Genomic DNA, 57671 nt, shown 5'->3' with positions numbered 1-57671 from the left:
GTATACACAGAAACACGTTGATCTGGGCCTAATACTTGATCTGTACGAGTTGTACGGTTAACCGTTGCATCTAATACACGCAGTGCATTGGGCAGAGCTACAGGCGCATCATGATGGGTACTGAACATTAATCCTTGTTTGCGAACTGCATGGGTGGGCGAAATAAAATCGGCGCGGGGATGACCAAGCACCGAATTTACATGCCAGTCGCCCCAATAAAAGGTATGCATTGGGAAGAGCGATGGAAATATGCCTAATTCTTTAAGACGGTTTACCTGATCTTGACGAATAGTTTGACCATGAATAAGTACGGGGCGGCGGTCTTTTTTACCAAGCTTGTTATTAGCATTTTCAACAGCATTTAAAAATTGTTCAATAGCGGCATCACCATTTGCATGAGTCATCACTTGCCAGTCATTGGCAAAGGCAGTTTCAATATACTGATAGGCTTGTTCATCATTAAAAGTAGGGTAGCCTGCATAGCCTTGCTCTTGGCCTTCAGGTGCTTTTAAGTATGGGTGAGATAACCAAGCGGTTTTTCCTTGTGGTGAGCCATCAAAGTTAAGTTTTACACCACCAATACGAAAATGATTTGTGTAGTTTTTACTGTTATAGGGTGAGTCCATAAAACTGCTGCTGGTAGCCATATCGGCATAGGCTACCACATCAATGACAAACTTATCCGCTTTGGATGCTCTTACCATCGAATCATAAGCTTCTTGAGTTGCTCGGCCTTCTTGTGCTGTGGTGTAGCCGTATTTTGTGTAGAGTTTTTGCCCTTCTTGCAGCATTAAATCTTGTAAGTCAGGATCAAACGACTGCATGAGTTTAAACAGTAAACCAAAGTGCGCGTTTTCTTCGAGCACCCCATTGGGTTCTTGTGAGTTGGCCATACGACGAATTAGCCCACCGTCAGGATTGTCTGTGTTTTCGTCGATGCCGGCCATGGCTAAGGCTTTACTGTTTGCAACACTTAAGTGCCCCGAAGTATGAATGATGATCACTGGCTTTTCGGTGCTAACGCGGTCTAAGTCCATTTTAGTTGGGTATCTATCAAGCTCAGCATCATCGTAACCAAAGCCTAAAATAGCACCCGTTTTTTCAATAAATGTGGTGTAGTCAGGGTTATTTTGTGCTGCGGTAAGAATATTAACGATTTGCTCAACACTATTGGCATCACCATCTGGGCTAGGTAATACATTGGCTACCATGGCTTGCAAACCAACACCATAGACATGGCTATGGCCATCAACAAAGCCTGGCATTAAGGTTTTGCCTTGCAAATCAATCAGCTTTGTTTTGCCAAACTTATGCTCAAGTGCTTTAGTTTTATCACCCACAAAAATGATTTTTTCACCTTGGGTAGCGATTGCTTGTGCATATTCGGGTTTGTCGCCAGTCATTGTAAGAATATCGCCACCATAATAAATGGTATCTGCTGCACTTACTTGCAGTGGTAGCGTTTTAGCTGTTTGTTCAGGGGGGTTATCGCAAGCCGTTAAGGCAAGTACTGAACAAGCGATTGCGAGGTGATGTTTCATATAAATCTTCCATGAATTTTGATTATGTCTAAGAATATAGTCTGTTTAAAAGTTTTGTCTTTAAAAAATAGTATTAAATTTCGTTAAAGTACAAGACAATAGCTGCACCATCGAGGCTACTACCGTTGTGAATATTGATGCCGATACCAAAGTTGTCAAACCACGAGGTCCACTTGCTACTATCCCATAAAAAGCCGATACCGTATTCATAAAAATGATCGGTCCCAAACGCTGCGCGACTATCGCCGCCTAAATCGATACGTTGGCCTTTAATGTAAAAAGCTTGCTCAAAAAGCCCAATTTTGAACATGTTAAATTTAGCTTTGATACCATTAAGTGTGCGCCATGTTTCAGGTGTTGCATTGCTTATCCCATCAGGGTGAGAGAGTGCCCAACCATAGTAATAATTAAAATTAAGCTTGTACTCGTAATAGCCCCAATGCCTAGGTAAGCGATAGATCATGGTCGCATTTGGGTTTAACACCAGTGCATTACTATTGAGGTTGGTGTAAAGATTTTCGGTTAAAGGCTTAAAGTTACGCCTAGACTCGGGAGAGTTATACTCATAGTCATTGTTGTAATGTAAGTAGTGAGTATTAAAGCCAAATTGATATGACCATTTAGAGCCAAGTGCTTTTTCGGCATTAAAACCGATCATGCCGTTATATACAGTTTCTGAAATATAGTCGTCAGCCACATTATCAAATAGCGAAATGAAATCTGATTGATTCAAATAGCTTACCCTGCTGGTCAAACTTAGTTTGTGTTGATAAATTGGCTTATCAAGCTGCCAAGTATAAGGAATACTGTAGAGTCTGAGTTTTTTTCTAAGCGCGATACTGTCTTCATCTTTACTGCTATGTTGTGGGTCAAACAGTGTTTGTGGGTCAAAATCACCCATACCTAAGGTAATACTGTCCCCATCCGTTAAAACCAACGATGTTGCAAATGCGGTTTCAAGTTGCTTAGTTGGATTGGCATATAAATTAAATACACTTAATGCGTGCAATAGAAACCACAGCTTTAATAGCTTTTTCATATAAAATAACAATAAAAATTAATGTCTTAATAATAGTCATAAAGTTAGCTTTCAACAATCTCAGGTACAAAAAAGCCAAGCTAATGCTTGGCTTTTTACCTCTCTAAGAAGATTAAGGCTGATAATAAATTGGTGATTCAGGGCCAACTGGGAAGCCCAGAACAAATACCCATAAATAGAATAACGCAACCCAACCAACAAAGAAGATCATACTGTAAGGAAGCATGGTCGCAACCAATGTACCAATACCCATGTCTTTCTTATACTTAGTGGCAACAGCCAGTATCAAGCCAAAGTAACTCATCATTGGGGTGATAAGGTTAGTAACCGAGTCACCAATTCGATACGCCGCTTGAATGGTTTCTGGTGCGTAGCCTATTAGCATTAACATTGGCACAAAGATTGGTGCTGTGACAGCCCATTGTGCAGATGAAGAGCCTAAGCTTAAGTTTACTAATGCACACATTAAAATGAATAGCACGAATACTTCAGGGCCTGTTAGGTTTAATGCTTGCAAAAGAGCTGCACCGTTAATGGCTAAAATCGTACCTAGGTTGGTCCATTTAAAAAAGGCAACGAACTGTGCTGCAAAGAAAACTAGCACAATGTACATCCCCATCGAGCTCATGCTTTTACTCATGGCATCGATGACATCTTTATCGTTTTTCATGGTGCCAACAACTCGGCCGTAAACAAAGCCTGGAATACCGAAAGTTACAAAGATAAATACCACAATGCCTTTTAAAAATGGCGAGTGTGCAACAAGGCCTGTTTCTGGGTTACGCAAAATGCCATCTTCAGGAACAATTGTCCAAGCAAGTAATAATGAAACCACTAACAGAGAAACGCCCGCCCATTTTAGACCTGACTTTTCTTTATCGGTTAGCCCTGCAATGTCGTTCTTTGGCAAATCATTGCTTGCTTCATCTGGGTTGTACTTGCCAAGACGAGGTTCAACGATTTTCTCTGTAACTAACGTACCTAGAGTAGCGATTAGAAATACTGAAATCATCATGAAATACCAGTTTGCTTCAGCGCCAACTTGGTAGTTCGGATCAATCATTTGTGCTGCAGGTGTAGTGATACCTGCAAGTAGCGGGTCAATGGTGCCGAGTAATAAGTTGGCACTGTAACCTCCTGAAACGCCGGCAAATGCCGCAGCAAGACCGGCAAGAGGGTGACGACCAAGACTGTGGAATATCATGGCTGCTAATGGGATTAGTACGACGTAGCCAAGTTCTGATGCCGTATTTGATAAAATCGCAGCAAACACCACCATAAAAGTAACTAAACGCTTTGATGCGCCCATTACCATGCCGCGCATAGCAGCAGAGAGTAAACCTGAGTGCTCTGCAACACTCACACCTAATAAAGCAACCAGTACCGTACCAAGTGGTGCAAAGCTAGTGAAGTTTGTAACAAGGCCAGTAACGATGCGCTGAAGGCCTTCGGCGCTAAGTAGGCTGACAACTTCAATAACACCATCAGGATCGCGACCAGCAGCACCTTCTGGGCGTGGGTCGATAGCACTTAAACCATACCAATCGGCAATGCCACTAAAAACTATAATGGCAACGCAGAACATTGCAAATAAAGTGATAGGGTGGGGTAGCATATTACCCAAAAATTCAACGGTGGCTAAAAATCGGTTAAACAACCCATTATTGCCACCCTCATGGGTGTTGTGAGAGTTTATAGTTTTTGACATGTCCAGTTCTCATTATTTCAAAATGGCGCTAACCTAGCATTTTTTACCGGACAGATCATGTTTTAGCGGTGGGATATCTAATAGGTACGTTCCAATACGCCCTTATATAGCAAGGGGTAGCGGCGCAAACGTTTGCCAATGTAATCATCGGCTAAAATTTGCGCACAGATTTGATCTACATCGTTACTTGCTTCAAATACCCAATCAAAGCGCTCAATAGCAAGCAAAAAGCCACGCTTAAGGAACTGTTGTTCACGATAGTAACTAAGGTTTTCGCGAATAATATCTAACTTACCTGGGTTAGATTTTAGTTCATTGATAACTTGGTTGATAAATACCTGCTGTTGCTTTGACTCAGCTTTTACCCGTCGTTTCATTACTTCTTTACAGCTCCTGTTCTGCGATATAAAGCACTTTCTTTAAAAAGTCTTCTTTGTTCTTTTCATGTTGATAGTCAAGGTGATAGGTATTATGAAAGCCGAAGCGCAGTAACACACCACTGCCTTTTAGATATACCGTATAACCATCGATATCCGAAAAAGCGCAAATACCCTCATAAAGCTTTCCATCTTCATGATCTTCACCGTGTTGAATGATTTTTTCATACACAGATAGAATTAATTTACCGTCTAGCTCATTTTTCATGATGACTCCTTTTTGAAGTAATACGTTTCAGATCTATAAAAAGTTTAGTGCCATTTTATGCAGGTATTAAACGTGCTGTGTGTTTTTAAAACCTTACTTTGCGATAAATCACTAAAATCATATTTAGATAGCAGATGTCGAAAATTTACAATATTTTCTCTTACCTTAAACTTAAGATAGATTTTATTTGAGGGACACACAATGAAATATAAGTTTATACCCCTGATACTACTAACAAGCTTGTTGCTTGTAAGCAAAAGCATATCAGCAAATACAGCTCCCCTGATGTTAGAAAATGAAGCGGGGAAAATAGTTAAACTTGACAGTTACTTAGGCAAGAAGCCCGTTTACTTAAAGTTTTGGGCGACTTGGTGCAAGCCATGTATGGAGCAAATGCCACATTTTCAGCATGCATATGAGCAATATGGCGATAAAATTCAATTTGTGGCTATTAATATTGACCTTAATGATGACGCAGACGCTGTTGCTAAGGTTAAAGAGCGTTTTTCACTCACTATGCCGCTATTTACTGATCACACAGCCCAAGTTGCTAAACATTATGAATTTATGGGCACCCCGTTTCATGTGTTGATTGATAGTGATAAAAAGGTGATTTTTCAAGGTCACGAAGCAGATAAACCACTTGATAACACATTACGTTTGTTATCACACAATGGCAAAGTTGATAAAGCGCGTTTACTAGGCGAAAAGCAAGGCCAAGCGACTCCTTTGGTTATTCCGAAACAGGGTAAAAAAGCCGTGCTGTTCACCGCTACGTGGTGTGACTGGTACTTAGCCGACACGCGCCCTGCAATGGCAAAACAGTGTGTACTAGCGCAGCAACATGTTAATAAGCTGGCAGAGCAAGGAATTGATGTCGAGGTTAAAGTGAGTCAGCTGTGGACTGATCAAAGTGCAGTGCAAGAATATGTTGATAAATTCGCTGCAACTATGCCGGTTTCTATCGATTATGGTAATGATTTATTTATCGAAAATGGCATTAATTCAGTACCCAGTTTACTTCTCTACAACGATGGAAAATTAATTTCTAAGCATGCTAAATTTTAGCTCAAAACCGCTTAATTTTGCTTTGTAATTATGCAAATTTAGCCTATGCTCAAGGCTCATTTTACAGTGAGCCTAGAGCATGATAGATAAGGCATTATTAGCAAAAACACGCGAGTTATCTGACCGATTAATCGCATTGCAAACACCCATTCGTATCCTTGATGCGATCAACTGGGATAAACAAATCAAAGAAGAGTTTTTTAAGCATAAATGCCAAAAGAACCCATCGGTTGATCAAGCCTATTACCAACAACGTGATCTTGGTTTTGTACCAAGCGAGTTGCGCCGCGCGTTTTCTGATTTAAATCGCGATATCATCAGCCAGTTAGGGCAGCTAAACCCAATTTCCCAATACATGAGCAAGATGTGCACTGAATATAAAACAGTACTCAGTATGATTGAGTATCGTGGTACTCCTGAATTTCATGATTTGTCTGTTGAGCTGTTCGGTCATCCAAAAGATTTATTCCATGCTGGGGAGCCTTCACTTTCTGAGCTTGCAACTATGCTTGAGCAGCCGCTAAAAAATATGCTTGATGCGGATATTTTACCGGATGATCCAAAAAACATAGATGCGCAAGATGCAGTGAAAATTTTAGCATCGCAAGTGACTCAAACGATGCCGGGCATCGATGTTGAGGTTATTCTGAGTGACGGTATTGTGAGTGATGCTGCGGCAGGTGCAAATAATATTAAACTTAATCAAGATGTTAAGTTTTCTCAGCGTGAGCTAGATATTCTTGAGGTGCATGAAGGCTGGATCCATGTCGGAACCACGCAAAACGGTCTTGCTCAGCCATATTTAACTTGTTTAAGTAAAGGCACACCGAGCTCTACAGTGACCCAAGAGGGCCTTGCGGTATTGACCGAAATTATTACTTTAAAGTCAACGCCACGACGTTTAGCAAAATTAGTGAACCGTATTCAAGGTATTACTAAGGTTATTGATGGCGCGGAGTTTGTTGATATTTATCGTGATTATGTAGCGCAAGGTTTGAGTAAAGACGACAGTTATACACTTACTCAGCGGGTGTTTCGAGGCAGCACAGCAACAGGCTTACCTTTTACCAAAGATATCGCTTATATCAAAGGTTTCGTGTTGGTGTATAACCTTATACGAGTTGCCATTCAGTTAGGTCGAATTGATCAATTGCACTTGTTATTGGTCGGTAAAATCTCAATTGATGATTTTAGACTGATATCGCAATTACATGATTTAGGTGTGATTGAAGACCCTAAATTTATTCCACCACACTTTAAAGACTTACGAGGCCTAGCAACCTGGCTAAGCTTTGGCCGTTTTATTGGTAACTTGTCGTTTGAACAATTAGAAAACGATTACAAACCACTCTTTCTTTAAACAAAGAAATAAAAAAATGCAGCTGGAATGAGCAGCTGCATTTTAAGAGTTAAAGCATGTTGCCTTACATGCTTTTAGTCGAGGAAACGATTAACCGGTGAGTGCGTCAACATGAACTACATCATTCAGTACGATAACTTCTGCACGTTTGAAGAAGTTAAAATCTGTTGCGGTTGCTAATGTGTAAGCACCCATCATACGGCTGATGATTAAATCACCATTGTTTAATTTTGGTAGCATGATTGACTCACTTACTACGTCGATGCTATCGCAAGTCGGGCCTGCTAACACTGACTCAACACGTTCGTTTGATTGTTTGAACGAGTCGATAGGGTACGAGGCTTCATCAAACAATAAACCACTGAATGAGCCGTAAATTCCATCATCTAAATAGTACCAAGGCTTGCCATCACGTACTGCTTGACCCATTACTGATGCAACACTGGTTACAGCACTGGCTACAATAAAGCGACCAGGTTCAGCAATTACGCGAACTGTCTCTGGTAACTGTGCTAAGGCATCATTGATTGGCGCACAAAATTCCTCAATTGGCAGCACGTCTTTGTTGTAAGGCACAGGGAAACCACCGCCAATATCAAGCGTACTAAGCGCAGGTAATCCTAATGCGGCTACGTCGTTAATCACTTGATTACATGCAGCAATGGCAGTGACATATTTAGCTGGGCTTGCTGTTTGCGAGCCAACATGGAACGACAACCCTTTGATACGAATACCTAATTGTTGCGCATAGCTAATGATTTCAACGGCCATTGCTGGGCTACAACCAAATTTTTTCGATAAATCAGCGAATGCTTCCGCATTACGAAAACTTAAGCGAACAAGTAACTCAACCTGGTTTTTGTATGCAATGAACTTTTCTAATTCGTTGATGTTATCAACCACAAACACATTACAACCGTATTCAAGTGCATCACGAATATCACGATCACGTTTGATTGGGTGCGTGTGAATAGTACGATCACTTGGTACGCCTTGGCTGGCGACTAGGTCAACTTCACCGCTGGTTGCTAAATCAAAGCTGGCACCTTCTTCAAAAAGCGTACGAACAACCGCAGGATGAGGAAGTGGCTTTAATGCAAAGTGTAAAACAACGCCAGGTAACGCACGGCTTAATGCACGGTATTGGTGACGAACAGATTCACAATCTAGCACCATTAATGGCGCGCCATGTTGTGCAACAAGTTGCTCAATAAATTGGTTTGATGGTTGTGCGACTGGTTCGTTTGCAGCAACCGACGCTGCAGGTACTTTGATTGTTAAGTCTTGTGTAAGTGTTGAAATAGCCATTTTACTCTCCGGCAATTAAGCAACTGCTCGGAAAAAAATGGAAGTCCGAGTCAGTTGAGTGTTATCAAGCGCACAGTATGTTCTGTGCAATCAAATACACTCTTGGATAGTTGCTCTATCGCCTTGCTACAAACTGGGTTTGTAATGTACTCGGATTGGCTATCATCAAGAAGCGGCGAGATAATAGATCTGCTTTTTTATTTGCGCAAGTATTTTTTAAATATTTTTTGAATTAATTTTGTACAGTAATTAATAGTCACTTAGTTACTGTTTTCAAAGCGTATTCCATAACTTTTTGAATAAATATCAAGCATGGCGTTTGCGTCATCAGGGTGATTACTTTGGCTGTGTAATTGCTGAATATAGGCTGCCATTTCTGCGCTTTTCATATAATCATCGATAAGTGCAATGGCACGATAACCCGCCGTGGTTTTACTGCAGGTAAAAAAGCCATTAATAAATTCAGGGTATTCAGCAATACGTCTTGATGTGAGTTGGCTTAGTTCATGAGCAGGTATGTGCGCTTCAAGTGCTTCTTTGTAAGCAACAATGTAATCAATACGCTTATTGAGTAATAGTCGACTTAATTGTAAAAATGCATTTTCGCCATAAATAGCCGCAACGTTGTATTGTTTATTAGCAAAAACATCATCGAGTTCACGGTAGCTGGTGGAGCCAATAATGCCAAAACTACCTTTGTTTTTGAGAAGCTTAGTGACAGAAATAGGCGCAGAACCTGACTTTAAGGTGCTCTTAAGTGCATAGACTTGACGCTGTATATGCATATAGGTGGGTATTTTAGAAAATACCATGGACTCTGCCCGTTCAGGGGTTTTGATTGCGTTAAAGGTGCAACTGGCTTCATCACTAGATAAGCGCTTCATTAAGCGCGCATGATTAGTAAAGTCGACGTTTATATCGAATTCATCAGCAAGGGCTGGATTGATAACCGCAGCAAGGTGGAGGTTAATACTGAGTTTATCTGCTTCGCTGGCAAAATATGCATGAGACAAAATTGTAAGCTTGGGTTTTTCTGTTGCCTTTGCTGTGTTTAGGGTAAATAGAATTACGATAAACGCAATTAGTCTCATACATATCCTTGTATACCAACTCGCTTATTTGTACTTAGCGAATTGGTATGTGCTAATTATCGAGCATTGGTGCTCTCAAAAATTTTGTCAGCTGATGCTGCCACAAAACCTGTGTATAGCTCACCATCTGGTTTTGCATAACGCAGAGCGAACTCATAAAAACAACTCGGTACGGCAACAACACCATCGCTAAATTCAACTTCGCTGTCATCAGCAAGAGTCGAAGATTGCTCAAGTAATACTTCTGGTGAACCTTTGATCTCGCCGCCAGATGTATTTAGCGCAAAACCTGCATCTTTAAGTGCTTGGTTTACACTTTCGATATCATCGAATTTAGCCAATTCATTGATGCTCACAGTAAAGTGATTAGCACGGTAACCCCATGCTGACATCCATGCAGCGTATTCGCTTTCTGCTAGCAGCTTTTTGTAAGTGTCTGAACTTACTTGCCAGTGTGTACCTGAATATAGGAAATTATCCGCTGTTACAGCTTCTTCGTCAATCTGTTCAACCATGTCGTTAACGATAGCTTGTAATTCTTCTGAGCATTGCTCAACAAGTAATTCAGAAATGAAAACTTTAGGTTGCTTAGGATCTGAATGTTCGAAGTGCTTTGCGTATAGTTTTTTCGCTTCGAAGTGATACTCGCCGCATTCTTTGTAGCCTACTGCTAAAAAGTGCGCAGCTAGTTTTTCTAAACCGATTTTTTCATGGTTAAAAGTACGCAGTGCGATGTGATCGTTAATCACGTCATCTTTTTGTGTTGAGCCAAGTAACTCATGTACTTTTACCGCCGATGGCGTAACTGATAAATAGTTGTCCCATAGGTTTTCAAATAGGGCGTTTACATCTGTGTGCATGTTTAATTCCTTCAATTAATGCGGCGGAGCCGCCAATCAATTATTCAATAATTAAGCCCGGCGCAAGGGTCTGTGGTAAGTTAACTTTTTCGGCTTCAACAGAAGCAACAGGGTATGCACAGTAGTCAGCAGCGTAATAGGCACTTGCTCTGTGGTTACCACTGGCACCAATACCACCAAATGGTGCAGCGCTTGATGCGCCTGTAATTGGTCGGTTCCAGTTAACGATACCGGCACGAATACGTTTTAAGAAATGCTGGTAGTCATCGCTATCATCACTTAATAAACCAGCAGATAAACCAAATGAGGTGTTATTTGCTTCATTAATCGCGCTATCGAAATCTGTGTAGCGATAAACCTTGATAAGAGGACCAAAGTGCTCTTCATCAGGCATATCTTTAACAGCCGTTACATCAATAATACCAGGGCTTACAAAACCAGTACCCGGTTCAAGATGCTTAAGTTCGACAAGAGAGGTTGCTCCCATATCAAGTAACTGCTGCTGAGCTGCAACCATACCTAAAGCCGCTTTTTCGCTGATCATTGCACCCATGAACGGTTGATCTTCGCTGAAGCTGTCGGCTACTTTGATATTTTTTGTTGCAGCAATTAATTTTTCTAAAATTGCATCGCCATTTGCCGAGTTCTCAATGAATAAGCGACGAGAACAGGTACAACGTTGGCCAGAGGTAATGAAACCAGACTGGATAATGTCGTGAACAGCCGCACTTACATCTGCGACATCTTTTACGATCAGTGGGTTATTACCACCCATTTCCAGCGCTAAAATCTTACCTGGGTGACCTGCAAATTGCTTATGTAATAGGTGACCTGTATTTGAGCTACCCGTAAAGAATAAGCCATCAATATCTTGGTGAGATGCAAGAGCAATACCTGTGTCTACTTCACCTTGAACAAGGTTGATGACACCAGCTGGTAAGCCTGCTTTTAGCCAAAGCTTTAAGGTGAACTCAGCAACATGAGGCGTAAGTTCTGATGGCTTAAATACAACTGTATTACCCGCTAAAATAGCTGGCACAATATGGCCATTTGGTAAGTGACCAGGGAAGTTATAAGGACCAAACACCGCAACAACACCATGTGGCTTATGACGAATAAACGCTTTAGCGCCAGGCATTGGGTTTTCTGTGGTCCCAGTACGTTCGTTATAGGCTCTAATTGAAATGGCGATTTTACCCGTCATTGCACCTACTTCAGTACGTGTTTCCCAAAGCGGTTTACCTGTTTCACGGGCGATGATCGTTGCAAACTCTTCGCTGTGCTCTTTAAGCTCTGCAGCAAAGTTTTCAAGAATAACGATACGCTCTTCAAGAGTCATATCAGCCCAGCCCAGCTGCGCACTACGAGCTGCTTTTATTGCATCAGCGACTTGTTCAGCCGTGGCTGTTTTACCTTGCCAAACAACCTCGCCATTACTTGGGTTGATTGAACTAAAATCATGACCAAGGCCAGCTTGCCATTGATTATCGATAAGTTGAGTTGTGACACTCATTTTAAACTCCTTAAGTGGTTACAAACGGAAGAACCGTGCTGCATCCCCTTGTTTTAATTTAAGTGCATCTGCCACTTCTTGGCTGATGATTAAGGTGTGCTTGGCGTGGTTATAATGAGCATGTTTGGTAAATGTGGCTCTAAAGTCATTCACACCATGGTTGCAGATAGCTAATGTATCTGAGCTTTGCTCATTGATATGCGCAAGCTCACCAATCGTGATAGGGCACACTTGTGACTCACGAACACTACGAATATTGCCAAGCTTTGCTTCAACAGTTGGCCCTGCATCGAATAGGTCAACATAACCACGGTGCTCAAACCCTTCTTTTTCTAGAAGTTTTAGCGCAGGCTTGGTTTTTTCATGAACCTTACCAATCACAGCTTGTGCTTTTTTGCTCAGTAAGTTGGCATAGATAGGGTACTTAGGCATTAACTCGCTGATAAAAACTTTATCGCCTAAACCCACTAAGTGATCAGCTTGCGGAAACTCAATGCTAAAAAAGTGTTCTTGTAACCACTGCCAAAAAGGTGAATGACCGTCTTCATCACTTACACCGCGCATTTCTGCAATAATGGTGTCAGCAAAACGTTCGCTGTGCTGGGCCATAAATAAAAAGCGAGAACGTGATAAAAAGCGACCCGTTAAGCCTTTGCGGTTTTGCTCACGTAAGAACAAGGTACAAATTTCAGAGCAACCCGTATAGTCATTACACATACTCAGAATATCAACCGTGTTATATACGTTGAGAGTAGGTGAATGGTGAACAGTTTTACCTTGGTGGTAATGATACAAAGGAACCGACATTCCTACAGCAGCTTCGATAGCCGTTGTGCCGATAACGTCACCCGTTTCACTGTCTTCTAATACAAATAAATAGGTTTCGTCTTGTGGTTTATTAATATCTTTTGCAAAACTGCGTTCAGCGCGTTCAATTTTTTCTTGTAGTAAATTGTCGTCAACCGGTAAAGAGGTAAAGCCATGACCAGATTCAACAGCAATTTGTTTTAACGCAGCAAAATCATTTGCTGTTATAGGACGTAATACTTGCATTAAGTGCACTCCAATGGCGCATGCTAAAGCATGCGCCAACTAGGATTAACCGTTTACAACGTCTGCAACCGCTTTTTCAAAGCGAGCTAAACCTTCTTTGATATCCTCTAATGGAATCACTAAAGATGGCGTAAAGCGCACAACGTTTGTACCAGCAACAAGGCTCATTAAACCGTGTTTAGTGCTTGCTACTAGGAAATCCCGTGCACGGCCTTCAAATTTGCTGTTAAGAACTGCACCTAATAATAGACCTTTACCACGTACTTCACTAAATACGTCGTATTTTTCGTTGATTGCTGCAAAGCCATCGCGTAAAAGCTGTTCACGCTCTTTAACACCTGCAAGTACTTCTTCACTATTAACAGTATCAAAAGCCGCTTCTGCTACAGCACATGCAAGTGGGTTACCGCCGTATGTAGAACCATGTGTGCCTACTTTTAAATGCTCTGCAATGCTAGCTGTTGTGATCATCGCACCAATTGGGAAACCACCACCTAACGCTTTTGCTGTTGTAAGGATATCTGGTGTTACATCTAAGCCTTGGTATGCGTATAAATCACCTGTACGGCCAACACCTGTTTGTACTTCATCAAAAATAAGTAAAGCATTGTGTTTATCACATAATGCGCGAACACCTTTGATAAAATCGCTCGTTGGCGAAATGATACCGCCTTCACCTTGTAGTGGTTCCATCATTACGGCACATGTGTTGTCACTGATAAGCGCTTCAAAAGAAGCTAAATCGTTATAATCACAGTGATCAACAGCAGCAGGCTTAGGGCCGAAACCATCTGAGTAAGCAGCTTGACCACCTACGGTAACAGTGAAGAATGTACGACCGTGGAAACCTTTGTTAAACGCGATGATTTGGTTCTTTTGCTCGCCGTGTACATCTAATGCCCAACGACGCGCTAATTTTAATGCCGCTTCGTTAGCTTCTGCACCTGAGTTTGCAAAATACACTTTATCTGCAAATGTAGCGTCAGTTAACTTTTTAGCTAAGCGAAGTGCAGGCTCGTTTGTCATTACGTTTGATAAGTGCCAAATTTTTTCGCCTTGCTCTTTTAGGGCATTGACAAGAGCTGGGTGACAATGGCCTAAACAATTAACGGCAATACCACCTGCAAAATCGATAAATTCTTTACCGTTTTGATCCCAAACACGTGAGCCTTCACCGCGAACAGGAATCACCTCTGATGGGTTGTAGTTTGGTACCATTACGTCGTTAAAAAGTTCTCTTGTTACTTGCATTTGTTGCACCTAAATCTGGCTTAGTATGAAAAAAGTTAAATTGCAAAAAATAGGTCAGTTAAGCCGTTCCTGCCTAATTAAGCACGATGAGATTATTTTTCTTATCTATTTTTCTTATTATCTGGGTTAGGGACTTAAATTTGCAGTGCTATTTTGTGAAAAATGACTAAAATAAAAAGCAAATTAACGAAAAGAGTAGTCAAAGTGATAACTTCACAAGATGAAAAACTATTAGCTATCTTAAGAACCAACGCGCGTGCGAGTATTTCTGACCTAGCGAGAGCGCTTAATTTATCGCGCTCAACTGTTCAAAGCAGAATGTTAAAATTAGAAGAAACAGGGGTGATCAAAGGCTACAGCGTAGACTATGGTGACGCCTATTTGAGCCAAATGGTATCGGCCCATGTTTCGATTAAAGTGAAGCAAAAACTGACCACCAAAACGAATCTTGAACTAAAGCAAATTGATGCTATTTCACAGCTCTATGCAATTAGTGGTGAATTTGATTTGATTGCTGTCGTGCAAGCGCAAAACCTTGAAAAGTTAAGTCACCTATTAGATGACATTGGTAACTTAGATGGCGTAGAGCGAACAACGTCGTCTGTGATTTTAGAGACAAAGTTTAAGCGTTAACCCTTAATCAGGTAAAACCGCTTCTTTTGTCTATAATAACTGTTACTCGTTAGTTATTTAGGCTTGTATTGATGCTTGCTTCATTATTGCTGTCACTCACTGTAGCTCAGCCTTTTCAGTTAGGTACTAACTTACCAATTAACGCACCACACAACGCAATTACGCATGTTGAATGTATTTTCAAGCAAATCAATGTGCCATTTCACTTGCAGAAGTTACCTTGGTTAAGGGCTAAAAGGGAAGTGCAGCTAAATCGGCTCGATGGTTACTTTACCGCAAACCTGTTATCGCAAATGCAAGATTATGGTGAGCTTTCTGCGCCGATGTTTTTAGAAAACTGGTACTGGTTTACCCATGCAGATTCAGCTTCAATAGCCGAACACGATCTTCGTTATGGCGTCGTAAGAGGGAGTCATCAGGCTGATTGGTATCAATTAACCAATCGGAAAATTGAAGTCGAAGTTAACACCACGCAAGAGCTTATAAAAGTATTTAAAAAGCAACGGGTAGATAGAATCTTGCTTGATTTAGAAGAGTTTGAATTCAATGCGGTGCAGTTACAAATAAAGCCAGATGAATACACGCAAACATTCTATCGTTATGTACCTTTGGGATTATTTGCTGCAAATAAAACACTTGAGGAGTTTCCTGACTTTTTAAATGCCTTTAACAGTCACATAAGTAGCTGCTCACAAAGTCCCTTTGTATTGTCAAAAATTGAAAAACTTACTTTAGTGCAAGGGCTTTTAGAAAAAATACAGCAATTAGCGAATTCAGAACAGGTGCAGCAAGCAGTAATTAAAAGTAATCAGCAACCACTCGCGCAGCAAGATCTCGAACAGCTTGATTATCAGTGGGCGCAACAAGTCCGTGACAATACACCTATACTTGCAGAGCGCTACTTAAAACTTGAAGGCTCACAATTCTTACAAGTATGGCAAAAGCAAATGCAAGGCGTCATTACAGAAATAATTGTCAGCGATAAACAAGGTAAAAATGTCAATATTAGTGAAGTAACAACTGACTATTGGCAGGGTGATGAAGCCAAGTTTTTAAATATGTACCAGCAAGATGATGACTATCACATTGATACAGTGGAATTCGATGAGTCGACTAAACACTTTCAGGTGCAGTTTAGCGTGCCTATATTTGATAAGCAAAATCAGCACATGGGAGTGCTGATTTTAGGTGTAGATATCGAAAAAGCGCTCTCTAAATAACGCACTTAGTCATTGATTGGTTTTGGGCGCTTTGCGAATGACTTTCTTTTCGACTTCATCGAGCTTTATCACATAGGCATTACCGCCAATGCCTTTAAATTCTTCATCTGTAAAAACAATTGTGTTGTCATCGTAAAAAGTGATTGCTTCTTTTTGCGTAACAATGCCTAAGTCAATGCGCGATACATCCCCTGAAAAAAACTTATCGCCTTGATAATTTTCAAATAACCAAATGCTGGTTGAATCTAGTAGAACTAACTTGGTTCTATCAGGGCTCAGAGCCGCAGAAGTGATCCAACAAAGTTTTTCCATTGTGGTGCAAGTTTGAAACGAATCTATTAATTGTGCATCAAAGTTAGCCGCATGATCGCCAACTTTATACACTTTTGTAATACCATCAAATGGCTCAGTGCGATTTTTAGTAAATAAATAGAGGTGTCGGCCAAGGGCTACAAAGGCTTCTAAATCAAAATTACGTTGTTCTGGTTGAATAGGGCTGCCATCCATTTCAGGATAAGTGAACTTGATTATCTCTGCTTCTGTGGTGTTACTTTTAATATCGATTGGGTTTTCTATTTTATAAATGGTTAACCATTTTCTATCGTTTTTATTATTGCCAAAGTCCCCCAAAAAGAAGTGACCAAATTTGTTTTGTGTCATATCTTCCCAGTCAATGTTTTTAGCATTGGTTACCAAAATTTCTTTTGCTATAGAGCCATCTTCATTAAGACGGTAAAGTTTTGGCTGGTCACCGCTGTCATTAATAGCCCAAAGTCGATTGAACTTATCAAATTCAATACCAGAGATTTCTCTCAGTTTTGGGTCCACAGTTAAACGTTTTTTGCTGTAAAGGGTATAAATAGAAGAGCCAACCAGTATTCCAATGATGGTGACTGACAAGATAAAAACTGTAAGTAAGCTTTTTTTTAACATTAACAAGGGAGTGGCTTTGAATAATGTGTTTAGTATAACTTACTAAAGTGGTTGCTGTATATTCCAAACCCCTGTTCCAGTAACAGACATAAAGTTAATGTTATCTTGCAATACTTTATGGCCAACATTAACAGACGACTCAGGGTGGCTCACTAGGTAGCCTTGAACACTGTTTATGCCCATCGATTTAACTAGTTCAAATTGAGCGAGTTCTTCAACTCCTTCGGCGACAACTTTAAGACCGAGTTTTCGGCCAAGCTCGCTGACAGAGTGCATGATTTCATTATATTTAAGGTTATCGTTAGCTTGCGCAACAAACAGTTTATCGAGTTTGATCACATCGATAGGTAAATCTGCAAGGGTACTTAACGAGCTAAAACCAGTACCAAAGTCATCAATCGCAATAGTGATCCCTTCGCTTCTGAGTTTTTCTAACGATTGAATAATCTTATTGCTTGCTTTGATTAAGGTTGATTCGGTTATTTCAAGCATCAGCGCTTTTGCAGGCAGCCCTGTTTTGGCAAGCTTCTCCATGACCCACTCATAAATATCGTAATGTTTTAATTGCACGCCAGATATATTCACAGAAATAGACACTTTCTTCATCCCCGCATTATACCAAGCAGACATTTGTCTACATGATTCCAGCATGATCCAATCACCAAGTTCTAGTATCAGATTAGACTCTTCAGCAATGGGGATAAACTCGTCAGGCGTGATTGAGCCTTCAACAGGGTGATCCCAGCGAACTAATGCTTCAAAGTAGTCAATTGCACAATCATCTACATGTACAATAGGTTGAAAAGACAAATGAAAACTGCTGCTAGCAATAGCAAGGCGCATCTCTTCTAGCAAGTAATGATAGCGCCTAATCTTTTTACCCATTTCAGGAGAATAGACTTTAAAAATACCACGACCATCTGTTTTGGCTCGATACATTGCTACATCAGCCATTTGCAGTAATGCTTGTGGGGTGGATGCACTATCTGGGTAAACCGCAATACCTATACTAGCGCTAATTTTGATTAGCTTGTTACCTAAAACAAAATCACGTTCGATTTCGTGCAGTACATTTTGTGCAACCTCTAGTGCTTTGTCTTTATCATCTTTTAAGTTAATGAAAATAGAGAACTCATCACCACCAAGGCGCGCTAAGTTTTGTTCTAGTTGACTAATTGGGGAAATATTACTTATTTTATGGTGGCGTAAAACACTGCTCAAGCGTGTTGCTACTTGAATTAGCACATCGTCACCAAAACTGTGACCAAAAGAGTCATTTACCTGTTTGAATCCATCTAAATCTATAAATAGTAATGCACAGCTGAATTTATCCATCTCAGCAAGTCTCAATTGTTTGGCAAGGTGTTCTATATAGGCATGTCGGTCAATAAGGTGGGTTAACTTATCTTGATAAATACTGACTTCAGATTCACGTGTGTAATTAGTTATATGGGTTGTAAGTGTTTGAAAATTTACTTGTAACTGTTCAAGTTGTGTATGCTTGTTTAGACCTGATTCACTGGCTAAGTTTAGACTATTGAGTAATTCAATTGATTTAGTATTGAGCATCTTGAGAGCGTATTTCTCATGATTATTTTGAAATCTTAAGTTAACTAACCAACTGATGGCTAATGCTAACAAGATTAAAATGATAATGTTTACTGGTGAGAATAATGTAGTGAGTATAAGATCAGAAGTCGCAGCTGTTACGACTGACTCATTTGTTGTATTAATAACAATATAAGAAATATTATTATCGTAAACTAAATGCTGGCCACTTAATACGAGGTTGTACCAAGGAGCTGTTACCACTGTAACATCTGTACCTTGAAAGGTATGTAGTTCTAAGCCTTTTGGCGCGTACATCAAATCATTGACCTGTTTAGTCAAGAAGATATTTAAGCCGTATATAAAAGCTATTAAAGTTATAATACTTATTGATAAAGTTCGAAGAGCATTGGCCATACATTACTACCATTGTGGTGTCTTTGTTTTACAATAAAACCTCACCAGTTAATACATCGAGTATATTGTTTGTATCTAGATTAGACAAAACCTTTCTCATACTTTGGGGCATGGATGAGTATAGAATGTGAAAATTCATAGTTATTAGTGTTAATGCTCTAAAATGTTTTTCTTATGCTAATTAATTGAAGCCTTACTTTTATACTGCATTATTGCTATTCATCGAGCAAACTTTAGCACTGTTCCCGACAAAAATGCTTAGATACTTTCATACTAATAGTGTTTATGGTTATTGTTTAGCTAAACAATAAGTCACTACTTTGTATTTATTTTATTATCTCTGATGGCTGTGTGTGGAATTTATTATTTTTTCGGCTAGTTGTTAATTTTTAAATGTTATATACCAACTTTTGCTGTGGCCTGCTAGTTTTATCCGAAACAGGTTTTAAGCTAGCTATTCTTGTGGTCAGAAAAAGTGGTTATAACATTACTGAAAAGCAGCACTGTTAATGCTTTCAGGGATTGGTAGTCCGTTCGAATTTACGCTTTTCTACTTATTGTGTTTGTATATGCACTGAGATAATTTTTAAAAAAGTTAATTGGGTAGTGCGGGATTAGCGTCTGGTTTATAAAATTAAATTTGCGTTGCGTTTTATAAGTTTTCCTGTGATAAAAAATTAATAATCAGTCAAAAAATAAAAGGTTTTATTACCATCATGTTTGTTAATTTATTTAACAGGGCTATACGATGTAAATCTGTTTTGTCTTGTTTTTATAAATAGTTAGTAGTGTATTTTTGACGAAAGAAGTAGTTTTTATTTTAGTATGATTGCTCTAACTTTCCACTTCAATTTTATTCACTTTACCCAATCTAAATTGTTATCTACTTTTTTATAAGTTGCGAATAAGGTTGATAAAAAAGGTACTGAAAATAAAGTATATTTTATTATCAACTTGGTTCAGTTATTGCTCGTAATAATACAGCAATATGATTGTTGTAGTTTTTGTGTGTTTTATGCACTATGGTGGTGCGAAAAACATACAGATGCACTGTCATAATGCGTAAATATAGGTTTGGTTTACTAGATACAAACTTGATGTTTTAGTAAGCAAGTTAAGAAACCTGAAACGCACAGCTTCCGCTGAATGAGTCGTCGAATGCGGTACTGTGGCAAGGATTAATTTACCAATTGGTTGAATTGGAGCCCACTATGCTAAGTAAACGTTTTTTTAAAACTAAAGACGAAACAGAAGTTACCTTTGAATTTCAACACCCTGACGCTGATGATGTGCAATTAGTTGCAGAGTTTACAGATTGGCAGCCAGTGCCAATGAAGTTTAATAAAAAAGAACAAGTATTCAAATGCAAGCAGCGCTTACCGCTAGATCAAGAATTTCACTTCCGTTACTTAATCAATGGCGAAACATGGGACAATGACCACCAAGCAGATGGTTATATTCCTAACGGTTTTGGTACTGATAACAGCATTGTTAATACCCAACGCGCTTAGGTGTTTTGATGCAGTCACTTTCGCAGTTATATTACCTGCATGGCATAGGCTATGAATATACAAAATACACTGGTGAGCATGTTATTTTCGATGAAAGTACACGCATGCAGGCACTTAGTTGTTGTGGTGTAGATACTCAGGATACTGATGCAATTAACCAACTTAATTTTGCATTAGATGCAGGTACATGGCTGAATTTGTTGCCTCATACAAGCATTATTGAGGCACACCACCCAATTTTGAAAGTACGCGTTGATGAGCGTTTATTATCACGCTCATGTACTCTAAGCGTGCCTTCGCTTGATATTCACTTTACTTGTGAAAACTTACAAGGTTTAGCTATTCTTGGTGATTATGGTCTAAACGGTATTCGTTATCTTGAGCTTGCATTGCCAGTTCCTGAAATGCCAATTGGTTATCATGATGCACTCATTACTGTGGCAGATCAGCAATCTCACAGTCAGCTATGGATCACACCTAAAGAAAGCTTCTCTATTGATGACAAAAAGCGTTTGGGCTTATCCATTCAGCTTTATAGCTTATGCAATGAAGAGGGGTTAGGAATTGGTGACTTCGCTGACTTAACAAAGCTTATTAAAGCAGCCGCGACTAAAAACATGGATTATGTGTTGCTTAATCCACTGCATTTACTGTTTGAACACAGCCCAGAGAGGGCGAGTCCCTATAGTCCAAATAGCCGAGCGTTATTGAACCCGCTGTATATTGCAGTGTCATTATGCGAAGACGCAAAAAATAATAATGCACTTATTAAATTGTTAGCGGATAAACCGCAAACCGATGCGACTTACATTGATTATACATCAGTTAGTGACTTTAAATATCAAGTGTTTAGCTGTTTATATCAACACTTTTGTGAATTTGGCTCAGCAGAGCGAAAACAGCAGTTCACTCGTTTTTGTGAAACCCATAAACACAGCCTGTCGACCATGTTGGTTGGGGACCGTGATTATGCTAGCTATTTACAATGGCAAGCTCACCTTCAATTAAATATCTGCCAGCAAGCTGCCCGTGACAGTGGTATGGCAATTGGCCTTATTAATGACTTAGCCGTTGGCTGTGCAGGTGATGGCAGTGAGTTCAAGAGCCAAAATGAATTATTTGCCGAAAATGCACATGTTGGAGCTCCGCCAGACCCTTGGGCTGAACATGGTCAGAATTGGGGCTTGCCGGCACTTAATCCACAGAAGTTAAGTAAAGACAATTTTGCGTTTTATCGCTCACTTATCCGCGCCAATATGGAAGATGTTGGTGGTCTTAGAATTGACCACGTTATGGCGATACGCCGACTTTGGTGGTGTTTTGAAAATAATTCCCAGCAAGATGGTTGTTATGTCTATTATCCCTTTGAACAACTATTAGCAATTCTAAAAATTGAATCTCACCTCAATCAATGTGTGGTTATTGGCGAAGATTTAGGCGTGGTACCTAAAGAAGTGCGTGAAGCATTAAAAGCAAGTGCAATCTATTCAAACGGGTTGTTCTACTTTGAAAAGGATCACCAAGGTGAGTTTTTAGCGGCTGAGCATTTTGCTCCTCATAGTCTTTTAATGATAGCCAACCATGACGTACCACCATTCAAAGGCTGGTGGATTGGCCATGATATTACGATTAAACAACAATATGGTTTGCTTGATGATGAGCAAACTCGGGCTCAATTCGATGCGAGAAACATTGAAAAGCATCGTATGCTTAATTTTATAGCACGAGAGTCAAATCAGCATTTATCGTTAGAAACAGATGCCTTTACGGTTTATGAAGCGTTGGCATCCTCATTAGCGGCAGCACCAGCAAAGCTATTTACTATTCAAATAGATGACTTAGATCAGCAAATACTGCCTGTAAATATCCCCGGTACTGATAAAGAGTACCCAAATTGGCGGCGTTTATTGTCGCGTCCAGCGGCGCAGATTATCGAAGCGCAACAGTCATTCTTAGCCAATTTAATTTCGATAAGGAATCAATAATGCGAAGTCGTGTTCGTCAAGAGCAAAGTGCACAACCTGTTATTTATCAAAAACAAATCGATGCATTAGCCAGTGGTTGTTTTAGAGATCCTTTCAGCTTTCTTGGGGCGCATAAAAGTGGCCCTACCAGCTATGAAATTCGTTGCTTTTTGCCTGGCGCAAGCAGTGTTTCGATTCTGCTTGGCACAGAAAAAATCGTTGCGCAGCAACAAGGTGATAGTCATTTATTTATCGCAAATATCAAATCAAAAACTAAGCCTGACTACCAGTTAGATGTTAGCTATAGCAATGAATTTACTCATCAACAATACGATGAGTACAGCTTTGAAAGCAGCTTAGATGAACAGGCAATGTATCTGTTTAATGAAGGCAGTTTAGAGCATGCGTATCAACATTTTGGTGCACATTTTGTGACTCAACAAGGCGTTGATGGTGTTCGCTTTACAGTGTGGGCGCCGAATGCCAGTAGTGTATCGGTTATTGGTGAATTTAACTATTGGCAGCGTAATCGTCATTTTATGCGTTTTCATCCTGCCAGTGGGGTATGGGAGTTATTTATTCCTGGGCTTAAAGAGCATCAATGCTATAAATTTGCTATCACCACTCTAACAGGAGATGTGCTTGATAAAGCCGATCCATTTGCGTTTAAGATGCAACAAGCACCGGGTACGGCGTCAGTGCTACAAAAGCTAAAAACAGGTATTCAGCTTTCTGAAAAGGCGTTAGCAAATCGTGCAAAACGAAACAGTATTGATGCGCCTGTTAGTATTTATGAAGTGCATGCGGGTTCTTGGCAAAGACGAGATGATGGCGAGCGCTATCTCACATGGCGTGAACTTGCTGATAATCTTATTCCTTACACAAAAGAGCTCGGTTTTACGCACCTACAATTAATGCCAATCAGCGAGTACCCATTTGATGGTTCTTGGGGTTATCAACCTGTTGGATTGTTTGCCCCAACCAGTCGCTATGGCAGCTTTGAAGATTTTGTTTACTTTGTCGAGCAATGTCACGAAGCAGATATTGGTCTCATACTGGACTGGGTACCTGGTCATTTCCCAAGTGATCCTCACGGTTTACATCGCTTTGATGGCACCCATTTATACGAACATGCCGATGTTAGACAAGGTTTTCACCCTGATTGGAATACCTATATTTACAATTATGACCGCGCAGAGGTTCGTAGCTTCCTAATTGCGAATGCAATGTACTGGTTGCATGAATTTGGCATTGATGGTTTGCGCGTGGATGCGGTTGCCTCAATGCTTTATCTAGACTATAGCCGTGAAGAAGGGCAATGGGTTGCAAATCAATTCGGTGGCAGAGAAAATTTAGGCGCCATTGAGTGCTTAAAACAAGTCAATATGCGCTGCTATGCAAAAAATCCGGGCATTATGATGGTGGCCGAAGAGTCAACAGCATGGCCAGGTGTTACGCGCCAAGTTGACCATGATGGTTTAGGTTTTGGTTATAAGTGGAACATGGGCTGGATGAACGACAGTTTGCATTATATGCAGCGCGATTCAATTTACCGTTCGCATCACCACCATGAAATGACGTTTTCAATGGTTTACGCCTACAGCGAGAACTACATTCTACCGCTTAGCCACGATGAAGTGGTGCATGGTAAAGGCTCATTAATTGAAAAAATGCCAGGGGATGACTGGCAAAAGTTTGCGAACTTACGTGCATATTATGCCTTTATGTGGGCGCATCCAGGTAAAAAATTATTGTTTATGGGGGCAGAAATCGCCCAGCGTAAAGAGTGGAATCACGACCAATCGCTTGATTGGCATTTACTTGAACATATTAGCCACAGAGGCATGCAGCAAACGATTAAAGATTTAAATGCTGTATACACTAGCACGCCAGCTTTATACGAGCAGGATACAAGCCCTGCGGGTTTTGCGTGGCTTGATAGCAATAATGCTGAGCAAAGTATGTTTAGCTTTATTCGCTATGCAAAAAAAGCTGAAGACTTTGTGGTGGTGATCTGTAATTTAACGCCGCAGGTGTATCACGACTACGTGATTGGTGTGCCAAAAGCTGGTACCTATCAAGTTATTTTGAATACCGACAAAGAGGATTATTTTGGTTCTGGCGTTGAAGCAACTAATCATGCAGAGCAAATAATTGTAAGCCAAGCGAAAGAAAGCCATGGCTTTAATCAAAGTATTAGTGTGTCTTTGCCTGGCCTTGCGACAATTTACCTTAAGAAGGTGAGCGATGAGTCATAGTGTCGAACTAGAAGTCGGTGTGAGCTCACCTTTAGGGGCGTCTGTTGTTGGTGAGGGCGTAAACTTTGCTGTGTACGCACCACAAGCACAACATATGTCTCTGTGCTTATTTGATAGCAGCGGTCATTCAGAAATTCTTACTCTTGCGATGCATATGAACGAAGGTGGCATCTGGACACTGAAAGTGAGCCCTTTGAAAAGTGGCGCCTTGTATGGCTTTCGCGCTGATGGTGAGTACGCACCCGAAAAAGGACTATTTTTTAATAATCACAAATTGCTGTTAGACCCGTATGCCCGAGATTTGTATGGTGAGTTTACTTGGAGTGAACGTCACTATGGGCAAATGCCTGTAGGAAAGTTAAGTCAGGTTAATAATGCCATTGATATGCCAAAATCACGAGTCCGTGAACTGGCACCTTACACAGGTAAAAAACCGAATCACTGCTGGGGAAAAACGGTAATTTATGAGTGTCATGTGGTTGGTGCAACCTGCCGCCACCCTGAGATCCCAAAACCGTTACAAGGTAAGTTTTTAGGTTTAAGCCACCCTAGTTTTATAGAACATTTACGTACTATTGGTGTGACTTGCTTAGAGTTATTACCCGTTCATGCTTTTATCAGTGAGCAGTTTTTAACAGCCAAAGGCTTACAAAACTACTGGGGCTATAACACACTTAATTTCTTTACACCGCATAAAGAGTATCTGGTTAATGATGATATTAGCGAGTTTCAAGAAATGGTGGCGGCGCTTCACAAAGCAGATATCGAAGTAATACTCGACGTGGTCTATAACCACACAGCAGAGGCGGGCACAGATGGACCTATCTTGTCGCTACGTGGCTTAGACAATCTAGGTTACTACCGCACCGTTGCTGATAAACCCCAGCATTATATTAATGATACCGGCTGTGGTAACACCGTAAATATTGATTCGCCTCGCTCTTTACAGCTGGTACTTGATAGCTTGCGTTATTGGGTTGAAGTGATGGGGGTCGATGGCTTTCGTTTTGACTTAGCAACCATTTTAGCGCGTAACCCAAATGGCTTTAATCAGGCACATGCGTTTTTCCAAGCTATTAATCAAGACCCAGTACTAAGCCAAGTTAAACTGATTGCAGAGCCGTGGGATATTGGCCCAGGTGGTTACCAATTAGGAGCTTTTCCTGCGCCTTGGCGTGAATGGAATGATAAGTATCGCGATACGATAAGACGCTTTTGGAAACAAGAGCAGGGCGTAATTGGCGAGCTTGCAAAACGTTTACATGGTTCGTTTGACTTGTTTGAGCACAACCTACGTGGGCCACTTAACAGTATTAACTTTATCACCAGTCATGATGGCTTCACGCTGGCTGATTTAGTCAGCTACGAGCATAAACACAACGAAGCTAATGGTGAGCAAAATCGTGATGGCCACAGTGGCAATCACTCATTCAATTGTGGTGTCGAAGGGTTTACCAACGATCCACAAGTGAGCAAATTACGCTTACAACAACAAAAAAATATGCTGTTAACTTTGTTACTTTCTAAAGGCGTGCCTATGCTTTCATTAGGAAGCGAAATGGCACACTCACAAGGCGGTAACAATAACGCCTATTGTCAAAACAATCGCACAAGCTGGCTTGCATGGAAAGACTCACAATTCAGTCATCCTCTAACTCGATTTATTGACGATGTTCTGCGCATTCGCAAGCAGTTCAGTATTTTTAAACATCGCTTTTTTGTTCACGATAATGACCCGCGTTATGAAGTCGCGTGGTTCACCGAATCAGGCTCCAATATGCAACAAGACGATTGGCATCAAGGTGATCGCCAAGTGTTGATATACAGCCTGACCGACAAGCATACAAATCAAGCTTTATTGATCTTATTAAATGCAGGAGCAGAGCCGGTAACTTGCCAACTTCCTAGTTTAGAAAAAGGAAAGTGGCAGTTAGCACTGACCAGCATTCATCCTATGTCAACACAATTTGTTGATAAGGAACACCAGATTGCTGCAATGAGCAGCTGGGTTTTTACCGCCAATTCAGAGGATCTAAATCATGGCTAAAAATGCCGATCAAGTATGTATTGTAAAGGGCTGGCAGGATGCGCCTACAGTTGATGAAAGTACGCTAGATGATGACTTATCACGCCATTTTTATTACACCCTTGGGCGTGACAAAGTGGGTAAATCACAACTGTATTTATACCATGCATTAGCATTAACTATTCGTGACCGATTAGTTGCTCGTTGCCGTGTGACCAAACAGCAAATCCATGAACAAAAACGCCGTAAAACAGCTTACTTATCACTTGAGTTTTTAATGGGGCGTGCACTTGGCAATGCGATTTTGAACTTAGACTTAGATGAGCAAGTCGCTAAAGCGTTACAAGAATACTGTACAGAGCTCGAGCAAGTTGCTGAGGCTGAGCATGATGCAGGCCTTGGTAATGGTGGTTTAGGGCGCTTAGCTGCATGCTTCTTAGATAGCTGTGCAAGCCTTGCATTACCTGTGGTTGGTTATGGTATTCGCTATGAATACGGCATGTTTAATCAAGCTATTGAAAATGGTCATCAAATTGAACAACCAGATAACTGGCTACGTGAAGGACACCCGTGGGAACTAAGTGCACCTGAGCAATCAAAGCGCGTAAAATTCTTTGGTCATGTTGAAAGCTATACTGATAAATATGGTCGTGAGCACCGTCAATGGCTAGATTCTCACGATGTCTTAGCTGTGCCTTATGATGTGCCAATTCCGGGTTACAAGAATGATATTGTAAATACCTTACGTTTATGGAAATCAGAAGCAACAGACGAATTTGATTTGAGCGAATTTAATGCGGGTAGTTACTCAGAAGCAGTAGCGCGTAAAAACTTAGCTGAACAAATTACCATGGTTCTTTACCCGAATGACAGCAGTGAGAACGGTAAAGAACTGCGTTTACGTCAGCAGTACTTCTTATCATCAGCGAGCTTACAAGACATCATTGATACGTGGGTTAGCAAACATGGCGAAGACTTCTCTGATTTTGCTGATTACCATGTTTTTCAATTAAACGATACACATCCAAGCATTGCTGTCGCTGAGCTTATGCGTATTTTGGTTGATGAGTATGAGCTAGATTGGCAAGAAGCGTGGTCTATCACGACTAAGACCATGGCTTATACAAACCACACTTTACTTCCTGAAGCATTAGAGAAGTGGTCAGTATCTTTATTTGCCCGATTATTACCGCGTATCTTAGAAATAATCTACGAAATCAATGCGCGTTTCTTAGCTGAAGTTGCGTTAGCGTGGCCAGGTGATGTTGAAAAACAACGTGCGCTGTCGCTTATCGAAGAAGGCCCTGAGCCACAAATTCGCATGGCATATTTAGCGATTGTTGGTAGCTATTCGGTGAATGGTGTAGCTGCACTTCACACTGAGCTACTTAAAGCGGGCCTATTCAATGAGTTTTATCAGCTATGGCCAGAGAAGTTTAACAACAAAACCAATGGTGTTACACCGCGTCGCTGGTTAGCGCATTGTAACCCTGAGTTGGCTAAACTGCTTAATCAACATATAGGTGATGAATGGGTTGCAGACTTTAGTAAAGTTAGTCAGGTACGTCGTTTATATGATGACACTAAGTTTCATAAACAATGGCAAGCTGTAAAACACAGCAATAAGCAACGCCTTGTTGAATTAGTGAAAAACCGTTGTGGTGTTGAGTTTGATGCCGAAATGATGTTTGACGTGCAAGTGAAACGTATTCACGAATATAAGCGTCAGCTATTAAACGTATTGCACGTTATTCACCTTTACGACCGTATTCGCCAAGGCGATACAGCAAACATTGTCCCTCGTTGTGTGCTATTGGGCGGCAAAGCTGCACCAGGTTACTACATGGCGAAGAAAATTATTAAATTAATTAATAACGTAGCAGAAGTGATCAACAAAGATCCGCTTGCTAAACCGTATTTAAGAGTTGCTTTTTTACCTAATTACAACGTGACAGCAATGGAAACTATTTGCCCAGCGACGGATTTATCTGAGCAAATTTCTACAGCAGGTAAAGAAGCATCTGGCACAGGTAACATGAAGTTCATGATGAACGGCGCATTGACTATAGGTACGTTAGATGGCGCTAACATCGAAATTCGTGATGCTGTGGGTGCTGACAACTTCTTCTTATTTGGTGCACGTGCAGAGCAAATTGATGATATCAAAGCGCACTATAATCCTGAGCAGATTATTCACCAAACTGACAGCCTCTATAAAGTAATGCAATTACTTGAGAGCGGTCACTTCAATTTGTTTGAGCCTAATTTATTTGACGACATTATTGCGGCGATTAAGAGCCCGCACGATCCATGGTTAGTTGCTCATGATTTTGCCAGCTTTGTAGAAGCGCAAGAGCAAGTTGAACAAGCCTACTTAGACACTGCTCACTGGACCAAAATGAGTATTTTGAATACTGCAGCCAGTGGCATGTTTTCGAGCGATAGAACCATTAGTCAATACAGTGAAGATATCTGGCATTTGGAGCCATTACTGGACACTAGTGCACAGCAAAACACACAGAAGAAAAGCAGCTAGCTTAAGACGGAGAGAGTTATGCCAAGTTATGCAAACCGATACATAAGTAGTTTAACCAGAGAAACGTATGCCCTAATTCTTGCCGGTGGACGTGGCTCACGTTTACATGAATTAACAGACTGGCGTGCTAAACCAGCAGTCTATTTTGGTGGTAAACACCGAATAATCGACTTTCCATTGTCGAATTGTATTAATTCAGGTATTCGTCGAGTTGGTATTGCTACTCAATATAAGTCGCACTCGTTAATTCGTCACGTAAACCGTGCATGGGGTCACTTTAAGAAAGAATTGGGTGAATCTGTAGAGATTTTACCTGCATCTCAGCGATATGGTGACGAGTGGTATTGCGGTACAGCTGATGCGGTATTCCAAAATATGGATATCATCCGTCATGAACTGCCTAAGTATGTCATGATCCTCTCTGGTGACCACGTATATTGTATGGACTACGGCGGTTTGTTAGCAAAACATGTTGAGACAGGTGCTGATATGACGGTTTGTTGTATTGAAGTACCTTGCGAAGAAGCTGCAGATACATTTGGTGTAATGACGGTTGATGAAAGTAATCGTGTCCGTCGTTTTGATGAAAAGCCTGCTGAGCCAACGTCTGTACCGGGTAAACCAGGAACCTGCTTAGCATCAATGGGTAACTATATTTTCAATACTGAGTTCTTATTTGAACAATTGAAAAAAGACGCAGAAACGGAAGGCTCAGGCCGTGATTTCGGTCACGATATCATCCCAGCTATCATCGAAGAGCATAACGTGTTTGCATATCCGTTTAGAGACTCTAACACAGATGGTCAACCATACTGGCGCGATGTGGGTACGCTTGATTCATTCTGGGAAGCTAACATGGAGCTGGTAATGCCAGAGCCTCAGCTTGACCTTTATGATCCAAAATGGCCAATCTGGACTTATCAGGAGCAGTTACCACCTGCTAAGTTTATTTTTGATGATGATGACAGACGTGGAATGGCTGTTGATTCAACAGTTTCGGGTGGCTGTATTATCTCTGGCTCTAAAGTTAAAAAGTCACTGCTGTTCTCGAATGTATATGTTCACTCATTCTGTGAAATTGAAGAGTCTGTGATTTTACCTGGTGCGAAAATACAGCGAAATTGCCGAATTAGGCGTGCTATTATTGACCGTAATTGTGAGATCCCAGCAGGTCTAGAAATTGGCTACGATCACAAAGCTGACAAAGAAAATGGCTTTAGAGTCTCGAAAAAAGGGATTGTGTTGGTAACTCGTGATATGTTGAATGAACTTGCAAAAAAGTTAAAACAACAAGAACAAGATAATAAACGACTTGCTTAAGCAATCGCGTTAAATGAAAAAGGGAGGGCATGTCCCTCCCTTATTTATATTTGAATAATACCAATTCGCTTAATTAAGTATTATTGCTGATTGGTATAACAGTTTTATGGAGTACTGCAAAGCATGCATGTATTGATGGTAGCTGCAGAGAATGATGCATTACCGAATGCAAAAGTCGGTGGTGTAGCGGATGTTGTTAGAGATTGTCCTAAAGCTTTAGTAGAAAAAGGCCTTACTGTTGATGTGGTGATCCCTGATTATGGCTTTGATTATTTAGAGCGTCATCACATAGGTGTAGTACATGTGCCATTTGCAGGTCAAATGCAAAAACTGGATGTGTGGAAGCTCGCTCAAAGTGATGAAGGTGTAACGCAACTACTTATATCTCATTGGGAATTTAGCCGCCATAATGGTGCTGTTTATTGTAATGATGAACCAGGCCGCCCATTTGCAACCGATGCAAGTAAGTTTGCTCTTTTCAACGCTGCAGTTTGCGAGGCCTTATTACAAGGGCTTATCCGCACGCCGGATGTTGTGCATTTACATGACTGGCACAGTGCCTGTGTTGCTCTATTACTAAAAACAGACAGCCGTTATAAGAAACTATCGCACTTATTTTTAGCTTACACAGTACATAACCTTGCATTGCAAGGGATACGTCCTTTTAAAGGCGATAGCTCAAGCCTAGAAGCGTGGTTCCCAAGCTTAGGCTATAACGGCGAACGATTATGCGATCCGCGTTATTTTGATTGCTTTAATCCAATGCGTACAGCAATTAATCTGGTTGATAAAGTACACCTCGTTTCGCCAACGTATTGCCAAGAAGTATTGCGCCCTAGTGATGCTGAAAAAGGCTTCTTTGGTGGTGAGGGGCTTGAAGCTGACCTACAAGCTGCTTATGAACAAGGCCGCGTAGTGGGCATTCTTAATGGTTGCGAATACCCTGGAATGAAGCTTGAGGACATTAGTTTAGCGAGCCTTTATCAACATGCCGAAAATGCATTATTTCAATGGATGGCAAAAAGTCCGGTTTTAGATTCAAGCTATTACATAGCGCATCAACGCTTACTTAAATTTAAAACTCAGCCGTTTTCAGGGCCATTAGTAACCAGTGTGGGCCGTTTAACGGACCAAAAAGCACTGTTACTTCGCCAGCCTTTTGATAAAGGACTGGTGTTAGATGAGTTGTGTCAGCGCTTAAAACAACATAACGGCTATATGATTATTTTAGGCTCAGGGGATGCTGAACTTGAGCAAATTATGACATCGGTTATGGCTCGCCAAGAAAACCTGCTATTTTTAAAAGGGTACGCACATTTTGTTGGCGAATATATGTATCACTTAGGCGATTTATTTTTAATGCCAAGTTCGTTTGAGCCATGTGGTATCAGTCAGATGTTAGCAATGCGAGCAGGTCAGCCATGTTTAGTCCACGGTGTTGGCGGTTTGCGTGATACGGTAGAGCATCATGTGAGTGGTTTTAGTTTCCAAGGTGAGAGTTTAGCATCACAAAGCTACGAACTTGTTACTAGTTTTAGCGATGCGCTTGAGCTTAAAAAATCACAACCAGAACAATGGTGTGCAATATGTGAACAGGCTGAAAATACCCGTTTTACGTGGCAATCCGTTGCAGAAGGCTATTTATCAGGCTTATATCAATAAAAAATGCGTGATTCATGGTAATTAAGTGACTTTTTTGTCAATTTCAGCTATTAATTACTTAGTGTGAGATAAAATATAAAAAGTAGGTAAAGTGGCTGTATTTGTTGCTAGGCAAGCGGTCTTTAATCGTCGTCAACAAGTTGTCGCCTATGAGCTACTATTTAGAGATAGTTTAAAAAATAGTTTTCCTGATGTGTCAGAGAGTACGGCAACGGCTCGACTCATTATGGAAAACCAGCTCAATTTAGGTACCCGACATATTACGTCGGGCAAAAAAGCATTAATTAATATAGGTCCAGAGTCTTTGAAGCTGGACCTTTGCGCGTTTTTGCCAACTCAAGATGTGGTGATTGAGTTACTCGAAACTATGGAACCTACCGACGAAAATTACGAATATTGTCGCGAGCTTTTTCACAACAACTACAAGTTGGCACTGGATGATTTTGTCTACCAACCTGAGTGGGATCGCTTTTTAAAACTTATTCGTCTTATCAAGTTTGATGTTCAACAAACACCCTTTGAAGAAATTGCCCCTGTTGTAAATAAGCTTAAAAAACATAAAAAAATAAAGCTTTTGGCAGAAAAGCTTGAAACAGCCGATGATTACGACAAAGCCTATAAAATGGGCTTTGATTTCTTTCAAGGTTATTTCTTTGCTAAACCCAAAATGATTCAGCATCGCGATATTGATTACAACTACGCGCTGGTATTATCAATTTATGCTGAAGTCATGCGCCCAGATCCAAATATAAGTGAAATTGCGGGCTTGTTCTCGTTAGATACCGCACTTGCTTATAAATTGCTGCGCTTAATTAATAGCGGCGTGTTTCCTATTAAAAGCAAAATTGGTTCTCTAAAACAAGCGCTTGTATATTTAGGCCATGAACGACTGAAAAAGTTTGTTAGCCTAATTATTACTGCCCACAGTGCCCAGTCAAAACCAGCCGAGCTTACTCGGCTTTGTGTTGTTAGAGCGCGCTTTTGCGAATTAATAGCGCAGCGTGTTGCTAAGCAACAAACAGGTGAGGCATTTTTAACGGGACTGTTTTCGTTGCTCGATGCCATATTAGATCAGCCAATGGAAAAGCTATTGGATCGATTGCCGTTTCCTGACGAAATTCATGCTGCTCTCATGCAAGAAAAAAATATCCTCTATTACATACTAGAAACTGTCAAAGCTTACGAAACTGGCAGTTGGTGGGCACTTGAACAGGCTGTTGCCTATTTAAGTATTGAAAGTGCTGACCTTCCCAAGATATACGAAAATGCGGTAAATTGGAGCGATAGCTGCAGGCAAAACCTATAAGGGATTTATGCGCAATATAAATATGGATGTTTTACGGGGTATTGCGGTACTCGGCTTGATGTTTATGAACATCTACACCTTTGCTGTGTTTGAGTATGACTATACCCCAAGTGCTACGCCACCATTTTCAGATTCACTCATTCACACCATAAATACAGTGTTTATTGATGGGCGTTTTAGAAGCCTTTTTTGCCTGTTATTCGGTGCGTCTTTAGTGATTCAATGGCAACTTTGGCAAAGCGTCGAGAAGCAACATAAGCGGCTAAAAGTTTTGGCATGTATAGGCCTTGCCCATGGTTTTTTATTTTGGGCTGGAGATATTTTGTTTATTTATGCTTGTGCAGGCTGGTTAACGCTTAAATTTAGTCAGCAAGATGACGAAAAAATACTGCGTATGGGCATGCTGTTTTTACTTCTTGGTGCCTTCATTTCATTTTTACTCTCCTTTATAGAGCCAGAGTTTAGCCCTGTAACGAGAAGCTCTGAGAGTTTTTTAATGGCGTATGACGCGGCTTACTCTTCTTATTTTGCAGGATTCGTCAGTAACTTTCTGATTTTTATAATAATGCTTATTGCTGTGCCGCTTATCACTATGTGGATGGCTGCAGGGTTAATGCTGGTGGGCGTTTATTTATATAAACAAGGGGTATTTGTTAAAGGTTTAACACACTCTCAGCTTAAGTTGATTACTGCTGCAGCGATAAGTTTTACGGCTCTAAGGTTGATGATAGAGCCTGACCAAAGTGTATTCATGTACGCGATTGCTGAACCGATTAATTGGCTTGCTGCTTTAGCTATGGCCATTTGTTATTGCCACATTATTGTGAAAATAGTTAAAAATTCCCCCAGTAACTGGTTACTGCTACAGCAAGCTGGACGCATGTCATTAACGCTATATCTACTGCAAACAGTGATTTTTATCCTGTTTTTTAAAGTCGTATACCCAAGCGCAGCACTTAATTTTGATCGCATAGATTATTGGTTGGTTATTGCTGTTGTGCTTGTTTTTCAATTGTTTTTTTGTAAAGTGTATAGTCAGTACTTTACACATGGTCCGTGTGAATTAATTTGGCGGAAATTGTCTAGATAATTCCTCGTATACTACAATCAAAGAAAAACAAAGCGGAGTGGTAATGCGAGTTTGCTTGTTGGTTTTTACATTGCTTTGCTGTTCACCACTTTATGCTGGCGAGCAATTCTCTGTGCTGTTAGTTAATCCCTCTGTTAAAAGCGATGTATTTTGGCAAAAAGTGACTGATGTGATGCAGGTTGCTGCCAAGCAAAATAATGTTTCCCTCACAACAATTTATGGTGGTGGAAATCGCCACATTCAATTAGCTGAACTAAAACAATACCTGCAATATAACCCTAAACCTGATTACGCAATTTTAATCAATTACCCAGGTGGCGCAGAGCAGTCAATGAGCTTGCTTGAACAACACAAAGTAAATTTTATCACTCTCGAAGAAACGATTGTTGGCGTAGAGCGAGACGAAGTCGGTAAACCCCGTCAGCGCTTTAAGTATTGGTTAGGTGAAGTATTTCACGATAACTTCAAAGCGGGTGAACAACTTGGCAAAGCCTTACTTGATGAGGCAATAAATACAAAGCAAACGCCTCACTTTGTCGCTATCAATGGCCATTATGGCACTGAATCTGACACCCGTAGTGACGGCCTTGTTCATTATTTACGAAAACAAGATGTTGAGCTTGAGCAAGTTGTGTATGCCAGTTGGAATAAGCAAGAAGCCGAGAATAAAGTGAGCCGATTATTACAACGATACCCAGATACGAATGTGATTTGGTGTGCGTCTGATTTGATGGCGCAAGGTGCCCTAGAAGCAGTAAAAGGTAAAAAAGATAAAGCCTATTTCATTGGTGGCATTGATTGGCTTGATGATAATTTAGACTTAATAGAACAACAAAAACTCACAGCCAGTGTTGGCGGGCATTTTATGATGGGAGCGTGGGCACTAATTAGCGTTATCGATCATCATAATGGTAACCCTTATTGGCAAAATCACGATGCGATTAAGTTTCAGCTCGGGGTGATCACAAAGCACAATATTCAAAGTTACAGCTGGCTAAGAAACATCAAAGACTGGTCGGTTATCCCTTTTGAAACCTTCTTACTGCAAAACAGCAAAAGCACTGAGTACGCTTTCGATTTTGATACACTACATAGTTTATTGAGCGAAAAGCCCAAAAACGCAGCACTACACTAAAAGTGCAGTGAAAGAGCCTAGATTCTACCTAGCTTGGTAAAGGCTTCTGGTATAAACTAGCGGCTTTAAAATCCAGACAGAAGTGTGCCATGACAGAGTTAAAGCGATTAAATAAATTTATCAGTGAAACAGGTTTTTGTTCACGCCGTGAGGCAGATAAATATATTGAAGAAGGTCGTGTTACTGTTAACGGCAACTTGCCAGAAATGGGCGTAAAAGTTAGTGACGCCGATGATGTACTTATAGATGGCAAACCTTTAAAAGCAAAGCCTAAGCTGGTTTATATTGCCTATAACAAACCAGTTGGTATTACTTGTACGACTGAGCGAAAAATCCAAAGCAATATTGTTAAAGCAGTTAATTACCCAGAACGTATTTTCCCAATCGGACGCTTAGATAGACCTTCAGAAGGCTTAATTTTCTTAACTAACGAAGGCGACATCGTTAATAAAATTCTTCGCGCTGGTAATAATCATGAAAAAGAATACGTAGTGACCGTTGATAAGCCACTTAATCGCCAGTTCGTGAATAAGATGGCAAACGGTATTCCTATCCTCGATACCGTTACTAAAAAGTGTAAGGTCAAGCAAACTGGCCCACAGCAATTTACCATTGTACTAACACAAGGCTTAAACCGCCAAATACGTCGCATGTGCGAATATTTAGGCTATGAAGTGGTGACTTTAAAGCGCACACGAATTATGAACGTGACCCTAAAGGGTTTAAAAGTAGGGCAGTGGCGTCACTTAACCGAACAAGAAATGGCTGAGATCAATAACTCAATTGCCGACTCAGGTAAAACACAAGAGCGTTCAATTGATGAAAACAAACAGCCAACGCAAGCTCGTGCTAAGCAAAAGCCTCGTAATGAAGAAGAAAAAAAGCGCGACTTTTCTAAATACGTGAAAAAAGCACGCAGTGATGCCAAGCAAGGTCAATCAAGAGCAAAGGCTGGCAATTCACATTCATCAAAACCAAATCAAACGAAGCGTAGCAGTACCAAACGCACAGGCACATTAAGTCTGAAAAAGTAAGCTCAGCGCATTAGAGCCCTGGCTAGTATTTACTCGTAACCTTCAGGGTTCTTTAATGATATATAGTGCAACCTCAGCCTTCATTAGGGTCAGTGGCATCAGCTTCAAGACGGTCTCTTTTCTGTTGAAATTCTTTTTTAGTGAGTTTTTTCGCGATAATATCGATAAGTTGATGTTTCCTTACAGAGAACAGCTCTTTTGTATTGTCATCTTCAAATAGTAATAGTGTTACTTTATTGTTTTTAACACTTGCTTCAATCAATTTGAATCCATTCACAATTAGCTTAGGTCTAAAATACAGAGCAATCTGACTGTTTTGTGGAAAGTCGTAATGAGATTCAACAGTCGGGCTTGAAACAGAATCACACCCGAGATCTAAATCGGGTGACTGTTGCCCTTCACAAATATCTGCGATTGGTGTGCCTATTTCCCCAAAAATCCATCTTGAGTTAAATATCAATCCATTTTGTCCTTCAATTGCTAAAACAGCATCAGATAAACTTTCAACGGCAACGTGAAAAGCTACATTAGACTCATGCTGATAGTATGTATTTTCATTGGCGCTTAAGGTACCACTGAATATTGCAATCAATAAGTAAAGTACTTTTCTACGCATCTTAGCCCTTCAAGTCTTAAATAAGCAGCAATAGGTTAGCACACAAGCTGATAGGTTAATCATTAAATAGACACCCACTTTAAACAAACCTTTTGGCAGCTTAGAGCATACTTGCTAAGGTAATCTCACTGATAGGTTGATTTATTGAATAAAGCTGGCGCTAATTCTAGGTAGTTAGTGTTGATATTTGGGTAGGCTGTACTGGTTTTATCTGCATAGTATTTTTTAAAAGGTTGTTGATGGTTTGAATCAGGTGAAAAAATAAATGTTATTTACTTTTCTTGTAATCTCATTTTTGGGATTTATATATTTTAAGTTATTTGCGAGGAAAAGAAGTGGGCTTGCGACTTGGCTATTTTATATTTCTACCGTCATTTTTGGCGTCTTTTCGATGAATATCTATATGGAGAGTGAAGAAATGTTTTATCTTGGAGTTCTCTCTTTTTTTATCTTCGTAATTACTATTTATTTGATGAGTGTGAGAATAAAAAATAAGTAAAAGCGCGTCTTTCCATTTATCATATATTACCTTTTAAAAAGCTATCAAGCACAGTTAACCTCAGTAGAACTGATGAGCATTTGCTGACATTTGCAGTACAATCAGTGCCATTAGTTAAACAGACAGCCACTTTATTCACAACCATAGCTAGACCACCATAAATGGACACCCACTTTAAAGATAGTCATTAAACAGACACTCACTTTATTTAAAACCACAACCAGAACATCAAAAATGGACACCCACTTTAAATGGACATCCACTTTAAAAGTAACTAGACACCCACCTTAAATAACAAAATACTTATGCTAGACACAGGCGAGCTCTCGGCATCCGACTTTACCGAGAATAATAAATAAGTTAAAAATTGATAGCTGACCAATTTTCACGACTAATAAACAGGGTTATCAATGGCTAGCTTTCAGAATGCATTTATCTTTATTGCATCCCTATTGTTTGTTGGTTATGGGGTGTTGGGGTTATTAACGAATAAAATTCGTGTAGGTAGCCGAAGTTATACAGGGAGCATTAGCACCATTTATAAGCACCAAGTACCAGTGCGCTTTTATTTTTGGTGTTGTTTATTTTTATTTGCTGGCTGTGGAGGATTTTATTACCTTTTAAAATAATAGGTAATAAAGAAAAAGCCCTAACAGTTTGCTGTTAGGGCTTTAGGTTGAGAGTCAACCTGTATTAATTAGCGTGACGCTGTTTAGGTACTTTGATCTTAAACAGCATGGTATAAAGCACAGGCACAACAATCAGTGTCAGCACTGTCGCAAAACCAAGACCAAACATAATGGTTACCGCCATTGACTGGAAGAACACGTCAAATAGCAGTGGGATCATGCCTAAGATGGTGGTAATTGCAGCCATCGCTACAGGACGAACACGGCTTACACCAGAGTCGAATACTGCTTTGTAAGGGTCTTTACCACTATCGAGTTCAAGATTAATTTGATCAACTAATACAATGCCGTTTTTGATGAGCATACCGCTTAAGCTCAGTAAGCCGAGCAGTGCCATAAAGCTAAATGCTGCATTCATTAGTAATAAACCAGCAGATACACCCACAATGGCTAGTGGCACTGTTGCCCAAATCACTAAAGGCTTTTTAACTGAATTGAACAGCAATACAGTTATAGCGAACATGGCTAAGTAACCTAGCGGTAATGAGCCGAAAATAGCTTTTTGCGCATCTGTTGATGACTCATATTCGCCGCCCCATTGCAACTCATAGCCACGAGGTAGCTCAATAGCTTCAATGGCTTTGCGAACACGTGCAAATAGCTTCGCTGGAGTTTCATCGCCAATAACATCGTGGTCGGCCATTACAGTGATGGTGCGCTTACGGTCACGTCGCATGATCAAGCTGTCTTCCCACTCAACAACAAAATCATCAACCACTTGTGTCACCGGTACAAATACACCTAACACTGGGCTGTAAATTTGTAAGTCACGTAAGCTTTCAACGTTTAAGCGCTCTTCTGCAGGTGAGCGAGCAATAATTGGTAGCATTTGCGTGCCGTCTTTATAAACGCCCACTTGTTTACCCGATAAGCTAGTTAAAAGCAGTTGATCAAGGTCAGATTTAGCAATCCCTAAACGACGGGCTTTTTGCTCGTTAAATTGCGGACGAATTAACTTCGAGCGAGCACGCCAATCGTCACGGATATTAAATGCCCCCGCATCTTGATGCAGAATGTCTTTTGCCTCTTTTGCTAATTGGCGAAGTACCACAGGATCAGCACCAGAAAAACGCGCTTCAATTTTTGCATCTGTTGATGGACCAATTTCCATACGTTTAACTTTAAGCTGAGCATCAAGTACATGTTCGTGTTGGTAATCGCGTACCTTTTTTATCATGATTGTAACAGCTTCGCGGTCTTTTACTCGAATAATCAATTGCCCATAGGCTGGGTATGATTTTTCAGGTGCGTAAGTCAGCATGAAACGCGGTGCACCTTGACCAACCGTTGTGGTTATTTCTTCAACCAGTGGGTCGGCTTGTAAGAATTTTTCGAGCTTTGCAACACCATCCATAGTGGTATGAATATCAGCGCCTTGCGTATGCCAATAATCAACATAAAACATAGGGGTATTCGATGCTGGGAAGAACGATTGCTTGATAAATTTAAAGCCATAAACTGAGCTAACAAGCAGGATCACCATCAGCAGTAGCGTAGTTTTACGGTACCGCATTGCTGTATGCAACACGCCTTTATAAACATTAAAAATAACACCTTGATAAGGGTCTTCATCGTGATGCGGCTGTTTTTCAGTGGCTTGTTTAAACATTAAATCAGCGAAGAAAGGCGTTAAAGTAATGGCTGTGATCCAGCTTAGTAACAATGAAATAAACAACACCCAGAACAAGCTGCCAGCAAACTCACCACTGGCATCTGAACTCAAGCCAATCGGCGCAAAGGCAGTAATAGCAATAACCGTAGCACCCAGTAATGGCCACTTGGTTTGATTAACAATGTTAGTCGCCGCTTGCAGTTTTGTTTGTCCGCGCTTGAGGTTTATTAATATGCCTTCGGTAACCACAATGGCATTATCAACCAGCATCCCTAAGGCTATAATCAAGGCACCTAATGAGATCCGCTGTAAATCAATGGCAAATAACTTCATGAAAATGAAGGTACCTAGTACGGTCAGTAGAAGTATTACACCAATCAATACTCCGCTCTTAAAGCCCATGAAGACTAAAAGCACGATTATAACAATAGCAACGGCTTCAAGCAGGCTGATAATAAAGCCACTTACTGACTTTTCAACTTCGGCAGGTTGGTTATAAACGCTGTTTATTTCCATACCATGTGGTCGTTGATATTCAAGTGACGCTAAATGGGCATCAATATTTGCACCTACATCAACAACGTTAACGCCTGTGCTAAATGACACGCCAACCAGTAATGCTTGTTGCTGGTTATAGCGAATAATATTGTTAGGGACTTCGGCGTACTCACGAAAAACGGTAGCAACATCACCCAAGTAAATAAGCTCATTTTCACCTGGTTTTGAAATGAGTAGGTTTTCGAGCTCTTTTACGTCTTTAAATTCACCGGTTGGGTGTAAGCGAATTGATTCATCGCCAACGCGCACTTTACCTGCGTTCGACACGCTATTTTGAGTTTGTAAAAGCTGATAAATACGATTAGGCGAAATACCTAACTGGGCAAGTTTGCGGGTTGAAATCTCAACCATGACTTGTGCTTGTTGCTCACCACCCACGGTTACTTTACTAACGCCATCGACTAAAACCAGTTCACGTTTTAAATAATCAACGTAATCTTTAAGCTCATCGTAAGAATAACCATCACCAGTGACTGCATACATCACTCCGTATACATCACCAAAGTCATCCATAATTTTACTAGGATAAACACCAGAGGGCATCGACGATGCTTGATCATTGATTTTACGACGCAACTCATCCCATATTTGGCGTAAGTCTTGTTTACGATAATTGCTTTTCATCTCGACGGTAATTTGCGATTTACCCGGTGATGAAATACTGGTTACGTAATCAACATACGGTAGCTGTTGAATTGCATTTTCAATAGGGAAGGTGACTTCTTCTTCAACCTGCTGTGGTGACGCGCCCGGATAAAGGGTGATCACCATGGCTTTTTTTAGGGTGAATTCAGGATCTTCTAGTTGTCCTAAGCCAAAGTAAGCGACGGTTCCACCAATCAGTAAAAACAGCGCGAACATCCAGCTAATGACTTTTCTTTCAATAGCGAGTGCAGCAAAGCTCATTATAAGCCTCGCTCTTTTTGCCATGGACGCACTTTCATGCCTTCTTCTAAAAAGTGCACACCAGCAGCCACAACGATTTGCCCTTCTTTGATACCTGAGAGTACTTCAATGCCATCACGGTGTAATTGGCCAACTTCAACAGCTTGCTTGTGCACTAAACCTGTGTTTTCGTCATAAAGCCACACATAGCTGTTGTTGTTTTCAGACTCAGTAGGTTCTGAGAATACCGCCTCAACAGGCAGTAATGTATAAGGTGACTGTGAGCTGGTGATTTTGCTTAAGTCTATATCAACGCGGCCAGTCATACCGGCAAGTAGATTAAAATCTTCTGGCACAGGTAATGAAAACACAACTTTATACGTTAAAGTAATTGGGTCGGCTTGGGTATCAAACTCTTTAATGGTTAATTGATATGACTTGTTTGGGTAACCATCAAATACAACTTCTGGTTGGTAATGTACGTCTTTATCGATACGTGCAATGAGCTTTTCAGGTACTTGAATAACCACATCCATCAGGTCGCGGGTTTCAAGGCGAAGAATGTTTTGTTTTGCTTGAATATTTTCAAAGTTTTTCACAAACACCTTTGCCACAGTACCAGCGAACGGCGCGCGTAATTCACTATTATCTAGGTTGGTTTTGGCAATTTTTAGCGCTGACTCAGCAACCTGTTTATTGGCAAGGGCTTGGTCTAACTCAGATTGACTGGCAATGGAGCGATTAAAAAGCTTTTGCACACGCTCAAGTTGAGACGCAGCAAGTTCAAAACGTGCTTTACGCTCTTCATACTGCAGTTGAAAATCTTCAGGATCCAGTTTTGCTAAAAGCTCTCCTTTTTCAACGTGTTGGCCCGCAAGAGCAGGGAACTCAAGTAACTCACCATTTACTCTAAAAGCGAGATAAGAACCTTGGTTAGCAACAACTTCAGCAGGAAAGCTGCGAATGCTTTGTTCTGAATTATTGCCAATATTAAAAAGTTTAACAGGACGTACTACCGGCTCTGCTTCATCTTGCTGTGCTTGCTCTGAACATGCCGCAAGAAGCAAAAACATGCTGCTCATTAACGCGGCGGTTGCCAATCTCATTGTCTTCTCCATAGATAAGAAAGCATAAATTTGCTGCAGGATACGCTGCAAAGATATAAAATAAAAATTATTAAATTTTAGAAACAGCATAAATTTTATTTATATAGTTTGCCATTAATGAATTTAAATCAATTAATCATTCTAGATGCTATTGTGCAAAGCTCTAGTTTGAGCCAAGCCGCACTTAAATTGCATAAGACTCAACCAGCGCTCACGTTAGCTATTAAGAAGCTAGAATCAGAGCTAGGGTTTGAGTTACTAGACCGAAGCCAATACAGGTTACATTTAACTGAGAAGGGCCGTATTTTTTATCGTGAGGCCAAGCAATTACTTAATGCAAACAGTGAGTTAAGCTCACTTGCTAAAGAGCTGGCACTAGGTAATGAAGCCAATTATAAAATTTGTTACGAGCAACTTTGCCATCAAAATAGTTATAACCAAGTGATCAGCCAAACCTTCAAACGTTTTGCTAGTACTGAGTTTAGTATTTCTTCAGGTAAGCGCTTTGTATCTCTAGAGCAGGTTAATAGTCATCAGGCTGATTTAGGAATTGGCCCTTGGTTTGATTTGTTTCATGCAACAGGGGATCTCGAAAGTTTACCGATTGGTAAATTTGATATAGGTATAGTTAGCGCGCCTGATGTAGTGCCCAGTGAAATCAGTTTTGCAGATATTCAAAATTACCCGTGTTTAGCCATGTTTGAAAGTGACTTGAGTTTTGACAGTGATAGGCTTTCTTATACGCTAGGCTCTGCGTTAATGAAAATTGACGATATAACCAGTGTTAAGTCGTTTTTGCTCTCTGGTGCGGGCTGGGCAATGATCAGTTTGCAACATTGCCAAGCGGAAATTGACGCTGGTTTATTACAACAAATTAAAATTATCGATCGTGAACACCAGTTTGGTGCAGAAATTCGTGTATTTAGACAGCACTCGGTTCATCATGGCCCTGTTGCAAGAGCCATTTGGCAGGATTTTAGCGAGGTCAGTAAACAGTATTTGGAGTCGAGTCGTGCAGCAGGCAACTAAAGAAGATTTAATTTATACCATTATTTGTGCCATTCCTGAGGGGAAAGTTGCCAGTTATGGGCAAGTAGCAAAGCTTGCGGGATATCCTAATAACTCAAGGTTAGTGGGGCGGTTATTAAAAGTGATGCCCGAGGGCTCAAGCATTCCATGGCATCGGGTGGTTAATAGCCAAGGTAAAATATCGTTTCCAGAAGGCAGCAATAAACACCTTGAGCAACGACAAAAACTACTCAGTGAAGGTGTTACTTTTAATAAGGCTAAAATTAATATGCGCCTGCATCAATGGGACTAATAAACATACAAACTAATTGATAAGTAGTGACAAACACATCCAACTAGCACAAATACATGCCAAATTGCATGGCTGTAATGGCGGGTTTTAGCGCTGTAAAACACAGTGCCTAAACTGTAGGCAATCCCGCCAGCTAGCAGCCACCATAAAGCGCTTAAATCAAGGTTCAAATAAAGTGGATAAACAAGTGCTAATGCAAACCAGCCCATTAATAAATAGGTAGCGAGTGAGACCTTTTTATTCGTTTTTTTGACTAGTAATTTATATGCAACACCACCAAGCGCTAAAGTCCAAATAAACACCAAAGCAGCAATTGCCCAAGCCCCAGATAACGAAATAACCAAATAAGGCGTGTAGGTACCTGCAATAAGCAAGTAAATCGCACAGTGGTCACATTTTTTATAAATGGCTCGTATACGCTCTCTGGTACTGGCGTGATATAAGGTCGAGGCTAAAAATAATACCAGTAGGCTTGAGCCATACACGATGGCACTTACCGTAGCTGACACAGCTTTAGATTGTGAAACTAAGTCCCACAGTACATATACCGCAAACAGGACTCCCATGCCGTGAGTAAGCACGTTAAGTTGTTCTTCTTGGCGTGAATAAGGGAGTTGTTCTGTCATACTTATCTACTAAAAATGAGTGAATAAAACATTTTCAGTGTACAAGTGTGCGCTGAAAATGGCAATGCTTATTTTTTCGCTAAATATTGGTCAAAACATTTAAATTTGTTGGTTTTATTAACCAATACTGAATGAGCTTAAAAAATAAATTAATTTTTAATCTATTAAAAATCAATGGTTTAAAATTTATTTTCAGGGTGGCACAACCTTTGATTAAGTAATTACGACTAATTACTTAAAGAGACAAGGAATACCACTATGAATAACTCACTTAAATTAACTACTGCTGCGTTACTTGTATTAGGGTCAACTCAAGCAAGTGCTACTGACTTTGAATTAGATATCAGCAACACAATTACACAATCTGTTAAAAGCTATGTTCAACAAGCGAGTAACGAGCTGAAGGAAAGCGTAATGAACAGCATTGAGTTTGATGCTCAAAAGTTACTAGATACTTACATGAGTGAAGATGCAATTGCTTCGAAAGAAGAAGAGTTAAAAGTTGCTCAAGCTCCTAAAGCAACAAACAAGCAGTAAGGAAACAAGACAATGAGTAGTGAAATCAGCTTATTTTTACTTATGGTTGCACCGGTTTTGAGTTTACTCAGTGCATATGCATCTATCGAATTATTTCGTAACGTTGCACAATGGTTCAACTTCTAAGTTACAAAGTAGATATTAAGATTTCATGAAATATTGATCGGCGGATTAAAAGCGCACGTAATTAAAGGCATGTGGTTTTAGAATAGTAGACTTTATGAAGCGTGCGATTTTTCCTTTACCGGTTTTTATTTTACCTGAAGGGTTCACCAAGCTAAGAATTTTTGAGCAGCGTTACTTAACGATGGTCAAAGAAGCTGTACAAGATAACACTGGTTTTGTGCTGTGCACCTACCAACACGATACAGATCTTAACTTGCCCGAAATTGGTTGTTTAGTGCAAATAACCGACTTCAATCAAGATGATAATGGTCAATTATTAATTGATGTTTATGCTGAGCATGCAGTGTCTATGCATAACGCTTTTCAGGATAAGCAGCAACTTCGACATGCTGACATCGAAATAATTACGTCACCTTCATGGTACGTAAGCACGCCAATTAATGACGAAAACACTTTATTGAGTGACACACTTCGTGCTGTATTTGCAAATCAGCCGGATTTAGCAGGCCTATATAAAGCCCCACAATTCGATAACCTTGCATGGGTTGTTGCCCGTTGGCTTGAAATTTTGCCAATATCGTTAGTTAAAAAACAACAACTTGCTTATAAATCTAACTTTGAAAACTTGCTAAGTTTCCTCCATACTCTAATCAACAACGAATTTACTGATTAATGTGATCTAACATCAACTATTTGCCGTATTACTTTAAACGACAATAATTGGATGACATAAAGATGGTAAGTCAACAACTTCAAACAGGTTGTAAACCTAACACAGGTCAATACTCTGCCATGCCAGATACTCCAAGCAAAGAGCTTGCTGATGCTTTATTTGCTGTTGCTGAGCACCGTGATAAACGTGCGTTTGCAATACTTTTCCAATATTTCTCACCAAAAATTAAACGTTTTGGAATAAAGCAGTTCGGTTCTGAAGCACAAGCGATGGAATTAGTTCAAGAAACACTAACCTCAGTTTGGCGTAAAGCACACCTTTACCACAAAGAAAAAGGTGCAGCGACAACTTGGGTATACACAGTAATGCGTAATGCCTCTTTCGATATGCTAAGAAAAATGAAGAGCAGCAAAGAAGAGTGCATTAGTGAAGATATCTGGCCATTGATAGATGAAGCCGAGCCGGGCCAGCACGAATTCAGTGACCACTTAGAAGATAAACAGATCAAACAGTACCTTGATAAACTACCGCTTGCGCAACGTGAAGTTGTGCGCGGGGTGTACTTTCAAGATATGTCGCAAGAGCAGCTTGCTGAACATTTAAATATTCCCGTAGGCACAGTGAAATCTCGTCTTCGCTTAGCCTTGCAGAAGTTACGCAATGAAATGGGAGATCACCATGATTAAGCACCATCCTAGCAACGAATTGCTTGCCAAGTTCAGTGAAGGTAATCTACCTGCCACTTTGAGTGTTGCAGTCGCTATTCATGTTGAAATGTGCCCTGTGTGTCAAAACGAACTCGCTGCGCTTGAAGCGAAAAATGCTGATAATGTTTTTACTGAATCAGCTACTGACTTGGATGATATGTTCGATAAAACACTTTTTGATGCCATCACCGCTGATGAATCAATTGATGAAGCGTACGAGCAAGAACAGGTGTCAGTTGATGTTAAAGATAAAACCTACACTTTACCTAGAGCACTTACACGCATTGGCCACAGCAATTTTATGCAAATAGGCAAACTTGCCCGCTCTCGTATTGATTTAGAAGATGGCCCATTACGAGCAAGCCTGCTTCATATTGATGCGGGTGGTGAAATACCTGAGCACACTCATACTGGATTTGAGCTCACTTTATTATTAGATGGGGAGTTTAGTGATGAAGACGGACACTATGTACCGGGTGACTTTATGATGTTAGATGGTCGTCACAATCACACACCTAAAACGATTGAAGGGTGCTTGTGCTTTACAGTTGTTAGTAGTGCCCTACACTTCAATAAAGGTATTAGTAAATTACTGAACCCAATTGGTAATCTTATCTATTAGTAGAGTTTATATGCAGCAATCGACAATTAAAATTGGTTTAAGCGCCTGCTTAGCAGGCGACAAAGTTCGCTTTGACAGCGGGCACAAAAAATCTAATTTTTGCATGGATGAGTTGGCTAACCATGTTGAATATAAAAAGTTTTGTCCTGAAGTAGCGGTAGGCCTGCCAATCCCTCGACCAACTATTCGTCAAGTGCGTGTTGGCGATACTATTAAAGTGTGCCGCCCAGATGGCACTGGCGATGTTGGCCCTAAATTAACAGAATACGGTAAACGTGTTGCGACAGAGCAAACTGCAGATTTAAGCGGCTTTGTATTTTGTGCCAAAAGCCCTAGTTGCGGAATGGAACGTATTAAAATCTACAACGAAGCGGGAACGGGCAATACCTCAGAAGGTATCGGCTTTTTTGCAGAGCAAATAATGGCACATAACCCATTGTTACCTTGCGAAGAAAACGGTCGTTTAAATGATATGCACCTTCGCGAAAACTTTGTAATGCGTGTTTATACCTATAAGCACTGGCAAACATTAAGCGAACAACCACTCACAGTACATAGATTGACTCAGTTTCATGCCCAATATAAGTACTTATTGATGGCTCATAACTACGAAGCTTACCGTAGCTTAGGAAATCTGCTTGGTACTTTTGATGGCGAAGATATCCAAACTTTGGCTGATGAATATATTTTGGGGTTAATGACAGCCCTTAAAAAACCAGCTTCACGTAAAAATAACGCTAATACATTAATGCACTTGCAAGGTTATTTTAAAAAATCGCTTTCTAAGATTGAAAAGCAAGAACTACGTGATGCCATCGATGAATATCGCCAAGGGTTAGTGCCACTTTACGTACCTCTTACGTTAATTAAGCATCATTTAAAAGTGCACCCAAACGAGTATCTTGCTAAGCAAGTGTATCTTGACCCCTATCCGAACGAATTAAAACTACGCTACGGAATTTAATGAATACATTATTTTGGTTTAGGCGCGATCTGCGCCTTTTTAATAACGACGCTTTGTATCAGGCAATCGAAAATGGTTGCAGAAATGCGGTATTTTTTATTACTGAAAAGCAATGGCAAAAGCATGATGTGGCTGATATTCAGCTAGATTTATTAAAGCGTAGGCTTAGCTTCTTGGGGAAGCTTTTAGCAAGTAAAGGTATTGAATTACATATTATTGATGCAGCTGATTACGCCGGTTGTGTTGAAAAATTAGCGTCATTTTGCGAGCAACACCAAGTAAAAAATGTATACGCTAACAACGAATATGAGCTTAATGAAGTAAACCGAGATAATGCCTTTTTACAGTACGCTGATAGTAAAGGGATTGCTTTTTGCGCATACGACGGCGATGTAATTGCGCCGCCAGGGAGTATCAAGAATCAAAGCGGCGAAATGTTTAAAGTATTCACGCCATTTAAAAATGCATGGCTAAAAGTTTATCAAGACACCCACTTTTATTTTGCTGAGCCGCCAGAGATGTTCGAGCCCATTGAGTGGCAGCCAAGTGAGTTATTAGCCTCAGACGGCAACTCAGAAAAGTGGCCTGTCGATGATGAAACGCTCAGCCACGTTTGCGCGCGCTTTATTGAAGAGAAGCTAGCAACATATCAAGACCAGCGTGATATCCCAAGCATTAAAGGCACTTCAGGTTTAAGCCCTTACTTAGCACTTGGCATTATTAGCGTTCATCAACTATTGGCACTGATCCAGCAGCGCCACCCAGATGTACTGCGAAGTAGTAAAAGTAACTTGTTTTGTTGGGTTAACGAACTGATTTGGCGTGAGTTTTACCGTCATCTTATCGCTATCTATCCAAATCTAAATAAATACGATAACTTTAATGAGAAATACAACGCCGTGAAGTGGCGTGATGATGAAAGCGACTTTAAAGCATGGTGCGAAGGTAAAACAGGCTACCCGTTAGTCGATGCTGCAATGAGGCAGCTACTGCAAACTGGCTGGATGCATAACCGTTTACGCATGGTGGTCGCGAGCTTTTTAACTAAGCACTTATTAATTGATTGGCGTAAAGGCGAACGCTTTTTTATGCAGCATCTCATAGACGGCGACCTTGCATCTAACAACGGTGGCTGGCAATGGGCTGCAAGTACGGGGTGTGATGCTCAGCCGTATTTTCGAATTTTTAATCCTATCACCCAAAGCGAGCGATTTGATCCAGATGGTGAATTTATCCGTAAATATTTACCAGAGCTGGAAAAAATACCTGCTAAACAAATCCATTTTCCGCATGATTATTTAGCGAAACAGGGTAAGTCGAGCAGTTATTGGCCAGCAATTGTTGATCATAAAGCCGCGCGAGAGCGAGCGCTAAACGCATTTAAGGTGTGACATGGACAAGGCGATCCTTGATAGGTTTATTGATGTTTATCAATCACTCAATAAAGACAATTTACAGTTACTGGATGAAATTTATCACCCAGATATCCAGTTTGCAGATCCTTTGCATGCAGTAAATGGTCTTGGGGAGCTGCGTGACTATTTCAAAAACCTCTACGCCAATGTGCTTTCTTGTGAATTCGCTATCGAAGACAGCTATGTTACTGAAAATATTCAGAGCAAAGACGACACCGCTTTTATCTATTGGACCATGTATTATCGCCATCCAAAGCTAAACAAAGGCAAAGCAATCTCGGTTGCGGGTCATAGCCGTTTAAAATTTGCTAGCAATAAAATAATTAATCACCGCGATTATTTTGATGTAGGCGCTATGCTTTATAGGCATATTCCAGTGCTTGGCTCGGCTGTGAAATACATCGATAAAAGAGCGAGTGCATAATGACGACATTAATTACAGGTGCTACCTCAGGTATTGGCGAGTCATTAGCAAAGCTTTATGCAGACAATAATGAACAGGTCATTGCATGCGGTAGAAATACAGAAAAGCTTGCTAAATTGAGCCAGCATCAAAATATAGAGTCTTGCCAGTTTGACGCAACCGACCTTCAAGATATTCGTTCGAGCACAGTGGCTTATACACAATTTGACCGGGTTATTCTCAATGCTGGCAATTGTGAATACATTGATGATGCTCGCAATTTTGACAGCAGTTTGTTTGAGCGGGTGATCACGACCAACTTGCTCAGTATGGGCTATTGCCTGGAGGCGTTATTACCAAAAATAAAGCCCGGTGGTCAGCTTGTAATCGTAAGCTCTAGTGTGACTTATTTACCCTTACCACGCAGCCAAGCATATGGTGCGTCTAAAGCCGGTGTAAGTTATTTAGCCAATAGCTTGGCGGTTGATTTAAAAGATATCGATGTCACTTTAGTTCACCCAGGTTTTGTTAAAACGCCGCTTACAGACAAAAATGACTTTCCAATGCCAATGGCGGTGAGTGCAGAAAAAGCGGCAAATTATATTTATAAAGGGGTCGCGAAAAGGCGCAAAGAAGTGCACTTTCCGCACCGTTTTACCTTCATTTTAAAATTTTTAAGAATGCTTCCTACGCCACTTTGGCTGAAGCTTGCAAAAGGATTATCACGTTGAAAAAAGTGGCTGTTATTGGATCTGGCATAGCGGGTTTAAGCTGTGCGCACCTATTGCATAAGCACTACGATGTAACCGTATTTGAGAAAAACGACTACATAGGTGGCCATACTGCAACCATAGACGTAAAAGTTGATGGCGTTGAGTACGCTGTTGATACAGGCTTTATTGTCTTTAACGACCGAACTTACCCATATTTTGAAAAACTACTTAAGCGCTTGGGTGTTGAGCGTCAGAAAACGCAAATGAGCTTTAGTGTGCATAACGAACAAACCGGCTTTGAATATAACGGCCATACTTTTTGGAGTTTGTTCGCACAAAAGCGCAATATCTTTCGCCCTAAATTCTGGAAACTTTTAAAAGACATTGTGCGCTTTAATGATGTGTGTAAATCATTACATGCTGAAAAAAATTATAAAGCAAATCAAACTCTAGGCGAGTTTTTAGACGAGCATGACTTTAACGAGTTCTTTCGTTTTCATTATATCTTGCCGATGGGCGCTGCTATTTGGTCTACAAGCATTAAAGAGATGGCACAAGTTGGCGTAGAGTTTTTTGTTAAGTTTTTTTATAACCACGGTTTGTTGGATATCACTAATCGCCCGCAGTGGTATGTTATTCCGGGTGGCTCTCGCGAATACATTAAACCTATGATCCAAGGTTTTGCTGATAAAATTCGTTTAAATAGTAATATCAGCTCGGTATCTCGAAAAGATGATAGTGTGCATGTCCATTTCGATGATGGTCATAGTGAAACATTCGACAAAGTTGTGTTTGCTTGTCACTCAGATCAAGCTTTAAAGCTGTTATTAGACCCTAGCGAAGACGAAAAAAGCGTTCTCTCAGCGATACCTTATACGGCTAATTCAGTGGTACTACACACTGATACTACACTGCTACCTAAACGCAAAGCCGCATGGGCGAGCTGGAATTATCTGTTAAATAACAACACAGACAAAGCCGCAGTGGTGACTTATCAGATGAATATTCTGCAAGGCATCAAAAGCGACACGCAATTTTGTGTCACGCTTAACCACCTTGATGGCATTAAAAAAGACAAAATTTTACGCGAGTTTACCTATCATCATCCGGTATTTAATAAGCAGTCGATTGCCGCTCAGCAGCAAAAGTCTCTTATAGACGGTAAAAATAACAGCTATTTTTGCGGTGCGTACTGGTACAACGGCTTCCACGAAGACGGTGTAAGAAGTGCTGTGAATGTGGCAAAGCAACTCGGAGTCGAGTTTGAATAGCGCCATATATGTAGGTGATGTTCGCCACAGGCGCTTTGCCGTCAAAGAGCATCACTTTAAGTACCCGCTTTATATGATGTGGGTCGATTTAGCTAAGCCTTATGAACTTAATGGTGTTCATCCTTGGCTTGGCTTAAGTGGTTTTAAGGCGCTTAAATTTAATCAGAGCGACTATTTTAATTATCAAACCGATATGCAGTTGCCACTCAAGCAGCGTGCACTTAACAAAATTAAAGAGCTTGGCATTGACGATGAATTTACCCATGTTTTTATGCTCGGACAGGTGCGCTGTTTAGGAATTTATTTTAGCCCGGTTAATTTTTTCTTCTTTCAAACTGGTCATGGCGATTTCACTCACATGCTTGCTGAAGTGAGCAATACGCCTTGGAATGAGCGTCATTATTATGTCGTACCCCTTGAAAAAAAAGTGAACTTTAAAAAGGTTTTCTCCGTATCACCTTTCATGAACTTAGATATGAACTATCATTGGCATATTAGAATGAATTCTGATAACACCATGATTCATATTGAAAATAAAAAAGACGACACTCTTTTGTTTGATGCAACCCTGCGTTTGCAAAAGCAGCCTCTCACGAAAGAGCAGGTTAGCGCCGTGCTTAAACAGTTTCCGGCTATGACGTTAAGTATTTTTAAAGGTATTTACCTTCATGCTTTGAAGTTGTTTTGCAAACGTGTGCCATTTATTGGCCACTCGGGCAAACAAGAGAATTCAACTAGGTGATGTGATGGAAAAAGTATCAAATTTAACACAAGCCCAAACGACCGGCTGGATGACAAAGCTTTATAAAAAACTGGTAATAGGTGCATTCAACAGTATCAATGTAGGTTGCATTACCCTAAAAGAGGGTAACCAAAAAGAGCAATTCGGTGACATTACAAGTGATTTACACGCAACGGTCACGGTAAATGATGCTGCTATGTATAAGTCATTTGCGTTATCTGGCAGTGTGGGGGCCGGAGAGGCTTATATTCTTGGCTATTGGGATTGTGACAACCTCACTAAACTTATTGAAATATTTGCTCTTAATCAAGATCAGCTAGATGCATTCGAGAAAAAATTCGCCTTTTTGAGTGGCATTGTGCACCGAGTTAATCACATTAAAAATAAAAACTCAGCAAGCGGTTCAAAAAAGAACATTGCGGCGCACTATGATTTAGGCAACGACTTATATAGTGCATTTTTAAGTGACGAAATGTTGTATTCATGTGCTGTTTACCCTTCAAAACAAGCTAGCCTTGAACAGGCCCAAGAGCACAAACTAGCATTGATTTGTGAGCAGGTTGATTTACAACCAGGTGATTCGGTGATTGAGATTGGCACAGGGTGGGGCGCCTTTGCGATTTATGCAGCAACACATTTTGATTGCCATGTAACAACGACCACCATTTCTGATGAGCAATATGCCTATGTTGAACAAAAGGTTAAAGAGCTTAACCTTGAGCATAAAATTACTTTATTAAAGCAGGATTACCGCCTCTTAGAGGGCAAGTACGATAAGCTTGTATCAATCGAAATGATTGAAGCTGTCGGTCATGAGTATTTGCCTGGCTTTTTTGCAAAATGTCAGTCTTTACTAAAAGACAGTGGTGCCATGCTTATTCAAGCAATCACCATAGCTGATCAGCGTTACAGCCACTACCTTAAAAATTCCGATTTCATTCAGCAGTACATCTTCCCGGGTGGTTGTTTGCCTTGCTTAGACGAAATGAATAAGCAAATAAAGCAGCAAACAGACATGGTTGTGCATAGTGTAAAAGATATTGGTGTTCACTATGCAAGAACACTGGCTGATTGGCGCGAGCGCTTTGTCGCTAGCTGGCCTGAAATAGATAAAGTCAAATTTGACCAGCGATTCTATCGTTTATGGTTATTTTATTTAGCTTACTGTGAAGGTGCGTTTAGAACCCGTGCTATCAGTACAGTTCATTTAGTTGCCCGTAAACCTCGTTTTGGCCATTCTGGCGATGATATCGCGCTCGATTATTAATTTTGCTTTGTTTCAAGGAGTCTGGTTTATGGCCTTACTCCTTGAGCATAACTCTCTGATACCCGCTTTAGCTGTTGTCGCTTTGATGATTTACCTATCAAAGCAACGCCAGCAAGATAGTTGGCTACTATTATGTGGCTTGCCTCTCGCACTGGGCTATGAATGGCTTGCCAGCAGCTTAAACTTACTTGCCTTTAAAGTTAGCCCCTTTCCCTTATGGCTTGCTGTACTTTGGGCTGCACTACTTTTAACCATTAATACTTCGATGCAGTTTTTACAAAAGCTGCCTTGGTATATTGCTTGGGGAGTTTGCGCGTTATTTGCTCCTGCTAGTTACTACGCTGGAATGCGCTTTGGAGTGCTTAATACTGAGCTCGTTCTGTGGCAGTTTTGGCTCGTTTATGGTTTGGGTTGGGCAAGTATGTTTATGGCTATAATCGCTATTAATAGGCGATTTTTAACGGCTAAATGATCAGTTTTAGGTGGTTTTTCGTAGTGTTTGATAACACAACTTTAAGGATTATTTGATGAAACAGTCACTTAATTTAAGTTTATTTGCTGCGTTATTGTTCTCTGCGGGAGTGTATGCAAATGGCTTTAAAACGGTGGGCCAAGCGAAAATGGAGTATCTGTTTTGGGATGTTTATAACGCTAAATTAGAGACCCCATCGGGCTCGTATCAGTTTGGCCAACACCCCAGCAAACTTACACTTACTTATTTGCGGGATTTCGATGCGAAAGACATCGTCAAAGCAACCAACGAGCAATGGCAACATTTAAAGCTCAATGACATGGTAGGTGTTTATGACAAACAGTTACTAGCCCTTTGGCCTGATATCAAAAAAAACGATTCGTTGTCTTTTCAAACAAACGAACAAGGAATTGGTACTTTTTACTTTAATGACAAAGAGCTAGGGCAAATCGATGATAAAAGATTCGCTGACAACTTCTTAGCAATTTGGTTAAGCGTCGACACGTCTGAACCATCACTTCGTAAACAGCTTATTGGAGGGAAACATGATTAAGCTCAAAGCACTCTTTATTTTCGCTATGGTACTGTTAATTACCAGCTGCTCTGCGCCTGATGTTGATTATTATCAAGGAACAGAGCCTAAGTTTGACTTTAAGCAATTTTTTAGTGGTGAGCTCAAAGCCTACGGCGTTGTGCAAGACCACAAGGGCGAGTTAACACGTAAGCTGGTAGTAGACATGCAAGCATCTTGGAATGGCAATCAGGGAGTGATTGACGAGCAATTTGTTTATGATGATGGCGAAACGCAAACCCGTGTTTGGTACATCACCATTAATGATGATGGCAGTATCACAGGGACAGCATCAGATGTGATTGGCGAAGCAAAGGGTGAGAGCAATGGAAGCGTGTTCCATTGGACATATTCTGTCGAGCTTCCATATGATGGTAGTACTTTAGTGGTAAATTTCGATGATTGGATGTACTTGGTAACACAATCACGCTTGATAAACCGTACCGCTATTGATAAGTTTGGCTTTGAGGTCGGGGAAGTTACCTTGGTTATCGAGAAAATTGAATGATGGTTTAGCTATCATAAAATTTTGTGATGGAAGTTAAATTAAGTCTTTATTAATACTGATGTCACTAACCTTGTGATTGATAGTTAAATAGTAGTCATTTTTGAATAAATTACGTAAAAATAGCAATTTGCTGTTGCTAACTTCTCAAAAATGCATAAAGATAGGTTTTGCGAAGGCAAAATAATAACGAATAGGAATCTAACAATGAATAAAGCTCAATTAGTTGAAAAAATTGCTACTGATGCAGAAATCTCAAAAGCGGCAGCAACTCGTGCACTAGATGCATTCACTGGCGCAGTTACTAGCTCTCTTAAAGAAGGTAACTCAGTAGCATTAGTTGGTTTCGGTACTTTCTCAGTAAAAGAGCGCGCAGCGCGTACTGGCCGTAACCCACAAACTGGTGCAGAAATCCAAATCGCAGCAGCAACTATCCCAAGCTTTAAAGCGGGTAAAGGTCTTAAAGACCAAGTTAATCCTTAATAGGGTAACTTACTAATTATTGAAAAAAGGGCTTATAGCCCTTTTTTTGTAACTGGCGTTTTGTTGCGATAGCGAAAAAGGCTTATGCCTTTAACGCTTTATCACCACGACCAATACCAACAGCACCTGAACGTACAACTTCAATAATGTCTGATTCATGACGCAGGGTATCAAGGAAAGATTCAATCTTTTCTGTGCTCGCTACAAGTTGTAGTGTGTAGCTGTGGCGCCCCATATCTAAAATAGCACCTTGGAACACATCAGCAACACGCGTTACTGCTGCTCGAGTGGTTTCATCTTGGGCAAAAACTTTCACTAATAACAGCTCACGCTCGATATGTGCCATTTCGGTTAAGTCAATAATCTTTAGAACATCTACAAGCTTGTTCACTTGTTTAGTGATTTGCTCAACGATGCGATCATCACCCATGGTTGTAATGGTAATACGCGAAAGAGAATGATCGTCAGTTGTGCCAACAGTCAGACTATCGATGTTGTAAGCACGCTGTGAAAATAAGCCTACAATGCGGGATAACGAGCCAGGTTCGTTTTCTAATAAGATTGATAAAATACGGCGCATTATGCTTTTACTCCTTTACGTAACCACATATCATCGACTGCCCCTAGCTTGATTTGCATTGGGTAAACATGTTCTTTTTCATCTACACAGATGTCTAAAAATACCAGTCTGTCGTTAATAGACATGGCTTTTTCAATAGCAGGCTGCAGTTCATCAATATGATCAACGCGAATACCTACGTGGCCATAGCTCTCTACTAATTTTACGAAATCAGGAAGTGATTCCATGTAAGAAGATGAGTGACGACCTGAATACATCATATCTTGCCATTGACGTACCATGCCCAGTGAGCGGTTATTCAACGACACAACTTTCACAGCTAAATTGTATTGTAAACATGTTGATAGCTCTTGAATGTTCATTTGGATAGAACCATCACCCGTTACACAGATAGACTCTTTATCAGGGAAGGCAAGCTTAACGCCCATTGCTGCAGGTAATCCAAAGCCCATGGTGCCTAAGCCACCAGAGTTGATCCATTGGCGAGGGTGTTTAAACGGATAATACTGAGCTGCAAACATTTGATGCTGACCTACATCAGAGCTAATGTAAGCATCTCCATCGGTTGCTTTGTAAATTGCCTCGATAACGGCTTGTGGTTTGATTTTATCGCCATCAGTGCTGTAGCTTAGGCATTTTTGTTCACGCCAGCTAATAATTTGACGCCACCAGTCTTCT

51 protein-coding genes (2 of these 51 running past the window's edge) are annotated in these 57671 nt (G+C 40.5%); 32 read left to right on the top strand and 19 right to left on the bottom strand.

The window, feature by feature from the left end:
- From AADY36_RS20100 to AADY36_RS20080, 5 genes are all read right to left on the bottom strand, one after another.
- Nucleotides 1-1541, bottom strand: the 5' portion of a protein-coding gene (locus AADY36_RS20100; protein WP_054562401.1) for an amidohydrolase. Its footprint begins 196 nt before the window's first position; 1541 of the gene's 1737 nt are visible here — the first part of the coding sequence; the start codon lies at nt 1539-1541; its stop codon lies off the left edge, out of view.
- 73 nt (nt 1542-1614) lie between these two features.
- The gene (locus AADY36_RS20095; RefSeq protein ID WP_054562400.1) at nt 1615-2580 is read right to left on the bottom strand and encodes a Solitary outer membrane autotransporter beta-barrel domain; all 966 of its coding nucleotides are present in this window, start codon (nt 2578-2580) and stop codon (nt 1615-1617) included.
- Between the two features lie 112 nt (nt 2581-2692).
- A complete protein-coding gene (locus AADY36_RS20090) occupies nt 2693-4288 on the bottom strand; it encodes an AbgT family transporter (RefSeq protein ID WP_054562399.1) in 1596 nt (531 codons plus the stop codon).
- A 77-nt stretch (nt 4289-4365) separates the two neighbouring features.
- Complete coding sequence (locus AADY36_RS20085) at nt 4366-4665, bottom strand: hypothetical protein (protein ID WP_287203480.1); 300 nt, start codon at nt 4663-4665, stop codon at nt 4366-4368.
- A 7-nt stretch (nt 4666-4672) separates the two neighbouring features.
- Nucleotides 4673-4933: a DUF3081 domain-containing protein gene (locus AADY36_RS20080; protein WP_054554528.1), complete on the bottom strand. Its 261-nt coding sequence runs from the start codon at nt 4931-4933 to the stop codon at nt 4673-4675.
- Between the two features lie 285 nt (nt 4934-5218).
- On the opposite strand from AADY36_RS20080, the gene AADY36_RS20075 reads away from it, so the two are divergent.
- Together AADY36_RS20075 and AADY36_RS20070 are read left to right on the top strand one after the other, a co-directional pair.
- Nucleotides 5219-6001: a TlpA family protein disulfide reductase gene (locus AADY36_RS20075; RefSeq protein WP_342409585.1), complete on the top strand. Its 783-nt coding sequence runs from the start codon at nt 5219-5221 to the stop codon at nt 5999-6001.
- Between the two features lie 79 nt (nt 6002-6080).
- Nucleotides 6081-7361 carry a flavohemoglobin expression-modulating QEGLA motif protein gene (locus AADY36_RS20070; protein ID WP_342409584.1) on the top strand — a complete coding sequence of 427 codons (1281 nt, stop codon included), beginning with the start codon at nt 6081-6083 and terminating at the stop codon, nt 7359-7361.
- 90 nt (nt 7362-7451) lie between these two features.
- On the opposite strand, the gene AADY36_RS20065 is transcribed toward AADY36_RS20070, so the two are convergent.
- From AADY36_RS20065 to AADY36_RS20040, 6 genes are all read right to left on the bottom strand, one after another.
- Nucleotides 7452-8669 (bottom strand): type III PLP-dependent enzyme, encoded by a 1218-nt coding sequence (locus tag AADY36_RS20065; protein ID WP_054562395.1) that lies wholly within the window; start codon nt 8667-8669, stop codon nt 7452-7454.
- 260 nt (nt 8670-8929) lie between these two features.
- On the bottom strand, nt 8930-9760 hold the full coding sequence (locus AADY36_RS20060; protein WP_342409583.1) for a hypothetical protein: 831 nt from the start codon (nt 9758-9760) through the stop codon (nt 8930-8932).
- Nucleotides 9761-9816: 56 nt separating this feature from the next.
- Complete coding sequence (locus AADY36_RS20055) at nt 9817-10620, bottom strand: DUF1338 domain-containing protein (RefSeq protein WP_054562393.1); 804 nt, start codon at nt 10618-10620, stop codon at nt 9817-9819.
- Nucleotides 10621-10660: 40 nt separating this feature from the next.
- Nucleotides 10661-12133, bottom strand: a complete 1473-nt coding sequence (gene astD, locus AADY36_RS20050) for a succinylglutamate-semialdehyde dehydrogenase (RefSeq protein WP_342409582.1) — start codon at nt 12131-12133, stop codon at nt 10661-10663.
- An 18-nt stretch (nt 12134-12151) separates the two neighbouring features.
- Nucleotides 12152-13186, bottom strand: a complete 1035-nt coding sequence (astA, locus tag AADY36_RS20045; protein ID WP_054562391.1) for an arginine N-succinyltransferase — start codon at nt 13184-13186, stop codon at nt 12152-12154.
- A 45-nt stretch (nt 13187-13231) separates the two neighbouring features.
- Nucleotides 13232-14437, bottom strand: a complete 1206-nt coding sequence (locus AADY36_RS20040; RefSeq protein ID WP_342409581.1) for an aspartate aminotransferase family protein — start codon at nt 14435-14437, stop codon at nt 13232-13234.
- A 204-nt stretch (nt 14438-14641) separates the two neighbouring features.
- Between AADY36_RS20040 and AADY36_RS20035 the strand changes: the two genes are divergently transcribed.
- Nucleotides 14642-15070, top strand: a complete 429-nt coding sequence (locus AADY36_RS20035) for an Lrp/AsnC family transcriptional regulator (protein WP_054554593.1) — start codon at nt 14642-14644, stop codon at nt 15068-15070.
- A gap of 71 nt (nt 15071-15141) precedes the next feature.
- On the top strand, nt 15142-16290 hold the full coding sequence (locus AADY36_RS20030) for a cellulose-binding family II protein (RefSeq protein ID WP_342409580.1): 1149 nt from the start codon (nt 15142-15144) through the stop codon (nt 16288-16290).
- 9 nt (nt 16291-16299) lie between these two features.
- Here the strand turns inward: AADY36_RS20030 and AADY36_RS20025 are convergent, their stop codons facing one another.
- Together AADY36_RS20025 and AADY36_RS20020 are read right to left on the bottom strand one after the other, a co-directional pair.
- Nucleotides 16300-17223 (bottom strand): hypothetical protein, encoded by a 924-nt coding sequence (locus tag AADY36_RS20025; protein WP_287203489.1) that lies wholly within the window; start codon nt 17221-17223, stop codon nt 16300-16302.
- Between the two features lie 42 nt (nt 17224-17265).
- On the bottom strand, nt 17266-19188 hold the full coding sequence (locus tag AADY36_RS20020) for a putative bifunctional diguanylate cyclase/phosphodiesterase (RefSeq protein WP_342409579.1): 1923 nt from the start codon (nt 19186-19188) through the stop codon (nt 17266-17268).
- 1211 nt (nt 19189-20399) lie between these two features.
- Between AADY36_RS20020 and AADY36_RS20015 the strand changes: the two genes are divergently transcribed.
- From AADY36_RS20015 to rluF, 11 genes are all read left to right on the top strand, one after another.
- Nucleotides 20400-20699: an isoamylase early set domain-containing protein gene (locus AADY36_RS20015; protein ID WP_054562386.1), complete on the top strand. Its 300-nt coding sequence runs from the start codon at nt 20400-20402 to the stop codon at nt 20697-20699.
- A gap of 8 nt (nt 20700-20707) precedes the next feature.
- Complete coding sequence (malQ, locus tag AADY36_RS20010; RefSeq protein WP_342409578.1) at nt 20708-22684, top strand: 4-alpha-glucanotransferase; 1977 nt, start codon at nt 20708-20710, stop codon at nt 22682-22684.
- A complete protein-coding gene (glgB, locus tag AADY36_RS20005) occupies nt 22684-24921 on the top strand; it encodes a 1,4-alpha-glucan branching protein GlgB (protein WP_342409577.1) in 2238 nt (745 codons plus the stop codon). Before malQ ends, glgB begins: the two co-directional genes overlap by 1 nt.
- The gene (gene glgX / locus AADY36_RS20000; RefSeq protein WP_342409576.1) at nt 24911-26968 is read left to right on the top strand and encodes a glycogen debranching protein GlgX; all 2058 of its coding nucleotides are present in this window, start codon (nt 24911-24913) and stop codon (nt 26966-26968) included. Before glgB ends, glgX begins: the two co-directional genes overlap by 11 nt.
- Nucleotides 26961-29483, top strand: coding sequence for a glycogen/starch/alpha-glucan phosphorylase (locus AADY36_RS19995; RefSeq protein WP_287203128.1), 2523 nt, complete (start codon nt 26961-26963; stop codon nt 29481-29483). Before glgX ends, AADY36_RS19995 begins: the two co-directional genes overlap by 8 nt.
- An 18-nt stretch (nt 29484-29501) precedes the next feature.
- A complete protein-coding gene (glgC, locus tag AADY36_RS19990) occupies nt 29502-30803 on the top strand; it encodes a glucose-1-phosphate adenylyltransferase (RefSeq protein WP_054562381.1) in 1302 nt (433 codons plus the stop codon).
- 123 nt (nt 30804-30926) lie between these two features.
- Nucleotides 30927-32465 (top strand): glycogen synthase, encoded by a 1539-nt coding sequence (locus AADY36_RS19985; RefSeq protein ID WP_342409575.1) that lies wholly within the window; start codon nt 30927-30929, stop codon nt 32463-32465.
- A gap of 91 nt (nt 32466-32556) precedes the next feature.
- The gene (locus tag AADY36_RS19980) at nt 32557-33771 is read left to right on the top strand and encodes an EAL and HDOD domain-containing protein (protein WP_054562379.1); all 1215 of its coding nucleotides are present in this window, start codon (nt 32557-32559) and stop codon (nt 33769-33771) included.
- Nucleotides 33772-33778: 7 nt separating this feature from the next.
- On the top strand, nt 33779-34861 hold the full coding sequence (locus AADY36_RS19975) for a DUF418 domain-containing protein (protein WP_342409574.1): 1083 nt from the start codon (nt 33779-33781) through the stop codon (nt 34859-34861).
- 43 nt (nt 34862-34904) lie between these two features.
- Nucleotides 34905-35996 carry an ABC transporter substrate-binding protein gene (locus AADY36_RS19970; RefSeq protein WP_054562377.1) on the top strand — a complete coding sequence of 364 codons (1092 nt, stop codon included), beginning with the start codon at nt 34905-34907 and terminating at the stop codon, nt 35994-35996.
- 89 nt (nt 35997-36085) lie between these two features.
- On the top strand, nt 36086-37030 hold the full coding sequence (gene rluF / locus AADY36_RS19965) for a 23S rRNA pseudouridine(2604) synthase RluF (protein ID WP_054562376.1): 945 nt from the start codon (nt 36086-36088) through the stop codon (nt 37028-37030).
- A gap of 73 nt (nt 37031-37103) precedes the next feature.
- On the opposite strand, the gene AADY36_RS19960 is transcribed toward rluF, so the two are convergent.
- The 3 genes from AADY36_RS19960 to AADY36_RS19950 all read right to left on the bottom strand — a co-directional run bounded on the left by AADY36_RS19960 (nt 37104) and on the right by AADY36_RS19950 (nt 42995).
- A complete protein-coding gene (locus AADY36_RS19960) occupies nt 37104-37646 on the bottom strand; it encodes a hypothetical protein (RefSeq protein ID WP_342409573.1) in 543 nt (180 codons plus the stop codon).
- Nucleotides 37647-38838: 1192 nt separating this feature from the next.
- Complete coding sequence (locus AADY36_RS19955) at nt 38839-41910, bottom strand: efflux RND transporter permease subunit (RefSeq protein ID WP_342409572.1); 3072 nt, start codon at nt 41908-41910, stop codon at nt 38839-38841.
- The gene (locus AADY36_RS19950) at nt 41910-42995 is read right to left on the bottom strand and encodes an efflux RND transporter periplasmic adaptor subunit (protein WP_054562370.1); all 1086 of its coding nucleotides are present in this window, start codon (nt 42993-42995) and stop codon (nt 41910-41912) included. The genes AADY36_RS19955 and AADY36_RS19950 overlap by 1 nt, the downstream gene beginning before the upstream one ends.
- A gap of 117 nt (nt 42996-43112) precedes the next feature.
- Between AADY36_RS19950 and AADY36_RS19945 the strand changes: the two genes are divergently transcribed.
- On the top strand, nt 43113-44024 hold the full coding sequence (locus tag AADY36_RS19945) for a LysR family transcriptional regulator (protein ID WP_055021070.1): 912 nt from the start codon (nt 43113-43115) through the stop codon (nt 44022-44024).
- Entirely contained in the window at nt 44008-44316 is a 309-nt protein-coding gene (locus AADY36_RS19940) for an MGMT family protein (RefSeq protein WP_054562368.1), read from the top strand. The genes AADY36_RS19945 and AADY36_RS19940 overlap by 17 nt, the downstream gene beginning before the upstream one ends.
- On the opposite strand, the gene trhA is transcribed toward AADY36_RS19940, so the two are convergent.
- A complete protein-coding gene (trhA, locus tag AADY36_RS19935) occupies nt 44313-44942 on the bottom strand; it encodes a PAQR family membrane homeostasis protein TrhA (RefSeq protein ID WP_342409571.1) in 630 nt (209 codons plus the stop codon). The genes AADY36_RS19940 and trhA overlap by 4 nt on opposite strands.
- A gap of 258 nt (nt 44943-45200) precedes the next feature.
- Here trhA and AADY36_RS19930 point away from each other — a divergent pair, with 258 nt between their 5' ends.
- From AADY36_RS19930 to AADY36_RS19860, 15 genes are all read left to right on the top strand, one after another.
- On the top strand, nt 45201-45479 hold the full coding sequence (locus tag AADY36_RS19930) for a hypothetical protein (RefSeq protein WP_054562366.1): 279 nt from the start codon (nt 45201-45203) through the stop codon (nt 45477-45479).
- 220 nt (nt 45480-45699) lie between these two features.
- Nucleotides 45700-46278 carry an LON peptidase substrate-binding domain-containing protein gene (locus AADY36_RS19925; RefSeq protein WP_055021069.1) on the top strand — a complete coding sequence of 193 codons (579 nt, stop codon included), beginning with the start codon at nt 45700-45702 and terminating at the stop codon, nt 46276-46278.
- 62 nt (nt 46279-46340) lie between these two features.
- Nucleotides 46341-46964: a sigma-70 family RNA polymerase sigma factor gene (locus AADY36_RS19920; protein ID WP_054562364.1), complete on the top strand. Its 624-nt coding sequence runs from the start codon at nt 46341-46343 to the stop codon at nt 46962-46964.
- Nucleotides 46957-47607, top strand: coding sequence for a ChrR family anti-sigma-E factor (locus tag AADY36_RS19915; protein ID WP_342409570.1), 651 nt, complete (start codon nt 46957-46959; stop codon nt 47605-47607). The genes AADY36_RS19920 and AADY36_RS19915 overlap by 8 nt, the downstream gene beginning before the upstream one ends.
- Before the next feature lie 10 nt (nt 47608-47617).
- Complete coding sequence (locus tag AADY36_RS19910; RefSeq protein ID WP_054562362.1) at nt 47618-48571, top strand: YbgA family protein; 954 nt, start codon at nt 47618-47620, stop codon at nt 48569-48571.
- Nucleotides 48571-49962 (top strand): deoxyribodipyrimidine photo-lyase, encoded by a 1392-nt coding sequence (gene phrB / locus AADY36_RS19905; protein WP_054562361.1) that lies wholly within the window; start codon nt 48571-48573, stop codon nt 49960-49962. Before AADY36_RS19910 ends, phrB begins: the two co-directional genes overlap by 1 nt.
- A gap of 1 nt (nt 49963) precedes the next feature.
- Complete coding sequence (locus AADY36_RS19900; RefSeq protein ID WP_054562360.1) at nt 49964-50410, top strand: nuclear transport factor 2 family protein; 447 nt, start codon at nt 49964-49966, stop codon at nt 50408-50410.
- The gene (locus tag AADY36_RS19895) at nt 50410-51120 is read left to right on the top strand and encodes an SDR family NAD(P)-dependent oxidoreductase (RefSeq protein WP_054562359.1); all 711 of its coding nucleotides are present in this window, start codon (nt 50410-50412) and stop codon (nt 51118-51120) included. The genes AADY36_RS19900 and AADY36_RS19895 overlap by 1 nt, the downstream gene beginning before the upstream one ends.
- The gene (locus AADY36_RS19890; protein ID WP_342409569.1) at nt 51117-52373 is read left to right on the top strand and encodes an NAD(P)/FAD-dependent oxidoreductase; all 1257 of its coding nucleotides are present in this window, start codon (nt 51117-51119) and stop codon (nt 52371-52373) included. Before AADY36_RS19895 ends, AADY36_RS19890 begins: the two co-directional genes overlap by 4 nt.
- Nucleotides 52366-53115: a DUF1365 domain-containing protein gene (locus AADY36_RS19885; RefSeq protein ID WP_054562357.1), complete on the top strand. Its 750-nt coding sequence runs from the start codon at nt 52366-52368 to the stop codon at nt 53113-53115. The genes AADY36_RS19890 and AADY36_RS19885 overlap by 8 nt, the downstream gene beginning before the upstream one ends.
- A 4-nt stretch (nt 53116-53119) precedes the next feature.
- A complete protein-coding gene (locus AADY36_RS19880; protein ID WP_054562356.1) occupies nt 53120-54382 on the top strand; it encodes an SAM-dependent methyltransferase in 1263 nt (420 codons plus the stop codon).
- Nucleotides 54360-54854, top strand: a complete 495-nt coding sequence (locus AADY36_RS19875; protein WP_342409568.1) for a DUF2878 family protein — start codon at nt 54360-54362, stop codon at nt 54852-54854. The genes AADY36_RS19880 and AADY36_RS19875 overlap by 23 nt, the downstream gene beginning before the upstream one ends.
- 55 nt (nt 54855-54909) lie before the next feature.
- Nucleotides 54910-55407, top strand: coding sequence for a chalcone isomerase family protein (locus AADY36_RS19870; RefSeq protein WP_342409567.1), 498 nt, complete (start codon nt 54910-54912; stop codon nt 55405-55407).
- Nucleotides 55400-55933: a DUF3833 domain-containing protein gene (locus AADY36_RS19865; protein WP_054562353.1), complete on the top strand. Its 534-nt coding sequence runs from the start codon at nt 55400-55402 to the stop codon at nt 55931-55933. Before AADY36_RS19870 ends, AADY36_RS19865 begins: the two co-directional genes overlap by 8 nt.
- A 204-nt stretch (nt 55934-56137) precedes the next feature.
- Nucleotides 56138-56413: an HU family DNA-binding protein gene (locus tag AADY36_RS19860; RefSeq protein WP_004586404.1), complete on the top strand. Its 276-nt coding sequence runs from the start codon at nt 56138-56140 to the stop codon at nt 56411-56413.
- 82 nt (nt 56414-56495) lie between these two features.
- Here AADY36_RS19860 and ilvN read toward each other — a convergent pair whose 3' ends face one another.
- Both ilvN and AADY36_RS19850 read right to left on the bottom strand, forming a co-directional pair.
- Nucleotides 56496-56993 (bottom strand): acetolactate synthase small subunit, encoded by a 498-nt coding sequence (ilvN, locus tag AADY36_RS19855; protein ID WP_054551998.1) that lies wholly within the window; start codon nt 56991-56993, stop codon nt 56496-56498.
- Nucleotides 56993-57671: the final stretch of an acetolactate synthase 3 large subunit gene (locus AADY36_RS19850; RefSeq protein WP_054562352.1), read on the bottom strand. 1046 nt of this gene lie beyond the right edge of the window; 679 of the gene's 1725 nt are visible here — the last part of the coding sequence; its start codon lies off the right edge, out of view; the stop codon is at nt 56993-56995. The genes ilvN and AADY36_RS19850 overlap by 1 nt, the downstream gene beginning before the upstream one ends.

The organism is Pseudoalteromonas sp. D15MCD-2, from assembly GCF_038562745.1.
Taxonomy (GTDB): domain Bacteria; phylum Pseudomonadota; class Gammaproteobacteria; order Enterobacterales; family Alteromonadaceae; genus Pseudoalteromonas.
The sequence above is the reverse complement of the archived record's forward strand: the minus strand, read 5'-3'. Positions and strand labels throughout refer to the sequence as shown.

Bases quoted from the DNA above. Each gene is read 5' to 3' on its own strand.
- AADY36_RS20015 (WP_054562386.1), top strand. From the start codon at position 20,400: ATGCTAAGTAAACGTTTTTTTAAAACTAAAGACGAAACAGAAGTTACC.
- AADY36_RS20075 (WP_342409585.1), top strand. From the start codon at position 5,219: ATGTTAGAAAATGAAGCGGGGAAAATAGTTAAACTTGACAGTTACTTA.
- AADY36_RS19895 (WP_054562359.1), top strand. From the start codon at position 50,410: ATGACGACATTAATTACAGGTGCTACCTCAGGTATTGGCGAGTCATTA.
- AADY36_RS19875 (WP_342409568.1), top strand. From the start codon at position 54,360: ATGATATCGCGCTCGATTATTAATTTTGCTTTGTTTCAAGGAGTCTGG.
- ilvN (WP_054551998.1), bottom strand. From the start codon at position 56,993: ATGCGCCGTATTTTATCAATCTTATTAGAAAACGAACCTGGCTCGTTA.
- glgC (WP_054562381.1), top strand. From the start codon at position 29,502: ATGCCAAGTTATGCAAACCGATACATAAGTAGTTTAACCAGAGAAACG.
- AADY36_RS19860 (WP_004586404.1), top strand. From the start codon at position 56,138: ATGAATAAAGCTCAATTAGTTGAAAAAATTGCTACTGATGCAGAAATC.
- AADY36_RS20040 (WP_342409581.1), bottom strand. From the start codon at position 14,437: ATGCAAGTAACAAGAGAACTTTTTAACGACGTAATGGTACCAAACTAC.
- astD (WP_342409582.1), bottom strand. From the start codon at position 12,133: ATGAGTGTCACAACTCAACTTATCGATAATCAATGGCAAGCTGGCCTT.
- AADY36_RS19970 (WP_054562377.1), top strand. From the start codon at position 34,905: ATGCGAGTTTGCTTGTTGGTTTTTACATTGCTTTGCTGTTCACCACTT.
- rluF (WP_054562376.1), top strand. From the start codon at position 36,086: ATGACAGAGTTAAAGCGATTAAATAAATTTATCAGTGAAACAGGTTTT.
- AADY36_RS19910 (WP_054562362.1), top strand. From the start codon at position 47,618: ATGCAGCAATCGACAATTAAAATTGGTTTAAGCGCCTGCTTAGCAGGC.
- AADY36_RS20090 (WP_054562399.1), bottom strand. From the start codon at position 4,288: ATGTCAAAAACTATAAACTCTCACAACACCCATGAGGGTGGCAATAAT.
- AADY36_RS19915 (WP_342409570.1), top strand. From the start codon at position 46,957: ATGATTAAGCACCATCCTAGCAACGAATTGCTTGCCAAGTTCAGTGAA.
- AADY36_RS20085 (WP_287203480.1), bottom strand. From the start codon at position 4,665: ATGAAACGACGGGTAAAAGCTGAGTCAAAGCAACAGCAGGTATTTATC.
- phrB (WP_054562361.1), top strand. From the start codon at position 48,571: ATGAATACATTATTTTGGTTTAGGCGCGATCTGCGCCTTTTTAATAAC.
- trhA (WP_342409571.1), bottom strand. From the start codon at position 44,942: ATGACAGAACAACTCCCTTATTCACGCCAAGAAGAACAACTTAACGTG.
- AADY36_RS19955 (WP_342409572.1), bottom strand. From the start codon at position 41,910: ATGAGCTTTGCTGCACTCGCTATTGAAAGAAAAGTCATTAGCTGGATG.
- malQ (WP_342409578.1), top strand. From the start codon at position 20,708: ATGCAGTCACTTTCGCAGTTATATTACCTGCATGGCATAGGCTATGAA.
- AADY36_RS20055 (WP_054562393.1), bottom strand. From the start codon at position 10,620: ATGCACACAGATGTAAACGCCCTATTTGAAAACCTATGGGACAACTAT.
- AADY36_RS20095 (WP_054562400.1), bottom strand. From the start codon at position 2,580: ATGAAAAAGCTATTAAAGCTGTGGTTTCTATTGCACGCATTAAGTGTA.
- AADY36_RS19925 (WP_055021069.1), top strand. From the start codon at position 45,700: ATGAAGCGTGCGATTTTTCCTTTACCGGTTTTTATTTTACCTGAAGGG.
- AADY36_RS20070 (WP_342409584.1), top strand. From the start codon at position 6,081: ATGATAGATAAGGCATTATTAGCAAAAACACGCGAGTTATCTGACCGA.
- AADY36_RS20020 (WP_342409579.1), bottom strand. From the start codon at position 19,188: ATGGCCAATGCTCTTCGAACTTTATCAATAAGTATTATAACTTTAATA.
- AADY36_RS19950 (WP_054562370.1), bottom strand. From the start codon at position 42,995: ATGAGATTGGCAACCGCCGCGTTAATGAGCAGCATGTTTTTGCTTCTT.
- glgB (WP_342409577.1), top strand. From the start codon at position 22,684: ATGCGAAGTCGTGTTCGTCAAGAGCAAAGTGCACAACCTGTTATTTAT.
- AADY36_RS19870 (WP_342409567.1), top strand. From the start codon at position 54,910: ATGAAACAGTCACTTAATTTAAGTTTATTTGCTGCGTTATTGTTCTCT.
- AADY36_RS19865 (WP_054562353.1), top strand. From the start codon at position 55,400: ATGATTAAGCTCAAAGCACTCTTTATTTTCGCTATGGTACTGTTAATT.
- AADY36_RS20065 (WP_054562395.1), bottom strand. From the start codon at position 8,669: ATGGCTATTTCAACACTTACACAAGACTTAACAATCAAAGTACCTGCA.
- glgX (WP_342409576.1), top strand. From the start codon at position 24,911: ATGAGTCATAGTGTCGAACTAGAAGTCGGTGTGAGCTCACCTTTAGGG.
- AADY36_RS19945 (WP_055021070.1), top strand. From the start codon at position 43,113: ATGAATTTAAATCAATTAATCATTCTAGATGCTATTGTGCAAAGCTCT.
- AADY36_RS19930 (WP_054562366.1), top strand. From the start codon at position 45,201: ATGAATAACTCACTTAAATTAACTACTGCTGCGTTACTTGTATTAGGG.
- AADY36_RS19920 (WP_054562364.1), top strand. From the start codon at position 46,341: ATGGTAAGTCAACAACTTCAAACAGGTTGTAAACCTAACACAGGTCAA.
- AADY36_RS20025 (WP_287203489.1), bottom strand. From the start codon at position 17,223: ATGTTAAAAAAAAGCTTACTTACAGTTTTTATCTTGTCAGTCACCATC.
- AADY36_RS19975 (WP_342409574.1), top strand. From the start codon at position 33,779: ATGCGCAATATAAATATGGATGTTTTACGGGGTATTGCGGTACTCGGC.
- AADY36_RS19900 (WP_054562360.1), top strand. From the start codon at position 49,964: ATGGACAAGGCGATCCTTGATAGGTTTATTGATGTTTATCAATCACTC.
- AADY36_RS20080 (WP_054554528.1), bottom strand. From the start codon at position 4,933: ATGAAAAATGAGCTAGACGGTAAATTAATTCTATCTGTGTATGAAAAA.
- AADY36_RS20060 (WP_342409583.1), bottom strand. From the start codon at position 9,760: ATGAGACTAATTGCGTTTATCGTAATTCTATTTACCCTAAACACAGCA.
- AADY36_RS20030 (WP_342409580.1), top strand. From the start codon at position 15,142: ATGCTTGCTTCATTATTGCTGTCACTCACTGTAGCTCAGCCTTTTCAG.
- AADY36_RS19995 (WP_287203128.1), top strand. From the start codon at position 26,961: ATGGCTAAAAATGCCGATCAAGTATGTATTGTAAAGGGCTGGCAGGAT.
- AADY36_RS19985 (WP_342409575.1), top strand. From the start codon at position 30,927: ATGCATGTATTGATGGTAGCTGCAGAGAATGATGCATTACCGAATGCA.
- astA (WP_054562391.1), bottom strand. From the start codon at position 13,186: ATGCAAGTATTACGTCCTATAACAGCAAATGATTTTGCTGCGTTAAAA.
- AADY36_RS19960 (WP_342409573.1), bottom strand. From the start codon at position 37,646: ATGCGTAGAAAAGTACTTTACTTATTGATTGCAATATTCAGTGGTACC.
- AADY36_RS19880 (WP_054562356.1), top strand. From the start codon at position 53,120: ATGGAAAAAGTATCAAATTTAACACAAGCCCAAACGACCGGCTGGATG.